This window comes from Streptomyces sp. NPDC086989, assembly GCF_044745505.1.
In the GTDB taxonomy this organism is placed as follows: domain Bacteria; phylum Actinomycetota; class Actinomycetes; order Streptomycetales; family Streptomycetaceae; genus Streptomyces.
In genome coordinates this window covers 544,423-598,583 of the sequence record NZ_JBIVAL010000004.1, presented here as the reverse complement: position 1 = coordinate 598,583, position 54,161 = coordinate 544,423, and the positions used below count along the sequence as shown (strand labels likewise).

Annotated in this window: 63 protein-coding genes and 1 riboswitch (1 of these 64 running past the window's edge); of the genes, 26 read left to right on the top strand and 37 right to left on the bottom strand. The window is 72.8% G+C overall.

Annotation, left to right across the window (positions count from 1 at the left end):
• The first annotated feature begins 33 nt into the window (after positions 1-33).
• The 5 genes from ACIPK4_RS12610 to ACIPK4_RS12590 all read left to right on the top strand — a co-directional run bounded on the left by ACIPK4_RS12610 (position 34) and on the right by ACIPK4_RS12590 (position 3,821).
• Positions 34-702, top strand: a complete 669-nt coding sequence (locus ACIPK4_RS12610) for a TetR/AcrR family transcriptional regulator (RefSeq protein ID WP_402311691.1) — start codon at positions 34-36, stop codon at positions 700-702.
• Between the two features lie 134 nt (positions 703-836).
• Positions 837-1,814: a DEDDh family exonuclease gene (locus ACIPK4_RS12605; protein WP_402311820.1), complete on the top strand. Its 978-nt coding sequence runs from the start codon at positions 837-839 to the stop codon at positions 1,812-1,814.
• A 63-nt stretch (positions 1,815-1,877) separates the two neighbouring features.
• The gene (locus ACIPK4_RS12600; protein WP_078613516.1) at positions 1,878-2,111 is read left to right on the top strand and encodes a hypothetical protein; all 234 of its coding nucleotides are present in this window, start codon (positions 1,878-1,880) and stop codon (positions 2,109-2,111) included.
• Between the two features lie 149 nt (positions 2,112-2,260).
• Positions 2,261-3,055 (top strand): SURF1 family protein, encoded by a 795-nt coding sequence (locus tag ACIPK4_RS12595; protein ID WP_054222752.1) that lies wholly within the window; start codon positions 2,261-2,263, stop codon positions 3,053-3,055.
• Positions 3,056-3,065: 10 nt separating this feature from the next.
• Positions 3,066-3,821, top strand: a complete 756-nt coding sequence (locus ACIPK4_RS12590) for an SDR family oxidoreductase (protein WP_402311688.1) — start codon at positions 3,066-3,068, stop codon at positions 3,819-3,821.
• 28 nt (positions 3,822-3,849) lie between these two features.
• On the opposite strand, the gene amaP is transcribed toward ACIPK4_RS12590, so the two are convergent.
• The 8 genes from amaP to ACIPK4_RS12550 all read right to left on the bottom strand — a co-directional run bounded on the left by amaP (position 3,850) and on the right by ACIPK4_RS12550 (position 9,519).
• The gene (gene amaP / locus ACIPK4_RS12585; RefSeq protein ID WP_402311685.1) at positions 3,850-4,425 is read right to left on the bottom strand and encodes an alkaline shock response membrane anchor protein AmaP; all 576 of its coding nucleotides are present in this window, start codon (positions 4,423-4,425) and stop codon (positions 3,850-3,852) included.
• A gap of 4 nt (positions 4,426-4,429) precedes the next feature.
• The gene (locus ACIPK4_RS12580; protein WP_402311683.1) at positions 4,430-5,044 is read right to left on the bottom strand and encodes a DUF6286 domain-containing protein; all 615 of its coding nucleotides are present in this window, start codon (positions 5,042-5,044) and stop codon (positions 4,430-4,432) included.
• A complete protein-coding gene (locus tag ACIPK4_RS12575; protein WP_402311681.1) occupies positions 5,041-5,433 on the bottom strand; it encodes a hypothetical protein in 393 nt (130 codons plus the stop codon). The genes ACIPK4_RS12580 and ACIPK4_RS12575 overlap by 4 nt, the downstream gene beginning before the upstream one ends.
• Before the next feature lie 7 nt (positions 5,434-5,440).
• Positions 5,441-5,623, bottom strand: a complete 183-nt coding sequence (locus ACIPK4_RS12570; protein WP_054222693.1) for a hypothetical protein — start codon at positions 5,621-5,623, stop codon at positions 5,441-5,443.
• 19 nt (positions 5,624-5,642) lie between these two features.
• The gene (locus ACIPK4_RS12565; RefSeq protein ID WP_376192112.1) at positions 5,643-6,074 is read right to left on the bottom strand and encodes an Asp23/Gls24 family envelope stress response protein; all 432 of its coding nucleotides are present in this window, start codon (positions 6,072-6,074) and stop codon (positions 5,643-5,645) included.
• Positions 6,075-6,357: 283 nt separating this feature from the next.
• Positions 6,358-7,137 carry an enoyl-CoA hydratase/isomerase family protein gene (locus ACIPK4_RS12560; protein WP_054222695.1) on the bottom strand — a complete coding sequence of 260 codons (780 nt, stop codon included), beginning with the start codon at positions 7,135-7,137 and terminating at the stop codon, positions 6,358-6,360.
• A gap of 188 nt (positions 7,138-7,325) precedes the next feature.
• Positions 7,326-7,547 (bottom strand): helix-turn-helix domain-containing protein, encoded by a 222-nt coding sequence (locus tag ACIPK4_RS12555; protein ID WP_054222696.1) that lies wholly within the window; start codon positions 7,545-7,547, stop codon positions 7,326-7,328.
• Positions 7,548-7,920: 373 nt separating this feature from the next.
• Entirely contained in the window at positions 7,921-9,519 is a 1,599-nt protein-coding gene (locus ACIPK4_RS12550) for an ABC-F family ATP-binding cassette domain-containing protein (RefSeq protein WP_376192108.1), read from the bottom strand.
• 217 nt (positions 9,520-9,736) lie between these two features.
• On the opposite strand from ACIPK4_RS12550, the gene ACIPK4_RS12545 reads away from it, so the two are divergent.
• Both ACIPK4_RS12545 and ACIPK4_RS12540 read left to right on the top strand, forming a co-directional pair.
• Positions 9,737-10,627, top strand: coding sequence for a neutral zinc metallopeptidase (locus ACIPK4_RS12545; protein ID WP_402311676.1), 891 nt, complete (start codon positions 9,737-9,739; stop codon positions 10,625-10,627).
• A gap of 119 nt (positions 10,628-10,746) precedes the next feature.
• Positions 10,747-11,142 carry a VOC family protein gene (locus ACIPK4_RS12540; protein WP_402311673.1) on the top strand — a complete coding sequence of 132 codons (396 nt, stop codon included), beginning with the start codon at positions 10,747-10,749 and terminating at the stop codon, positions 11,140-11,142.
• A 26-nt stretch (positions 11,143-11,168) separates the two neighbouring features.
• On the opposite strand, the gene ACIPK4_RS12535 is transcribed toward ACIPK4_RS12540, so the two are convergent.
• Together ACIPK4_RS12535 and ACIPK4_RS12530 are read right to left on the bottom strand one after the other, a co-directional pair.
• Positions 11,169-12,686, bottom strand: coding sequence for a hypothetical protein (locus ACIPK4_RS12535; protein ID WP_402311670.1), 1,518 nt, complete (start codon positions 12,684-12,686; stop codon positions 11,169-11,171).
• Between the two features lie 117 nt (positions 12,687-12,803).
• Positions 12,804-13,934, bottom strand: coding sequence for an alpha/beta hydrolase family protein (locus tag ACIPK4_RS12530; RefSeq protein WP_402311667.1), 1,131 nt, complete (start codon positions 13,932-13,934; stop codon positions 12,804-12,806).
• A 355-nt stretch (positions 13,935-14,289) separates the two neighbouring features.
• Here ACIPK4_RS12530 and ACIPK4_RS12525 point away from each other — a divergent pair, with 355 nt between their 5' ends.
• From ACIPK4_RS12525 to ACIPK4_RS12495, 7 genes are all read left to right on the top strand, one after another.
• Complete coding sequence (locus tag ACIPK4_RS12525) at positions 14,290-15,570, top strand: anion permease (RefSeq protein WP_402311665.1); 1,281 nt, start codon at positions 14,290-14,292, stop codon at positions 15,568-15,570.
• 28 nt (positions 15,571-15,598) lie between these two features.
• Positions 15,599-15,820, top strand: a complete 222-nt coding sequence (locus ACIPK4_RS12520) for a hypothetical protein (protein WP_054222702.1) — start codon at positions 15,599-15,601, stop codon at positions 15,818-15,820.
• A gap of 161 nt (positions 15,821-15,981) precedes the next feature.
• Positions 15,982-16,066, top strand: a riboswitch (cobalamin riboswitch).
• A 58-nt stretch (positions 16,067-16,124) separates the two neighbouring features.
• Positions 16,125-17,084 (top strand): cobalamin biosynthesis protein, encoded by a 960-nt coding sequence (locus ACIPK4_RS12515; protein WP_376192096.1) that lies wholly within the window; start codon positions 16,125-16,127, stop codon positions 17,082-17,084.
• Positions 17,085-17,095: 11 nt separating this feature from the next.
• Positions 17,096-18,601 (top strand): cobyric acid synthase, encoded by a 1,506-nt coding sequence (locus ACIPK4_RS12510; RefSeq protein ID WP_402311817.1) that lies wholly within the window; start codon positions 17,096-17,098, stop codon positions 18,599-18,601.
• 124 nt (positions 18,602-18,725) lie between these two features.
• Positions 18,726-20,873 carry a putative cobaltochelatase gene (locus ACIPK4_RS12505; protein ID WP_402311661.1) on the top strand — a complete coding sequence of 716 codons (2,148 nt, stop codon included), beginning with the start codon at positions 18,726-18,728 and terminating at the stop codon, positions 20,871-20,873.
• Positions 20,873-21,472: a cob(I)yrinic acid a,c-diamide adenosyltransferase gene (gene cobO / locus ACIPK4_RS12500; protein WP_054222705.1), complete on the top strand. Its 600-nt coding sequence runs from the start codon at positions 20,873-20,875 to the stop codon at positions 21,470-21,472. The genes ACIPK4_RS12505 and cobO overlap by 1 nt, the downstream gene beginning before the upstream one ends.
• Complete coding sequence (locus tag ACIPK4_RS12495) at positions 21,466-22,884, top strand: cobyrinate a,c-diamide synthase (RefSeq protein WP_402311658.1); 1,419 nt, start codon at positions 21,466-21,468, stop codon at positions 22,882-22,884. The genes cobO and ACIPK4_RS12495 overlap by 7 nt, the downstream gene beginning before the upstream one ends.
• Before the next feature lie 2 nt (positions 22,885-22,886).
• Here the strand turns inward: ACIPK4_RS12495 and ACIPK4_RS12490 are convergent, their stop codons facing one another.
• Positions 22,887-23,612, bottom strand: coding sequence for a ZIP family metal transporter (locus ACIPK4_RS12490; RefSeq protein ID WP_054222707.1), 726 nt, complete (start codon positions 23,610-23,612; stop codon positions 22,887-22,889).
• An 86-nt stretch (positions 23,613-23,698) separates the two neighbouring features.
• On the opposite strand from ACIPK4_RS12490, the gene cobC reads away from it, so the two are divergent.
• Together cobC and ACIPK4_RS12480 are read left to right on the top strand one after the other, a co-directional pair.
• On the top strand, positions 23,699-25,129 hold the full coding sequence (gene cobC, locus ACIPK4_RS12485) for an Rv2231c family pyridoxal phosphate-dependent protein CobC (protein ID WP_402311654.1): 1,431 nt from the start codon (positions 23,699-23,701) through the stop codon (positions 25,127-25,129).
• A gap of 110 nt (positions 25,130-25,239) precedes the next feature.
• Positions 25,240-26,478, top strand: coding sequence for a CapA family protein (locus tag ACIPK4_RS12480; protein WP_402311651.1), 1,239 nt, complete (start codon positions 25,240-25,242; stop codon positions 26,476-26,478).
• Between the two features lie 12 nt (positions 26,479-26,490).
• Here the strand turns inward: ACIPK4_RS12480 and ACIPK4_RS12475 are convergent, their stop codons facing one another.
• Positions 26,491-27,411, bottom strand: coding sequence for an SCO1860 family LAETG-anchored protein (locus ACIPK4_RS12475; protein ID WP_402311649.1), 921 nt, complete (start codon positions 27,409-27,411; stop codon positions 26,491-26,493).
• Positions 27,412-27,717: 306 nt separating this feature from the next.
• Positions 27,718-28,806, bottom strand: a complete 1,089-nt coding sequence (locus ACIPK4_RS12470; RefSeq protein ID WP_402311648.1) for an amidohydrolase family protein — start codon at positions 28,804-28,806, stop codon at positions 27,718-27,720.
• An 89-nt stretch (positions 28,807-28,895) separates the two neighbouring features.
• On the opposite strand from ACIPK4_RS12470, the gene ACIPK4_RS12465 reads away from it, so the two are divergent.
• The gene (locus tag ACIPK4_RS12465) at positions 28,896-29,984 is read left to right on the top strand and encodes a pyridoxal-phosphate-dependent aminotransferase family protein (protein ID WP_402311645.1); all 1,089 of its coding nucleotides are present in this window, start codon (positions 28,896-28,898) and stop codon (positions 29,982-29,984) included.
• A gap of 804 nt (positions 29,985-30,788) precedes the next feature.
• Here ACIPK4_RS12465 and ACIPK4_RS12460 read toward each other — a convergent pair.
• The 7 genes from ACIPK4_RS12460 to ACIPK4_RS12430 all read right to left on the bottom strand — a co-directional run bounded on the left by ACIPK4_RS12460 (position 30,789) and on the right by ACIPK4_RS12430 (position 37,667).
• A complete protein-coding gene (locus tag ACIPK4_RS12460) occupies positions 30,789-31,493 on the bottom strand; it encodes a DsbA family oxidoreductase (protein WP_402311642.1) in 705 nt (234 codons plus the stop codon).
• Between the two features lie 91 nt (positions 31,494-31,584).
• Positions 31,585-32,046: a GNAT family N-acetyltransferase gene (locus ACIPK4_RS12455; protein WP_402311639.1), complete on the bottom strand. Its 462-nt coding sequence runs from the start codon at positions 32,044-32,046 to the stop codon at positions 31,585-31,587.
• 62 nt (positions 32,047-32,108) lie between these two features.
• Positions 32,109-33,557: a peptidoglycan D,D-transpeptidase FtsI family protein gene (locus tag ACIPK4_RS12450; RefSeq protein WP_402311636.1), complete on the bottom strand. Its 1,449-nt coding sequence runs from the start codon at positions 33,555-33,557 to the stop codon at positions 32,109-32,111.
• Between the two features lie 62 nt (positions 33,558-33,619).
• The gene (locus tag ACIPK4_RS12445; protein WP_054222714.1) at positions 33,620-34,288 is read right to left on the bottom strand and encodes a response regulator transcription factor; all 669 of its coding nucleotides are present in this window, start codon (positions 34,286-34,288) and stop codon (positions 33,620-33,622) included.
• The gene (locus ACIPK4_RS12440) at positions 34,285-35,610 is read right to left on the bottom strand and encodes a sensor histidine kinase (RefSeq protein ID WP_402311633.1); all 1,326 of its coding nucleotides are present in this window, start codon (positions 35,608-35,610) and stop codon (positions 34,285-34,287) included. The genes ACIPK4_RS12445 and ACIPK4_RS12440 overlap by 4 nt, the downstream gene beginning before the upstream one ends.
• A gap of 86 nt (positions 35,611-35,696) precedes the next feature.
• Complete coding sequence (locus ACIPK4_RS12435) at positions 35,697-36,731, bottom strand: hypothetical protein (protein WP_402311631.1); 1,035 nt, start codon at positions 36,729-36,731, stop codon at positions 35,697-35,699.
• A 93-nt stretch (positions 36,732-36,824) separates the two neighbouring features.
• Entirely contained in the window at positions 36,825-37,667 is an 843-nt protein-coding gene (locus ACIPK4_RS12430) for an IclR family transcriptional regulator (RefSeq protein ID WP_402311628.1), read from the bottom strand.
• A gap of 146 nt (positions 37,668-37,813) precedes the next feature.
• On the opposite strand from ACIPK4_RS12430, the gene ACIPK4_RS12425 reads away from it, so the two are divergent.
• The 4 genes from ACIPK4_RS12425 (at position 37,814) to ACIPK4_RS12410 (ending at position 41,803) form a co-directional block, all read left to right on the top strand.
• Positions 37,814-39,337 (top strand): aldehyde dehydrogenase (NADP(+)), encoded by a 1,524-nt coding sequence (locus tag ACIPK4_RS12425; RefSeq protein ID WP_376192060.1) that lies wholly within the window; start codon positions 37,814-37,816, stop codon positions 39,335-39,337.
• Positions 39,338-39,508: 171 nt separating this feature from the next.
• Positions 39,509-39,730 carry a hypothetical protein gene (locus ACIPK4_RS12420; protein WP_376192058.1) on the top strand — a complete coding sequence of 74 codons (222 nt, stop codon included), beginning with the start codon at positions 39,509-39,511 and terminating at the stop codon, positions 39,728-39,730.
• Positions 39,731-39,792: 62 nt separating this feature from the next.
• Positions 39,793-41,049: a TerD family protein gene (locus ACIPK4_RS12415; protein WP_402311815.1), complete on the top strand. Its 1,257-nt coding sequence runs from the start codon at positions 39,793-39,795 to the stop codon at positions 41,047-41,049.
• 523 nt (positions 41,050-41,572) lie between these two features.
• The gene (locus ACIPK4_RS12410) at positions 41,573-41,803 is read left to right on the top strand and encodes a helix-turn-helix transcriptional regulator (protein ID WP_402311625.1); all 231 of its coding nucleotides are present in this window, start codon (positions 41,573-41,575) and stop codon (positions 41,801-41,803) included.
• Between the two features lie 267 nt (positions 41,804-42,070).
• On the opposite strand, the gene ACIPK4_RS12405 is transcribed toward ACIPK4_RS12410, so the two are convergent.
• Positions 42,071-42,265, bottom strand: coding sequence for a hypothetical protein (locus tag ACIPK4_RS12405; protein WP_402311622.1), 195 nt, complete (start codon positions 42,263-42,265; stop codon positions 42,071-42,073).
• A 108-nt stretch (positions 42,266-42,373) separates the two neighbouring features.
• On the opposite strand from ACIPK4_RS12405, the gene ACIPK4_RS12400 reads away from it, so the two are divergent.
• The 4 genes from ACIPK4_RS12400 (at position 42,374) to ACIPK4_RS12385 (ending at position 44,078) form a co-directional block, all read left to right on the top strand.
• Positions 42,374-43,123, top strand: coding sequence for a helix-turn-helix domain-containing protein (locus ACIPK4_RS12400; protein WP_402311812.1), 750 nt, complete (start codon positions 42,374-42,376; stop codon positions 43,121-43,123).
• Between the two features lie 32 nt (positions 43,124-43,155).
• On the top strand, positions 43,156-43,290 hold the full coding sequence (locus ACIPK4_RS12395; protein WP_402311620.1) for a hypothetical protein: 135 nt from the start codon (positions 43,156-43,158) through the stop codon (positions 43,288-43,290).
• A 10-nt stretch (positions 43,291-43,300) separates the two neighbouring features.
• Positions 43,301-43,588: a hypothetical protein gene (locus ACIPK4_RS12390; RefSeq protein ID WP_402311618.1), complete on the top strand. Its 288-nt coding sequence runs from the start codon at positions 43,301-43,303 to the stop codon at positions 43,586-43,588.
• Between the two features lie 160 nt (positions 43,589-43,748).
• Entirely contained in the window at positions 43,749-44,078 is a 330-nt protein-coding gene (locus ACIPK4_RS12385) for a DUF6233 domain-containing protein (RefSeq protein ID WP_402311615.1), read from the top strand.
• A gap of 1 nt (position 44,079) precedes the next feature.
• Here ACIPK4_RS12385 and ACIPK4_RS12380 read toward each other — a convergent pair whose 3' ends face one another.
• Both ACIPK4_RS12380 and ACIPK4_RS12375 read right to left on the bottom strand, forming a co-directional pair.
• The gene (locus ACIPK4_RS12380) at positions 44,080-44,643 is read right to left on the bottom strand and encodes a helix-turn-helix transcriptional regulator (RefSeq protein WP_402311613.1); all 564 of its coding nucleotides are present in this window, start codon (positions 44,641-44,643) and stop codon (positions 44,080-44,082) included.
• Positions 44,643-45,167 carry a hypothetical protein gene (locus ACIPK4_RS12375; protein WP_402311610.1) on the bottom strand — a complete coding sequence of 175 codons (525 nt, stop codon included), beginning with the start codon at positions 45,165-45,167 and terminating at the stop codon, positions 44,643-44,645. The genes ACIPK4_RS12380 and ACIPK4_RS12375 overlap by 1 nt, the downstream gene beginning before the upstream one ends.
• 116 nt (positions 45,168-45,283) lie before the next feature.
• Between ACIPK4_RS12375 and ACIPK4_RS12370 the strand changes: the two genes are divergently transcribed.
• Positions 45,284-45,526: a hypothetical protein gene (locus tag ACIPK4_RS12370; protein WP_402311607.1), complete on the top strand. Its 243-nt coding sequence runs from the start codon at positions 45,284-45,286 to the stop codon at positions 45,524-45,526.
• Between the two features lie 66 nt (positions 45,527-45,592).
• Here the strand turns inward: ACIPK4_RS12370 and ACIPK4_RS12365 are convergent, their stop codons facing one another.
• The 14 genes from ACIPK4_RS12365 to ACIPK4_RS12300 all read right to left on the bottom strand — a co-directional run.
• A complete protein-coding gene (locus tag ACIPK4_RS12365; protein ID WP_402311604.1) occupies positions 45,593-45,865 on the bottom strand; it encodes a hypothetical protein in 273 nt (90 codons plus the stop codon).
• 182 nt (positions 45,866-46,047) lie between these two features.
• The gene (locus tag ACIPK4_RS12360) at positions 46,048-46,593 is read right to left on the bottom strand and encodes a hypothetical protein (protein WP_402311601.1); all 546 of its coding nucleotides are present in this window, start codon (positions 46,591-46,593) and stop codon (positions 46,048-46,050) included.
• A gap of 41 nt (positions 46,594-46,634) precedes the next feature.
• Entirely contained in the window at positions 46,635-46,838 is a 204-nt protein-coding gene (locus ACIPK4_RS12355; protein WP_402311599.1) for a hypothetical protein, read from the bottom strand.
• 11 nt (positions 46,839-46,849) lie between these two features.
• Positions 46,850-47,050, bottom strand: coding sequence for a hypothetical protein (locus ACIPK4_RS12350; RefSeq protein ID WP_402311596.1), 201 nt, complete (start codon positions 47,048-47,050; stop codon positions 46,850-46,852).
• Between the two features lie 43 nt (positions 47,051-47,093).
• Entirely contained in the window at positions 47,094-48,110 is a 1,017-nt protein-coding gene (locus ACIPK4_RS12345; protein WP_402311594.1) for a hypothetical protein, read from the bottom strand.
• Positions 48,107-48,370: a hypothetical protein gene (locus tag ACIPK4_RS12340; protein WP_402311592.1), complete on the bottom strand. Its 264-nt coding sequence runs from the start codon at positions 48,368-48,370 to the stop codon at positions 48,107-48,109. Before ACIPK4_RS12340 ends, ACIPK4_RS12345 begins: the two co-directional genes overlap by 4 nt.
• A 461-nt stretch (positions 48,371-48,831) precedes the next feature.
• Positions 48,832-49,194: a hypothetical protein gene (locus ACIPK4_RS12335; RefSeq protein WP_402311591.1), complete on the bottom strand. Its 363-nt coding sequence runs from the start codon at positions 49,192-49,194 to the stop codon at positions 48,832-48,834.
• A 419-nt stretch (positions 49,195-49,613) separates the two neighbouring features.
• Complete coding sequence (locus tag ACIPK4_RS12330) at positions 49,614-49,934, bottom strand: hypothetical protein (protein ID WP_402311589.1); 321 nt, start codon at positions 49,932-49,934, stop codon at positions 49,614-49,616.
• Positions 49,935-49,936: 2 nt separating this feature from the next.
• On the bottom strand, positions 49,937-50,785 hold the full coding sequence (locus tag ACIPK4_RS12325) for a peptidoglycan-binding protein LysM (RefSeq protein ID WP_402311587.1): 849 nt from the start codon (positions 50,783-50,785) through the stop codon (positions 49,937-49,939).
• 51 nt (positions 50,786-50,836) lie between these two features.
• Positions 50,837-50,992 carry a hypothetical protein gene (locus ACIPK4_RS12320; protein ID WP_402311585.1) on the bottom strand — a complete coding sequence of 52 codons (156 nt, stop codon included), beginning with the start codon at positions 50,990-50,992 and terminating at the stop codon, positions 50,837-50,839.
• Between the two features lie 9 nt (positions 50,993-51,001).
• Positions 51,002-51,724, bottom strand: coding sequence for a hypothetical protein (locus ACIPK4_RS12315; RefSeq protein ID WP_402311582.1), 723 nt, complete (start codon positions 51,722-51,724; stop codon positions 51,002-51,004).
• A complete protein-coding gene (locus tag ACIPK4_RS12310; protein WP_402311581.1) occupies positions 51,724-52,800 on the bottom strand; it encodes a hypothetical protein in 1,077 nt (358 codons plus the stop codon). Before ACIPK4_RS12310 ends, ACIPK4_RS12315 begins: the two co-directional genes overlap by 1 nt.
• The gene (locus tag ACIPK4_RS12305; protein ID WP_402311578.1) at positions 52,800-53,837 is read right to left on the bottom strand and encodes a hypothetical protein; all 1,038 of its coding nucleotides are present in this window, start codon (positions 53,835-53,837) and stop codon (positions 52,800-52,802) included. The genes ACIPK4_RS12310 and ACIPK4_RS12305 overlap by 1 nt, the downstream gene beginning before the upstream one ends.
• Positions 53,838-53,847: 10 nt before the next feature.
• Positions 53,848-54,161, bottom strand: partial view of a hypothetical protein gene (locus ACIPK4_RS12300; protein WP_402311575.1) — the final stretch only. 556 nt of this gene lie beyond the right edge of the window; only the last 314 of its 870 coding nucleotides appear in the window; the start codon falls outside the window, past its right edge — the gene reads right to left on this strand; it ends in the stop codon at positions 53,848-53,850.

Sequence of the window (54,161 nt, the reverse complement as noted above, 5' to 3'; positions counted from 1 at the left end):
AGAACTGACGGACCGACAGATTGGCGGAGGGACATGGCCAGAACCGCGCTCACCCGCGCCGAGGTGCTGGAGGCGGCCGCCTCCCTGGTCAAGCGGCACGGCCCGGCCGCCCTCACCATGCGCAGACTCGCCGCGGAGCTGGGCACCGCGGTGACCTCCATCTACTGGCACGTCGGCAACCGCGAATCCCTCCTCGACGCCCTCGTGGAGCGGACGGTCCAGGACATGGGGGCGATCCGGCCGGCCGGCCGCACCCCCGTCGAGCGGATCCTGTCCGTGGCCCGGACCCTGCGCCGGGAGCTGCGCGCACGCCCGCACCTGATCGCGCTGGTCCACGAACGCGGCCTCACCGAGCGGATGTTCCTGCCCGCCCAGCAGGCCCTGGTCCACGAGGTGCACGCGGCCGGGCTGCGCGGCGCCCGGGCCGCAGACGCGGTGCGCGCGGTGCAGTTCCAGATCGTCGGCTTCCTGCTCGTGGAACGCAACCGCGAACGCTCCCCCGCCCAGTCCCCCGCCGAGAGCGACCTCTGGGCCCCTCCCGCCGGCTCCGCCGGGGGGACCCCCGCCGCCCCCGACGACCCGGAACTCGCCCGCGCCCTCGCCCGCCCGGCAGACCCGGAACACCTTTTCCTGCTCTCCGTCCGGGCCCTCGTCCAGGCCCTGCTGGCCGACGGCGCGGCTTCCCGGCCGGCCTCCCGCTGAATCGGTGTGCGACCGGGGCCGTTGACGGGTGCGGGCTCGAACAGCTCGCCGCGGGCGACCTCGTCGCCGCGCCGGGCCGACCACCCGGCGACGACCGACGGGGCCACGGGTGTCAGTCCGTGCCGATATCCTCTGTGACCATGCTCGACGACCGTACGACCGCAGAGACGACGTGGCCGACCGCGTACCCCGAGGGGTACGCGGTCGTCGACGTGGAGACGACCGGGCTCGCTCGCGACGACCGGATAATCTCCGCCGCCGTCTACCGGCTCGACGCTCAGGGCAACGTGGAGGACCACTGGTACACCCTGGTCAACCCGCAGCGGGATCCCGGCCCGGTCTGGATCCACGGGCTGACCAGCGACATGCTCCAGGACGCCCCGCTCTTCCAGGACATCGCCGAGGAGTTCGCGGGCCGGCTCGCGGACCGGGTGCTGGTCGCACACAACGCCATCTTCGACTGGCAGATGATCGCCCGGGAGTACGCGCGGGCCGCGGTGACCGCACCGGTCCGTCAGCGGCTGTGCACCATCGCCCTGTCGAAGGAGCTGAACCTCCCGCTGCCCAACCACAAGCTGGAGTCGCTCGCAGCGCACTTCGGAGTCGTCCAGCAGCGCGCCCACCACGCCCTCGACGACGCCCGCGTGCTCGCGGAGGCGTTCCGTCCGTCACTGCACGCCGCCGCGCGGGAGGGCGTACGGCTGCCCCTGCTGGAATGCCGCCCGCTGATGGAGTGGTCGGACTCCCCCGTCACCCCGCGGATCGGCCGGCAGGCCTCGTACGGGAGCGGCAGCTGGCGGCCCTCGCGCAAGCGGCCGCCGTGCCCGCATCCGAACCCGGGGCGCTTCGAGGACGGCAAACCGCTCAAGCAGGGCATGCGGATCGCCTTCTCGGGTGACACCTCGGTGGAGCGGGAGCTGCTGGAGGACCGGGCCGTCGAGGCGGGCCTGCACATCGCGACGAGTGTGTCGCGGCTCACGAGCCTGCTCGTGACGAACGACCCCGACTCGGCCACCTCCAAGACGGTCAAGGCGAAGTCCTTCGGTACGCCGGTGGTCGACGAGGCGGCCTTCACCCAGCTGCTGCGGGATGTGGCTGCGGCAGACGGGTGAGCGTCGGGCGACTCGCCCGGCGCCCGCTTTCCGCCGCGCCCGTCCGGTCCCACCCTGTGGCGCATGGCACGTTGTGAGGTCTGCGGAAACGATTACGGCATGTCCTTCGAGGTGCACGCGCAGGGCAGCGTGCACGTCTTCGACTGCTTCTCCTGCGCCATCCACCGCATGGCGCCGATCTGCGAGCACTGCCGGGTGCAGATCATCGGGCAGGGCGTCGAGGTGGAGGGTCAGTGGTTCTGCGGGGCGCACTGCGCCCGCGCGGAGGGGAAGGTGGGCATCGTCGACCGCGTGTGACGCGCGGGTGGCCTGCACCCGGCCCTCGCCGCCCCCTCTGCCCGATCCCCACCCGATCCCCCGCCCGTTCTCTTCCCCGTTCCCCTTCCGCGACCCCGGACGGCCACCCGGCCACCGGGGTCCTCCCGGCTGGGGGTACCGTCGTGGGCGTGTACCGCTTTGTGCTGACCCGGCAATGGGTGTGCCTCACCCTGATCGCCCTCGCCCTCATCCCCACGATGATCAAGCTGGGGTTCTGGCAGTACCACCGCCATGAGCACCGGGTCGCACAGAACGAGCTGATCGCGGCGAACCTGGCCGCGAAGCCGGTCCCGATGACCGAGATCACCTCTCCCGGCCACACCGTCCCGCGTGCCGACTTCTGGCGCGCCGTCACCGCCACCGGCACGTACGACTCCGCGCACGAGGTCGTCGTCCGCATGCGGACCGACAACGACGAGAAGGTCGGCTTCCACGTCCTCACCCCGCTCGTGCTGTCCGACGGCCGGGTGGTCCTGGTCAACCGCGGCTGGGTGGCCGGCGGCGACGACCCGCGCGCGTACCCGCCGGTGCCGGCCGCGCCCTCGGGCGAGGTGACCGTCACCGGCCGGCTCAAGGCCGACGAGACGAGCGGCGGCAGCGGCATCAAGGACCGCAGGGGCCTGCCGGACCGCCAGGTGATGCTCATCAACAGCGAGCAGCAGGCGCAGTACCTGGGCCGGCCCGTCCTCGGCGGCTACCTGGAGCTCACCGCTCCGGCCCCGGCGGGCGGCAGCCCGGAGACGGTCGCCGAACCCGACCACGACTCGATCGGCCCGCACATGGCGTACGCCGTGCAGTGGTGGCTGTTCGCCGCGGCGGTTCCGGTGGGCTGGCTGGTCCTCGTACGGCGGGAGAGGCGCGACCGTGCGGAGGCCGCCGCGGCCGGCGCCACCCCCGAGCGGGAGCCGGCGCCGACGGCGTAGCGTGTCGGGCATGGATCTTGGACTGAAAGACCGTGTCTACGTCGTCACCGGAGCCACCCGGGGCCTGGGCTTCGCCTCGGCGCGCGAACTGGCGGCGGACGGCGCGAAGGTGATCGTGACGGGCCGCGACGCGGCACGGGCCGCCGATGCGGCGGCCTCGCTGGGCCCGGACGTGGTGGGCGTCGCCGCGGACAACGGCGACCCGGAGGCGGCGGCCCGGCTCGTCGCCACCGCGAAGGAACGCTTCGGCCGCCTGGACGGCATCCTCATCAGCGTCGGCGGCCCCGCCCCCGGCTTCGCGTCGACCAACACCGACGAGCAGTGGGCGGCGGCCTTCGAGTCGGTCTTCCTCGGCGCGGTACGGCTGGCCCGCGCGGCGGCGGCCGAGCTGGGCGAGGGCGGGGTCATCGGCTTCGTCCTGTCGGGCTCGGTCCACGAGCCGATCCCGGGCCTGACGATCTCCAACGGCCTGCGGCCGGGGCTGGCGGGCTTCGCCAAGTCCCTGTCGGTGGAGCTCGGACCGCGCGGCATCCGCGTCGTCGGGCTGCTGCCGGCCCGGATCGACACCGACCGCGTCCGCGAGCTCGACGCCCTGTCGGGTGATACGGCGACGGCCCGCGCGGCCAATGAATCCGGCATTCCGCTGCGCCGGTACGGCACCCCGGAGGAGTTCGGCCGCACGGCGGCGTTCCTGCTGTCGCCCGCGGCTTCGTACCTGACGGGCATCATGCTCCCGGTCGACGGCGGCGCCCGGCACGGCTTCTGACGCCCCGCCCTCCCCCGGGCCGGCCGCCTCAGGTGACGCGGCGGGCCCGGTGGGAGGTGGTCCGCAAGCGGGCCTCCGCGGCCAGTTCGGGGAGGCCCGCCGACCGGCGGGCATGGCCGAGGACCGGCCCCGCCAGCCCGGCCAGGGCATCGGCCGGCACCGCGTACGGCTCCAGCTCCAGCTCCATCCGCAGCTTCGGGGCCCCGCGCCGGCGCGGGCGGCCCTGCCGGCCCCGTAGGACGACACGGCACCGGGCGACCCCGTCCAGCGCGCCCGCCTCCGCGGCCACCGCCTCTTCCAGGGCCCGCCCGCGCAGCACGGCGTACGCCTCGTCGCCGGTGTCCACCACCAGCGCGGACAGCCGCGAGCGCCGCAGCTGCGCCAGCAGCCACCACAGCGCGAGCACCACGCACACCGCGAGCCCCGCCACGAGCGCCCACCACCACCAGCCCTCGGCGTGCCAGTACCGCTCGCGGGTCTGCGCCGACAGCAGCGGCTCGTGACGGCCGCCGAGCGGCCGCAGCGCCACCGCCAGCGCCACACCGACCGCCAGGAGCACGGCTCCGATGATCCCGAGCAGGACGCGGTTCACGGTTGCGAGCATCCCGTCACCTCTTCCCGACGGGGGCCCGGGTGACCCGTACCCGCGGCTGCGGCGGGTGCGCGAGGCCCAGTTCCCCGATGCCGGCGGTGAGGACCTCCTCCAGGTCGGCCCGTACGTCGTCCAGCTCGCGGAAGTGCGACTGTGCCCGGACCGCGACGCGGGACCGCCGCACCGCGACCCGCGCCGAGTGCACCCCGGACACCTCCATCGCCCGGTCCCGCAGGACCAGCGCGGCGGCCTTGCGTTCCAGTCCGGCGCGGACCCCGGCCTGTGTCTCCGGCGGCCGCATGGGAAGGATCCGGCGCAGCCCCGGCGTCACCGCGAGGAACAGGAGCAGTGCCCCGGCCACGGCGAGGACCCCGGCGGCGACGAGCACCCACGGGTCCGCGGGGGTCTGCCGCGCCAGCTGGTCGGCGAGCTCCCGGCGCCACTGCATGCCGGGGCGGCCGGCCCGCACGGCGGCGAGGTCGTAGAGGAACAGGCCCGCCACGCCGAGCAAGGCCAGGGCCGTCAGCGCGGCGGGGATCCGCCGGGCGGACCGGAAGCGGGCGACGTGCACCTGTGCGGGGGCGTGACCGGGGGCGGGTGCCGGGGCCCGGTCGGGTGCGGGCGCCGTCACCGCAGCTTCCGGTCCCGGACGGCGGCCGTGCGGGTGTGCGCGGAGTGCAGGTGCTCGATGTCGAGGTCCACTTCGGGCACGGACATGGAGGCGCACTCCTCGACGCGGCGGACGACCTGGCTGCGGACCGCCGCGCACTGGGCGGCGAGGTCGGAGGGGTAGTCGAGCTCCAGGCTCACCCGTACCCGGGCGATGTCGTGGTGCACGGTGACGGTGGCGTGCGGGGCGCCCGCCCCGGCGCCGGCGGCCCGGGGCGGTCCGCCCGGGTGGGCGGCGAGGGCCTCCCGGGCGGCCTGCGCCGCGATCTTGGCGACGACCCGGTCGGCGATCCGGGTGGCCCCCCGTTCCGCGGGGGGTACGCGCGGCGGAACCGCCCGTGGCGTGGTCATCGGCGCCTCACCTGTTGCGGTCTCGGGGGCGGAAGAAGTCGCCGGGTTCCAGGTCCCCGTCGAGGAACCTGCCGACGATGAAGCCGATGGCGCCGAGTGCCGCCACCAGCAGGAAGGCCCCGAATCCGCCGAAGTATCCGGCGAACGCGAGCGCCATGCCGGCGAAGAGGCCGACGACCGCCATCCTCATGCGTGCTCCTTCACCGGTGTCACTGGAGTCGGGACTCCGGCTCCTCGTCGGGCTCGTCGGGCAGCTTGACGTCGCTGACGGCGATGTTGACTTCGACGACCTCCAGGCCGGTCATCCGCTCGACGGACGAGATGACGTTCTCGCGGACGGCCCGGGCCACGTCGCGGATCGATACGCCGTAGTCGACGACGATCTCCAGGTCGAGGGCGGTCTGCACCTCGCCGACCTCGGCCTTCACCCCACGGGTGACCGAGGACTTCGTCCCGCCGGGCACCCGGTCGCGGACGGCGCCGAACGTACGGGAGAGGCCGGTGCCGCTGCCCATGGCGTGGACGCCGACCACCTCGCGGGCGGCCAGTCCGGCGATCTTCTCGACCACCCCGTCGGAGATGGTGGTGCGGCCGCGTTCGGCGGGGGCGCGGGAGGCACCCCCGGATCCGGATTCGCTCATCGCGTGTCCCTTCGCGCGGATCGGACTCACTTGGAACCACCGTAAGCGCGCGGCCGCGCCGGCGCTCAGGGACTACGGCCGGTCGGTGGGGACCGGACGGCCGACCGGCGACGGATCGCTGTCGGCCGGCCGGGCCCGCGGGGCCGGCCGGACGGGCCGGGGCCGCCGACCGGCCGGGGGGCGGGCGAACCGGGGATGCGCGAGATCCGGGGACGCGGGGCCGAACCGGGAACGCGGGTGAGCCGGGGGCGGAGGCCCCCGGAAAGCGACCGCGCTCGAGGGGTCAGTCGGAGACGCCGGCCAGGTCGCGCAGGCGGCGGGCCTGGGCGGCGCGCTCCGCGGAGCGCTGGGCGTCGTACGGCCGGGACCCGGCGTCGCGGAGCAGCGCCTTCGTCTCGATGACGGCGTCCCGCGGCGGAGCCAGCAGCGCCGTCGTGAGGTCCTGGACCGCCGCGTCGAGTTCGTCGGCCGGTACGACGAGGTTGGCCAGCCCGATCCGCTCCGCCTCCTCGGCATGCACGAAGCGGCCCGTCGCGCAGATCTCCAGCGCGCGGGCATAGCCGACCAGCGAGGTCAGCGGCTGGGTGCCGGCCAGGTCCGGCACGAGGCCCAGGCTGGTCTCGCGCATGGCGAACTGCACGTCGTCCGCGACCACGCGCAGGTCGCACGCCAGCGCGAGCTGGAAGCCGGCGCCGATCGCATGCCCCTGCACGGCGGCGATGGACACGATGTCGTTACGTCGCCACCAGGTGAAGGCCTCCTGGTACTCGGCGATGGTGGAGTCGAGCAGTTCGTCCGAACCGCGCGCCAGATCGAGGAAGGACGGCTCACCCTCGAAACCCTCGGGGGTGAACGCCTGCCGGTCGAGTCCGGCGGAGAAGGACTGGCCCTCACCGCGCAGCACCACGACCCGGACGGTGCCCGGCAGCGACCTTCCGGCCTCCGTCAACGCCCGCCAGAGCGCGGGGGACTGAGCGTTTCGCTTGGCCGGATTGGTCAGTGTCACCGTGGCGACCGAGTCGTCCACCGTGAGCCGTACGCCGTCCTTGTCGAGCAGAGCCATCTGTGTGCCTCCGGTGTGCAGTCGGCCGCCTCCCGGCCTAAGTGACTGCACAGTAACCACCCAGTCGACCGGACGGCCGACCGGGGGTCACCGAAGGAACCGCGGTGTGGGCAGACGTGCGTGTTGTACCCCGGCCCCGGGCCTGACGGCCTGGGGGTACCCCCCAGCGGTGGCGGGGGAGATCCGGGTCAGGCCGTAGCCGCCTTCTTGCCGCGCGTCGCGCCACCGCGACCACGCAGCACGACTCCGGACTCACTGAGCATCCGGTGGACGAATCCGTAGGACCGGCCGGTTTCCTCGGCCAGCGCACGGATACTCGCACCGGAGTCGTACTTCTTCTTCAGGTCTGCCGCGAGCTTGTCGCGCGCGGCGCCGGTTACCCGGCTGCCCTTCTTCAGAGTCTCGGCCACCCGTGCCTCCTCATGGGAAGTGCGCTCTGGACTTCTCATGATCACCCCTCCCCGGCTTCCTGGCCACCCATTCAGCAAGGTCGGTACGACGGCATTTCTCCGGCGATGGCCGCACGAGCAGAACGGAATCTCCTCTTCCGCTGCATGACGTCCGTCACACTCCTCCCCCCTCACCGGGAATCTCCAGGTCAGGGGCCGGACGCAGAAGAAAAACGGCCCCGGCGCCGCGCCCGGGCGGGCACGGCCGGGGCCGTCGTACAGAGCGCAGAGGTACGAGACCGTCTCACTCAGATGATGGATCACGCCTGAGCCGAATGATCCATAAGGAACTGGATCAACCTGCCGGGCGGTCGCGGGGCACTCCAGGCGGAGGTCAGGCGAGGGCGACGAGGTCCCGGTAGTCCGGGCCCCACAGGTCCTCGACGCCGTCCGGGAGCAGGATGATCCGCTCGGGTTCCAGCGCCTCGACCGCGCCCTCGTCGTGGGTGACGAGGATGACCGCGCCCTTGTACGTGCGCAGCGCACCGAGGATCTCCTCGCGGCTGGCCGGGTCCAGGTTGTTCGTGGGCTCGTCGAGGAGCAGCACGTTCGCCGAGGAGACGACCAGCGTGGCCAGGGCCAGACGGGTCTTCTCGCCGCCGGAGAGGACACCGGCCGGCTTGTCCACGTCGTCACCGGAGAAGAGGAACGAGCCCAGCGTCTTGCGTACGGCGACCAGGTCCAGGTCGGGCGCGGCGGAGCGCATGTTCTCCAGGACCGTCCGGTCGGGGTCGAGCGTCTCGTGCTCCTGGGCGTAGTAGCCGAGCTTGAGGCCGTGGCCCGGGGTGACCTCGCCGGTGTCCGGCTGCTCGGCGCCCGCGAGCAGCCGCAGCAGCGTGGTCTTGCCGGCGCCGTTGAGGCCGAGGATGACGACGCGGGAGCCCTTGTCGATGGCCAGGTCGACGTCGGTGAAGATCTCCAGGGAGCCGTACGACTTCGACAGGCCCTCGGCGGTCAGCGGGGTCTTCCCGCAGGGCGCCGGGTCCGGGAAGCGCAGCTTGGCGACCTTGTCGGAGACGCGGACGGCGTCCAGGCCGGCCAGCAGGCGGTCGGCGCGCTTGGCCATGTTCTGGGCGGCGACGGTCTTGGTCGCCTTGGCCCGCATCTTGTCGGCCTGCGAGTTCAGGGCCGCGGCCTTCTTCTCGGCGTTCTGGCGCTCGCGCTTGCGGCGCTTCTCGTCGGCCTCGCGCTGCTGCTGGTAGAGCTTCCAGCCCATGTTGTAGATGTCGATGACCGAGCGGTTGGCGTCCAGGTAGAAGACCTTGTTGACCACGGTCTCGACCAGGTCGACGTCGTGGGAGATCACGACGAAGCCGCCGCGGTAGTTCTTCAGGTAGTCGCGCAGCCAGACGATCGAGTCGGCGTCGAGGTGGTTGGTCGGCTCGTCGAGGAGCAGGGTGTCGGCGTCCGAGAAGAGGATCCGGGCGAGCTCGACGCGGCGGCGCTGACCGCCGGAGAGCGTGTGCAGCGGCTGGCCGAGGACCCGGTCGGGCAGGCTCAGGGCGGCCGAGATGGTCGCGGCCTCCGACTCGGCGGCGTACCCGCCCTTGGTCAGGAACTCGGTCTCCTGGCGCTCGTACTGCTTGAGCGCCTTCTCACGGGTCGCCCCCGAGCCGGTGGCGATGCGCTCCTCGTTCATCCGCATCTTCTTGATCAGGACGTCGAGGCCGCGGGCGGACAGGATCCGGTCGCGGGCGAGCACGTCGAGATCGCCGGTGCGCGGGTCCTGCGGGAGGTAGCCGACCTCACCCGAGCGGGTGATGGAGCCGCCGGCGGGCTGGCCCTCGCCGGCCAGGCACTTGGTGAGGGTGGTCTTGCCCGCTCCGTTGCGGCCGACCAGGCCGATGCGGTCGCCCTTGGCGATGCGGAAGGAAGCGGACTCGATGAGGACGCGGGCGCCGGCGCGCAGCTCGATGCCGGTGGCGGTGATCACGGAAATACTCCAGGGCGGGGGGGACGGCGGAAGGGGGGCAGGACGCGATGCTTCGACGCCGCTAATCCGCGAGGAGATTTGCCATGGGATTCATTCTACCGGGGGTGTGCAACTGGTTATGGGGGCGTTGGCCCCCCGGGATGCCCGGGCGCGTATCAGGATGGACCGGGTGATATGCGCCGCAGGGGCGGCCACCTGGAACCGAGGGCGGTGGGGCATGCAGTTCGACGACGACGCCGATCTGGACACTTCCGAGGTCGAGGACGCGCGCGGCAGCCGCGTCCCGGGCGGGCGGGCGACCATCGGCGGCGGCATCGCGGGCCTCATCGCGCTGGTCCTCGGGCTGCTCTTCGGGGTGGGCCCGGACCAGCTGGGGCTGTCCTCCGGGAACCCGGAGCCGGTGGCGACCTCCTCCTCCGTCAGCGAGGTGCAGCAGAGCTGCAGGACCGGGCGGGACGCGAACAGCCGGGAGGACTGCCGGCTGGTCGCGGTCGTCAACAGCACCCAGGACTTCTGGAAGGACGAGTTCACCCGGCGCGGCGGCCGGTACACGCCGGCGTCCACGGTCTTCTTCACCGGCCGCGTGAACACCGGCTGCGGGACCGCCACCTCGGCGGTCGGCCCCTTCTACTGCCCCGCCGACCGGCGGGTCTACCTGGACCTGGGGTTCTTCGAAGAGCTGCGGACGAAGTTCGGCGCGAGCGGCGGTCCGTTCGCCCAGGCCTACGTCGTCGCCCACGAGTACGGGCACCACGTCCAGAACCTGACCGGAACCCTGCAGAAGGCCCAGGACGGGCGGCAGGGCGCGAACAGCAACGCGGTCAAGGTCGAGCTCCAGGCCGACTGCTACGCCGGGGTGTGGGCGCACAACGCGACGAGGACCCCGGACGGGTCCACGGGCCGGCCGCTGATCACCAGCCTGACCGACGAGGACCTCAGGGACGGCCTGGACGCGACGGCGGCCATCGGCGACGACCGGATCCAGGAGAGGTTCCAGGGTCGCGTCACCCCGGAGTCCTGGACGCACGGTTCGGCCCGGCAGCGCCAGCAGTGGTTCTACCAGGGCTACCGCACGGGCGACATGGCCCAGTGCAACACCTTCCGCTGACCGCCCTCCGGCGACCGCCCGCCCGGCCGCCCTCCGTGGCCGCCTCCCTGGCGCTGTCAGTGCCGCCTGCCATGCTGTGGCGTGGGTCACACCCACGACCACCAGAAGGAGTGATCGTCATGGCAAGCGTTCCGTCCATCTATCCGACCCTGCTCTACGCCGACGCCAAGGCGGCGATCCGGCAGCTGACGGAAGCGTTCGGATTCACCCAGGTCGCGGTGTACGAGGGTGACGACGGGGCCGTGATGCACGCCGAGCTGTCGTACGGGAACGGCGCCGTCATGCTCGGCAGCAAGGGCCGCGGCGGCGTGTTCGACAAGGTGATGGAGGGCGCCGGGCCGGCCGGGGTCTACGTCGTCGTCGACGACGTGGACGCGCACCACCGCCGGGCCGCCGAGCACGGGGCGCAGATCCTGATGGAGCCCACCGACCAGGACTACGGCTCGCGCGACTACATGGCCCGTGACGCGGAGGGCAACATCTGGAGCTTCGGGACGTACGCGCCGCAGGTCTGAGCCCGCGGCGCGCCGTCCCGCGGCGGCTACGCCCCGCCGGTGTGCACCTGGAACGCGGCCCGGCGGACCGCCTTGGCCAGGGCCGGGTCGGGGTGTGCGGCGGCCAGGGCGACCAGGACCTGGACGGTGCGCGGGTGGCCGACGGCGCGGACCTCGTCGAGCAGCCGCGGGACGGTGGTCCGGACCGCCGAGTCGAGGTGGCGCGCCAGCAGGTCCGCCTCGCCGTGGTCGGCGATGGCGGCCGCGGTGTCCACCCAGAGCCAGGTCGACTCCTCCGCGGTGAGCACGTCCTGGGCCTCGTCGGGGTCCACCCCGTCGTGCTCGGCGAGCCAGAGCAGGGCGTAGGGCCTCAGGGCGGGATCGCGGACGGCGGCGCGCACCTCGGGTTCGGCCGGGGCGCCGACCACGCGCAGGGCTTCGAAGGCCAGGCCGCGCAGCAGGGCGTCCTCGCCGCGGGCCGCGTGCAGGAGCTCGCTGACGGCGTGGCCGACGGGCCGGGCGGCGAGCCAGGCCCGGTACTCGGCGCGGGCCGGTCCCGGGGTGAGCCGGGCGCAGCCGTGCAGCATCGCCGCGGCGGACTGCTCGATGTTCCCGGCCGGGCTCTGCGCGGCGACGCAGATCTGTTCGAGCTTGACCCAGACGGCCCAGCTGCCGAGCGGGGTGAGGGCGGCCTGCGCGGGGCCGAGGGTGACGGCGTCGACGGCGGCGAGTCCGCCCAGCGCCCAGCGCAGCAGCCGGGCGAGCGGGACGGGCGCCGCGTGGCCGGCCGCCCCGGGATCGGCCGCAGGTGCGGTGGCCGTCTGGACGGGGGCGGTCTGGGCCACGGCCGCAGGTGCGGTGGCCGACGGTGCGGTGGCCGACGTTCCGTCAGCCGGCGAAGTCTCGCGCGCCGGGGCGTCATAGGGGACCTCGCACCGCTCGTCGCGCAGTTCGGTGACCCGCTGGCCGAGCAGGTCCAGCAGGTCCGGAACGGTCACGGGACCGGCGGACAGCTGGAGCAGGGAGAGCAGTTGGGGCATCGCCTCGACCACCTCGGCGACGACCGAGGGGGTGATGTCGGCGGGCGCCGGGTGGACCAGCGACCAGGCGTCGAACAGCGCCACCCAGCCGCGCAGCACGGCGGTGTCGTCGCGGTCCCAGGCCCGCAGCCGCCAGCCGGGCCGGGCTTGGCCGCCGTGCACCTCGACGAGGCCGGCGAGCCGGGCGCGGTCCCAGCCGACCCGGATCTGTCCGTGGGTCAGGTTCAGTGCGCCGGCGGCGCGTTCGACGTCGGCGGCGGGCAGTGCTCCCGCCGGGGCGGGGCGGCCTCCGTCGCCGGCGCCGAGGTTGAGTTCGGCCCAGCGGGCCAGCCGTACGGCGTCGGCCAGCGAGGCCCGGGCCCGGGTGGCGAGTTCGGCCGTGGCCGGGGTTCCTGCCGGGGGCCGGGCAGCGGGACGCGCGCGCCGGTCGGTCACCGCCTTGCGGGCCGCGGCGACGGAACGCGGGGAGACGAGTCGGAGTCTGGAGTCGCGAGCCAACTGCTCATCAGGCTTTCGGGACGTCACGGAAGCAGTCTCGCCCGTCACCGGCCGAAAGCCCAAACGGAACCAGCCATTATCAGCACTCGCCGGGGGGACATACGGGGAGAATGCCTCCTCCCCGTCCCGTCCGGCACACGGCCTTCACATAAGAGGGGTCAGGAACCGCCTCAGGGCTTCCTCGTATCCGGCCGGATCCGCGTTCCACATCGCCCCGTGCGGCGCCTCGCGGACGGTCCGCAGGGTGACCAGGTCGGGGCGTGCGGCGGCGAGCCGGCGCGAGGGCTCCCACGGGGCCAGCGTGTCGTCCGGCCCGTGGTAGATCAGCACGGGGATGCGCAGCGCGCCCGGGTCCGTGCCCGGGGGCCGGTGGTCGGCACCCAGTCCGGCCCGGCCCTCGGCGGCCCGCACCGCGAACGGCACCAGGGGGGCGGGGGTGCGGCGGGCGGCGACGAGTGCGCGCAGGGTGGTGTGCCAGTCGAGCACCGGCGAGTCCAGCACGAGTCCGGAGATCCGGTCGGCGAGGGCCGAGCGCTCGGCGGCGTGCAGGGCCATGGCGGCACCGGTGGACCAGCCGTGCAGGACGACCCGGCGGGCACCGTAGCGCAGGGCGTAGCGGATGGCGGCGTCCACGTCCCGCCATTCCGATTCGCCGAGGTGGCCGAGACCGTCCGGTGACGCCGGGGCGCCGAGGTCGCCCCGGTAGGCGAGGTCCAGGACGGGCATCCGCTGGCCGTGCAGGAAGGGCATGACCACCATCGGGTGCTCGCGGGTGGCGCCGAGCCCGTGCACGGTGATCACCCAGGTGTCGCGGGCGCCGGGCACGAACCAGGCGGGCAGCGCCCCGAGCTCGCCGGGGACGTCGACGTCGGCGTGGTCGAGCCCGAGTGCGGTGCGCGGGTTGCCCGCGTAGACCTGGGGGGTGAGGGTGACGCGCGCGCCGGGACCGAGGCTCCCGTGGGTGACGGCGAGCAGCCGGCGCACGACGGTGTCCGGGTGCTGGGCGGCGCCGTCGAGGACGGGCCCCACGGCGGCGTGCACCCCGGGGGCGGTGAGCCCGTACGTTCCCGGGCGCAGGGAGGCCAGCGAGCGGGTCAGCGTGATGCGGCCGGAGCCGGCGGCGTGGACCGTGAGTCGGGGCCCGCCGGGCAGGGGGCGGCCGGGCTCGTGCCGCAGGGCGGCGTCGGCCGCGTACCGGCCGGCCGCGACTGCGGCCGCACCGGCCCCGACGAGGGTGGTCGCGAGGGCCGCGGCCGTCGCTGTGGCGGTACGCACCGCTCCAGTGTCGGGGCGGGAGCGCGAACGGGCCACTGGAGCGGAATGCTCCGGTTGATGCCGGGCGGCGTCGGGAAGAGATCGCGAAGAGCCCCTCGCGGGTGCGGCCGGTGAGGTGATCTGGATCACTTCCGGGGCACCTCGGGGGCGGGTCCGAGGGCTTCCGCCCCCCTGCGGAGCCGTTCGTTCACCCCGCTTTGACGTGCATTAATCGGTATATCAGCCAAAAAAACCGGACGAAGGTCCCGATGGCACGACGGGCCAGTACACCGCTCCGCCCGAGCCAGTTCATCTTCCGTTCACTCAGATTGCCTACGGTCGCCGAGCCACTGACGCCAAACAGAAGCCTGGGTAAATGGAGCACATAACGCTTCTCCTCGGGATCGTGATCATCACCGCTCTCGTGTTCGACTTCACGAACGGTTTCCACGACACAGCCAACGCGATGGCCACCACCATCTCGACCGGCGCCCTCAAGCCCAAGACGGCGGTGGCCATGTCCGCCGTGCTCAACCTCGTCGGCGCGTTCATGTCCGTGGAGGTCGCCAAGACGATCTCCAAGGGCCTGATCAACGAGGAGGGCATCCAGCCAGAAGTGATCTTCGCCGCGCTGGTCGGAGCGATCCTCTGGAACCTCGTCACCTGGCTGGTCGGGCTCCCCTCCAGCTCCTCCCACGCACTGATGGGCGGCCTGATCGGCGCCGCGGTCGCCTCCGCCGGCATCGGCGCGGTCAACGGCAGCGTCGTCGTCACGAAGGTGCTGATCCCCGCGGTCGCCGCCCCGATCGTGGCCGGTGCGGCCGCGATGCTGGCCGCGAAGGTCACGTACAAGCTCGGTGGCAAGGTCGGCGGCAGGACCGCCACCAAGGGCTACCGCGCCGGGCAGATCGCCTCGGCCGGTCTCGTCTCCCTCGCGCACGGCACCAACGACGCGCAGAAGACGATGGGCATCATCACCCTGGCCCTCGTCGCGGGCGGCGCCCTGGACTCCGGCGCGAACCCGCCGGTGTGGGTCATCGTCTCCGCGGGTCTGGCCATCGCACTGGGCACCTCCCTGGGCGGCTGGCGCATCATCCGCACCCTGGGCAGCGGCCTGACCGACCTCCAGCCGCAGCAGGGCTTCGCCGCCCAGACCTCGGCCGCGAGCGTCATCCTGGCCTCCTCCACCCTCGGCTTCTCCCTCTCCACCACCCACGCGTGCTCCGGCGCCGTCATGGGTGCGGGCCTGGGCCGCAAGGGCGGTGTGGTCCGCTGGTCCACCGCCACCCGCATGTTCATCGCGTGGGGCCTGACCCTGCCGGCCGCCGCCGTCGTCGCCTCCGGCGCCGAGCTGGTCATGCGCACCGGTGACGTCGGCGTCGCCGCCGTCGCGCTCTTCCTGGTCGCCTCCTGCGTCGCCATCTGGCTCATCTCGCGCCGCCAGGTCGTCGACCACAGCAACGTCAACGGCGCGCAGGCCGCCGCGGCCGAGGAGCCGGGTGTCGTCACCACGGCCATGGCCGCCGTGACCGTCCCGCCGACCATGGCCGCCGAGGCTGCCGCCGGTACGACCGCCGCGGTGACCGACGAGGACCTGAAGGCCACCATCCCGGCCGCCGCCTCCGCGGCTCCGGCGGCCCCCGCCGCCGCGGTCTGACCCCGAGAACGACAGAGGATTCCGCAGTATGAAGATCGACTGGGCAGCACTCGGCTCCGTCTTCGGGGTCAGCCTCTCCGCCACCGTCGCGCTCGTGGCCCTGTTCACGATGGGCCTGGTGGGCCTCTCCAAGCACGAGGCCGCCACCGAGCAGGGCGGCACCGCCACCCTGGCCCGCAGCGGTGCGTACGTCTGCTTCGCGCTCGTCGCGGCGGCCGTGGTGTACGGCTTCTACCTGATCGTCGCCTGACCGGTTCGGACACGGCGTACGAAAGCTCCCTCCGGGTTTCCCGGGGGGAGCTTTCCCGTGCCCGGGAGCCGTTGCCGCGGCCTGCCCCGCCGCAGGTCAACGGCGAGTTGACGGGCCTTCGCGGTGCGTGGTGGACTGCGCGAGCCAATACGGCGGCATGGAGAGGAAGTCCGGTGCGAATCCGGCGCGGTCCCGCCACTGTCACCGGGGAGCACGCGGCGCGTGCGCCCCGGGAGCCAGGAACTCCCACCGCCGGACACGTCGAACCAGGGCGCGGACCCTGAGTGAGGACATACCTGCCACCATGCGTGCCGACCGCGTCTTCGCGTACGGCGCCACGGCGGGCCTGATCGGCGACCGGATCCTCGGTGATCCGCGCCGAGGGCACCCCGTGGCCGCCTTCGGACGAGCCGCCGCCGCCGTCGAACGCGCCCTGTGGCGCGACGACCGCGCCCGGGGCCTCGTCCACACCCTCGTGTGCGCCGGGGGCGCGGCCGCCGTCGGCGCGCTGGGCGCCCGCGCCGTGCGCTCCCGGCCCGCGGCCGCCCGTATCGCCCTGACCGCGGCGGCCACCTGGGCCGTCGTCGGCGGAACCTCGCTGGGCCGGGAGGCCCGCGCCATCGGCGGCGCGCTCGCCGCCGGGGACGCCGAGGTGGCCCGGGAGCGGCTGCCGCACCTGTGCGGGCGCGATCCGCAGGCCCTGGACGAGCAGCAGATGGCCCGCGCCGTCGTGGAGTCGGTCGCCGAGAACACCTCCGACGCCGTCGTCGGGGCCCTGGTGTGGGGCGCCGTCGCCGGGGTACCCGGACTGCTGGCGTTCCGCGCCGTGAACACCCTCGACGCGATGGTGGGCCACAGGTCGCCGCGCTACCTGCGCTACGGCTGGGCCTCCGCACGGCTCGACGACCTCGCGGGCTGGCCGGGCGCCCGGCTGACGGCACTGGCCGCCGTACTGGCCGGCCCCGACCGGCGGGGAGCCGTACGGGCCTGGCGCGCGGACGCCGCGAAGCACCCGAGCCCGAACGCCGGGCCCGTGGAGGCCTCGTTCGCCGGGGCGCTCGGTGTACGGCTGGGGGGCACCCTGGCGTACGGGGGCCGGGTCGAGCACCGGGCCGTGCTGAACGGCGACGCGGGGCGGCCGGTGGAGGTGGCGGACATCGAACGTGCGGTACGGCTGTCACGGCAGGTGACGTGGCTGGCCCTGGGGGCGTGTGTGGCACTGCGCTGTGCGGTGACCCGTGGAACTGGGAGGGGACGCCGGTGAGCGGCGGCAAGCTGGGCGGGGGACTCCTCGTCGCCGGCACGACCTCGGACGCCGGCAAGAGCGTGGTCACGGCGGGCATCTGCCGCTGGCTGGCCCGGCAGGGCGTGAAGGTGGCGCCGTTCAAGGCGCAGAACATGTCGCTGAACTCGTTCGTGACGCGCGAGGGCGCCGAGATCGGACGGGCGCAGGCGATGCAGGCCCAGGCGGCGTGCGTGGAGCCGACGGCGCTGATGAACCCCGTGCTGCTCAAGCCCGGCGGCGACCGCAGCAGCCAGGTGGTGCTGCTGGGCAGGCCGGTGGGCGAGATGAGTGCGCGCGGCTACCACGGGGGCAGGCAGGAACAGCTCCTCGGCGTCGTCACGGACTGCCTGGAGCAGCTGCGGGGCACGTATGACGCCGTGATCTGCGAGGGGGCCGGCAGTCCGGCCGAGATCAACCTGCGCCGGACCGACATCGTGAACATGGGCATCGCGCGGGCCGCGCGGTTCCCGGTCGTCGTGGTCGGGGACATCGACCGGGGCGGGGTGTTCGCGTCCTTCTTCGGGACGACGGCGCTGCTGTCCCCCGAGGACCAGTCCCTGATCGCCGGCTACATGGTGAACAAGTTCCGCGGCGACGTGTCGCTGCTGGAGCCGGGGATGGAGATGCTGCGTTCCCTCACCGGGCGGGCGACGTACGGCGTGCTCCCCTTCCGGCACGGGCTGGGCATCGACGAGGAGGACGGGCTCCGGGTCTCCCTGCGGGGCGCGGTGCGCGAGTCGGTCGTGGCCCCGCCGGTCGGCGAGGACGTGCTGCGGGTCGCGGTGTGCGCGGTGCCGCTGATGTCGAACTTCACGGACGTCGACGCGCTGGCCGCGGAGCCGGGCGTGGTGGTGCGCTTCGTGGACCGGGCCGACGAACTGGCCGACGCGGACCTGGTCGTCGTACCGGGTACGCGCGGCACGGTGAAGGCGCTGGAGTGGCTGCGGGAGCGCGGGCTGGCCGATGCGCTGCTGCGGCGGGCCGCGGAGGGCCGCCCGGTGCTGGGCATCTGCGGCGGCTTCCAGGCGCTCGGCGAGCACATCGAGGACGAGGTCGAGTCGAAGGCCGGCTCGGTGACGGGGCTCGGGCTGCTGCCGGTGCGCGTGCGGTTCGCGGTGGAGAAGACCCTGGCTCGGCCGGAGGGCACGGCGCTGGGCGAGCCGGTGACCGGCTACGAGATCCACCACGGGGTGGCCGAGGTCCTGGGCGGCGAGCCGTTCCTGGACGGCTGCCGGGTCGGGTCGGTGTGGGGCACCCACTGGCACGGCTCGCTGGAGTCGGACGGCTTCCGCCGGGCGTTCCTGCGGGAGGTCGCGGCTGCCGCCGGGCGCCGCTTCGTCCCGGCACCCGACACGTCGTTCTCCGCGCTGCGGGAGCAACAGCTGGACCTGCTCGGCGACCTGATCGAGGAGCACGCCGACACGCGCGCACTGCTGGGTCTGATCGAGGGCGGCGCCCCCGCGGGCCTGCCCTTCCTCCCCCCGGGCGCGCCGTGACGGGCCGGCCCCGCCTCCGCGCGGCGGCCGCCCCCGGCCGTACCGCACGCACGCCGGGCCGCAGCGCCCGCAGCCGTGCCCGTACCCGTATCCCTACCCGTGCACCCGAAGGAGGGGCCACCGCATGAGCACGCCCTACCCGTTCACCGCCGTGGTCGGCCAGACCGACCTGCGCCTGGCGCTGCTGCTCAACGCCGTGAGTCCCGCGGTCGGCGGCGTGCTCGTGCGCGGCGAGAAGGGGACCGCCAAGTCCACCGCCGTGCGTGCCCTGTCGGCGCTGCTGCCGCAGGTGGACGTCGTACCCGGCTGCCGGTTCTCCTGCGCGCCCGGCGCCCCGGATCCGGCCTGCCCCGACGGCCCGCACGAGCCCGGCCCCGGTTCCGCACGGCCCGCGCGCATGGTGGAGCTGCCCGTCGGCGCATCCGAGGACCGCCTCGTCGGTGCCCTCGACATCGAACGGGCCCTGGCGGAGGGCGTGAAGGCCTTCGAGCCCGGCCTGCTGGCCGACGCCCACCGCGGGATCCTGTACGTCGACGAGGTCAACCTGCTCCACGACCACCTCATCGACCTGCTGCTCGACGCCGCCGCAATGGGCGCCTCCTACGTGGAGCGCGAGGGCGTCTCCGTCCGGCACGCGGCCCGGTTCCTGCTCGTCGGCACCATGAATCCCGAAGAGGGCGAACTGCGGCCGCAGCTGCTCGACCGGTTCGGGCTGACCGTGGAGGTCGCCGCCTCCCGGGAGCCCGCGCAGCGCGTCGAGGTGGTACGCCGCAGGCTCGCGTACGAGGACGATCCCGCGGGCTTCGCGGGCCGCTGGGCCGGGGACGAGCAGGAGGTGCGCGCCCGGGTCGTGGCCGCCCGCGCCCTGCTCCCCCAGGTGGTGCTGGGTGACACCGCGCTGCTGCAGATCGCCGCCGCCTGCGCCGGGTTCGAGGTCGACGGCATGCGCGCCGACATCGTGATGGCCCGGACCGCGACGGCTCTGGCCGCCTGGGCCGGACGCACCTCCGTACGCAAGGAGGACGTCCGCCAGGCCGCCCTGCTGGCGCTCCCCCACCGGCGCCGGCGCAACCCCTTCGACGCGCCCGGCCTCGACGAGGACAAGCTCGACGAGATCCTGGACCGCTTCCCCGACGAGGAGCCGGACGACGAGCCCGACCCCGGGCCCGGGGGTCCCGAAGACGGCCCCGAAGACGACGGCCCCGACGGCGGGGGCGGCGGGGTCCCGCCGCAGAGCGGACCCGAGGCACCCGAAGCGCCGCGGTCCCCTGAGGCCCCCGGAGCGCAGGACGACCCGGCCCCCTCGGCCCCGGACGCACCGGAGGCCCCGGAGCGGCAGCCCGCCTCCCAGGACGGGGCGGCGCCCGAGCAGGCCGCCGTACGGGCCGCCGAGCCGTTCCGGACCAAGGTGCTCAGCGTGCCGGGCCTCGGCGAGGGCGCGTCCGGGCGTCGTTCGCGCGCCCGGACCGCGCACGGCCGGACCACCGGCTCCCAGCGCCCCCGCGGCCAGCTGACGAAACTGCACCTCGCGGCGACCGTCCAGGCCGCCGCCCCGCACCAGAGGGCGCGCGGGCGGGCCGGGCGCGGTCTGGTGATCCGCAAGGACGACCTGCGCCAGGCCACCCGGGAGGGCCGCGAGGGCAACCTGGTCCTGTTCGTGGTCGACGCGTCCGGCTCGATGGCCGCCCGGCAGCGCATGAGCGCGGTCAAGGGCGCGGTGCTCTCGCTGCTGCTGGACGCCTACCAGCGCCGTGACAAGGTCGGCCTGATCACCTTCCGGGGCGCGGCCGCCGAGCTGGCGCTGCCGCCCACCTCCTCGGTGGACGCGGCCGCGGCCCGGCTTGAGCAGCTGCCGACGGGCGGGCGCACCCCGCTCGCCGCCGGCCTGCTCAAGGCCCACGAGGTGCTGCGGATCGAGCGGCTGCGCGATCCCAGCCGCCGTCCGCTGCTCGTGGTCGTCACCGACGGGCGGGCGACCTCCGCCGGTTCGGCCTCCGCGGCCGGTTCCGCCGGCGGCCGGGCGGACGGCTCGCCGCGCGAGCTGGCCGGGCGCAGCGCCCGGCTGCTCCAGGCGCAGGGCGTCGCGTCCGTGGTCGTGGACTGCGAGTCGGGGCCGGTCCGGCTGGGGCTGGCCGGCGTACTGGCCGCTGACCTCGGCGGGCCCGCCGTCACGCTGGACGGGCTGCGGGCCGATTCGCTGGCCGGGCTCGTGAAGAACGTACGTACCGCAGGAACTTCCCCGTCTCACCACACCGCCAGGAGGGCCGCGTAATGCCGCAGGGACAGCCGACCGTCGTTCCGGACGACGGACTCACGACGCGCCAGCGCCGCAACCGCCCGCTCGTCTTCGTCCACACCGGCCCGGGCAAGGGCAAGTCGACGGCGGCCTTCGGGCTGGCGCTGCGCGCCTGGAACCAGGGCTGGCCGATCGGGGTGTTCCAGTTCGTCAAGTCGGCGAAGTGGAAGGTCGGCGAGGAGAACGCGCTCAAGGTGCTCGGCGCCTCCGGCGAGGGCGGCTCCGTCGTCTGGCACAAGATGGGCGAGGGCTGGTCCTGGGTCCAGCGGGACGCGCAGCTCGACAACGAGCAGGCGGCCAAGGAGGGCTGGGAGCAGGTCAAGCGCGACCTGGCCGCCGAGACGCACAAGCTGTACGTCCTCGACGAGTTCGCGTACCCGATGCACTGGGGCTGGATCGACGTCGACGAGGTCATCGAGGTGCTCCGCAACCGTCCCGGTACCCAGCACGTGGTGATCACCGGACGCAACGCCCCCGAGAAGCTGGTGGAGTTCGCGGACCTGGTGACCGAGATGACCAAGGTCAAGCATCCGATGGACGCCGGCCAGAAGGGCCAGAAGGGCATCGAGTGGTGAGGTCGCAGCACGTTCCGCGCCTGGTCGTCGCCGCGCCGTCCTCCGGCAGCGGCAAGACCACGGTCGCGACGGGCCTGATGGCGGCCTTCTCGGAGCGCGGCCTCGCCGTGTCCCCGCACAAGGCCGGGCCCGACTACATCGACCCGGGCTACCACGCGCTGGCCACGGGCCGGCCGGGGCGCAACCTGGACGCGTTCATGTGCGGGCCGGAGCTGGTGGCCCCGCTGTTCGCGCACGGGGCCGCCGGGTGTGACCTGGCGGTCGTCGAGGGCGTGATGGGCCTCTACGACGGGGCCGCGGGGCGGGGTGAGCTGGCGTCGACGGCGCAGGTCGCGAAGTTGCTGCGGGCGCCGGTGGTGCTGGTGGTCGACGCCTCCTCGCAGTCGCGGTCGGTGGCGGCGCTGGTGCACGGGTTCGCGTCGTTCGACCCGCAGGTGCGCCTGGGCGGCGTGATCCTGAACAAGGTGGGCTCCGACCGGCACGAGGCGATGCTGCGGGAGGCGCTGGAGGAGGCCGGGATGCCGGTCCTCGGTGTGCTCCGGCGGGCTCCGCAGGTGGCTGCGCCCTCGCGGCACCTGGGACTGGTCCCGGTGGCCGAGCGGCGGTCGGACGCGCTGTCCTCCGTCGCCGCGCTGGCGGAGCAGGTCCGGGCGGGCTGCGACCTGGACGCCCTGATGGCCCTGGCCCGAACGGCACCGCCGCTGGACTGCGAGGCGTGGTCTGCGGAGGGTCCCGGGACGCCGGACGGGCCGGGGCAGGGCACCGGCGCCGGCGCCCCCGCGGTCGTGGGCGGAGCCACCGGCGGACGGCCGGTGGTCGCGGTCGCCGGCGGGGCCGCGTTCACGTTCTCCTACGCCGAGCACGCGGAGCTGCTCACCGCGGCCGGGGCGGAGGTCGTCACCTTCGACCCCCTGCGGGACGAGGCGCTGCCCGACGGCACCGCCGGCCTGGTGATCGGCGGCGGATTCCCGGAGGTGTACGCGCCCGAACTGTCCGCCAACGAACCGCTGCGGGCGGCCGTGGCCGCCTTCGCCGCGGCCGGCGGCCCGGTCGCCGCCGAGTGCGCCGGGCTGCTGTACCTCGCGCGGTCGCTGGACGGGAAGCCCATGTGCGGGGTCCTGGACGCCGACGCGCGGATGTCGGAGCGCCTGACCCTGGGCTACCGCGAGGCCGTCGCGGTGTCCGACAGCGCCCTCGCCGCCACCGGTACCCGGCTGCGCGGCCACGAGTTCCACCGCACGGTGATCGAGCCCGGCGCCAGCGCCGCCCCGGCCTGGGGGTTCACGCACCCCGAACGCCGCGTCGAGGGCTTCGTACAGCGGGGTGTGCACGCCAGCTACCTGCACACGCACTGGGCGGCGGAGCCCTCCGTGGCCCGGCGTTTCGCGCAAGCGGCGGCAGCGCACCGGTGACATCAGTCCGCGAGGCCCACCACCAGCCAGATCCCGGCCACCCCGCCCACCGTGCACATCAGCGTGGACAGGGCGGGGTGCTTGTGGTGCGCCTCGGGCAGGATCTCGGCGGCCGCGAGGTACAGCAGGGCGCCGCCGAAGAAGCCGAGGTACGCCCCGAGAGGTTCCTCCGGAAGGGTGAACAGCGCGGTGGACGCCGCGCCCAGCACGGGGGCCACCGCGTCCGCGAAGAGCATCATCAACGCCTTGCGGCGGGCGTTGCCGTACAGCCGGGTGAGCGTGTACGTGTTGAACCCGTCGGCGAAGTCGTGCGTGATGACGGCCAGCGACACGGCCACGCCCATCCCGCCGCCGACCTGGAAGGCCGCGCCCAGGGCGACGCCGTCGGCGAAGCTGTGGCCGACCATCGCCGCAGCGGCCGTCAGCCCGACCTCGGGGACGCGGCCGCCGTTCTCGGCGCCGTGCGCGGCCTGTCGTACCGCCAGCAGGCGTTCCACGACGTGCGCGACGAGGAACCCGGCCACGAAGAGCAGCAGGGCGAGCGGAACGCCGAACACCTCACGGCCGGCCGCGCGCAGCGACTCCGGCAGCAGGTCGAGGCCCACGACGCCGAGCATCATCCCGCCGGCCAGGCCCAGCACGAGGTGGCGGCGGTCGGTGACGCGCTGCGCCGTCCATCCGCCCGCCAGGGTCATCAGGAACGCGCCCAACGCCACGATCACGGCCATGTGCCCCTGAATACCGACTCCTCGCCTCGTGTGCACGTGCGCGCGCGGGCGGCGGGTCACGAACCATTGACGACTACGGAGGGGGCATGAACCCGGTGGGCGAGTACGCGACGCAGCTGGTGGTCGGGGTCGGCGGACGCGCGGGGGTGTCCGTGGCGGAGGTCTGCGCCCTGGTCGAGGAGACGCTGCGGGGGGCCGGGCTGGCCGCGGGGTCGGTGAAGGCGCTGGCCACGGTGGAGTCGAAGGCCCGCGAGGCGGGGATCGCGGGTGCGGCGGAACGTTTCGGCGTGCCGCTGCTGAGCTATCCCGCCGAGGAGCTGGCGGGCGTCCGCGTTCCGCACCCCTCCGATGCGGTGCGCGACGCCACCGGGACCTCCTCGGTGGCGGAGGCCGCGGCGCTCGCGGGCGGCGGGGAGCTGCTCGTCCCGAAGCGGCGCTCGGTGGCGGCGACCTGTGCCGTGGCCACCGCGCAGGCGCACGACCTGCGCCACCACGGGGACGCGGAGGTGCGCGGCGACGGCGGCGCGCTGGTCGACCTCGCGGTGAACGTACGGGCGCACACCCCGCCCGAGTGGCTCAGGCAGCGCATCGCGGCTTCGCTCGACGGTCTTTCCGCATATCCCGACGGGCGGGCCGCCCGCGCGGCGGTGGCGGCTCGGCACGGGCTGCCCGCCGAGCGGGTGCTGTTGACGTCCGGGGCCGCGGAGGCGTTCGTGCTGATCGCGCGGGCCCTGGGCGCGCAGCACCCGGTGGTCGTGCACCCGCAGTTCACGGAGCCGGAGGCCGCCCTGCGCGACGCGGGGCGCACGGTGGAGCGGGTGGTGCTGCGGGCGGCGGACGGGTTCCGGCTGGATCCGGCGGCGGTGCCGGAGGAAGCGGACCTGGTGGTGGTGGGCAACCCGACCAACCCGACGTCCGTCCTGCACCCGGCGCAGGCGCTGGCCGCGCTGGCCCGGCCGGGCCGCCTCCTGGTCGTGGACGAGGCGTTCATGGACGCGGTGCCGGGCGAGCGGGAGGCGCTGGCCGGGCGGACGGACCTGCCGGGTCTGGTGGTGCTGCGCAGCCTGACCAAGACGTGGGGCCTCGCGGGGCTGCGGATCGGCTACGTGCTGGCCGAGCCCGAGGTGATCGCGAAGTTGGCGGCGGCGCAGCCGCTGTGGCCGGTGTCGACGCCGGCGCTGGTGGCGGCGGAGGCCTGTGTGACCCCGGCGGCGCTGGCGGAGGCGGAGGCCGCGGCCCGGCAGATCGCGGTGGACCGGGAGCACCTGCTGGCGGGACTCGCGGAGTTCGAGGAGATCTCGGTGTCGGGGGTGGCGGCGGGGCCGTTCGTCCTGATCCGGGTGGAGGGCGCCGCGGAGGTCCGCACGCGGCTGCGCGCGCTCGGTTTCGCGGTCCGCCGCGGGGACACCTTCCCGGGCCTGGACGACTCCTGGCTCCGCCTGGCGGTCCGGGACCGGGCGACGACGGGGCGTCTGCTCCAGGCCCTCGACCACGCGCTGGCGCTGACCGCACGCTGACCTCCTGCGGCCCGCGACGCCGGCGGAGATCCGGAGGCCCAGGCTCCGTTGGCGGGGCGGGCCGGGGTAGGCGATGATCACGGCAACAGCGGGGAACCGGGGGGTCGGGAGTGAACACGAAGGTGAAGACGGGCCTGGCGGCGGTCGCGGTGGCGGCCGTCGCCGGCGGGATCCTGGCCCTGCCGAGCCTGCTCGACCACGGCAAGGACGCCGGCGAGCAACGGCTCGGGGCCGAGCCCGGCCGGGGCAGGGCGAGCGCGGGCCGGGCGAGTCCGACGACGCCCGCCGGCGCCAAGCCGTTCACGCTGGTGGCGACCGGCGACATCATCCCGTACCCGTCGATCGTCCAGCGGGCGGCGGACGACGCGCAGGGCAGCGGCCAGAGCCACGACTTCCGCAAGATATTCGCGGGGGTCAAGCCCCTGGTGGCCGCCGCCGACCTGGCGATATGCCACCACGAGATACCGTACGGCCGGCCCGGCGGCCCCTACACCGGATATCCCGCGTTCAAGGCCCCGCACCAGCTGGCCGACGCCCTGAAGGACGCCGGGTACGACAGCTGCTCGACGGGATCGAACCACACCCTGGACGACGGTTACGACGGCCTCGTCCGCACCCTGGAGCACCTGGACCGGGTCGGCATCAAGCACGTCGGCTCGGCCCGCAGCGCCGAGGAGGCCAAGGCCCCGGCGGTGCTCTCGGCCGGCGGGGCCAAGGTCGCCCAGCTGGACTACACGTACGGGACGAACGGCGTCCCGGTCCCGGCCGGCAAGCCCTGGTCCGTGAACCTGCTGGACCAGAACCGGATCATCGCCGACGCCCGCGCGGCCCGGGCGGCAGGAGCGAACGTCGTCGTCCTCAGCGTCCACTGGGGCACCGAGTGGCAGACGGCCCCGGACAAGCAGCAGCTCGAACTGGCCCAGGCGCTCACGGCCTCGCGCGGCCCGGACGGGCTCCCCGACATCGACCTGATCCTGGGCACGCACAACCACGTGCCGCAGCCCTACGAGAAGATCAACGGAACCTGGGTCGTGTTCGGCATGGGCGACCAGGTCGCCAGCTTCTACGAGGCCGACAAGGCGCGCGGCAACATGTCCTCGATCCCGCGCTTCACGTTCGCCCCGGCGGCCGCCCACCCCGGCCGCTGGGAGGTGACCAAGGCCGAGTACCTCACGCAGTACTCGGACATGGACCCGCCGTTCCGCGTCGTCTGCACCTCCTGCGCCCCCTCCGACGCGGGGCTCGGCGCCGCCAGGCAGTCCGCGTACTCCGCCGTCGACAAGCAGGTCAGCGCCGCGGTGCTGTCGCGCGGGGCCGACAAGCAGGGGCTGGTGCACGCCACCCGCTGACCCGCGGGCCCGTCAGGAGGTGCGGCCGCGCCGGGTCACGACGAGGGCGGTCACGCCGATGCCGAGCAGGACCAGCGCACCTCCGGCGACGTACGGGGCCGGCGAACCGCCGCCGGTCTCGGCCAGGTTGGCGTCGGTGGTGATCCCGGCCCCGGTCCCCGAGGCCGCGCTCTGCGGCTTGACGTCGGGCCGGTCCGCCGGCTGCGGGGCCGGCCCGGCCGGGGTTTCGCAGTGCGCCTCGGCGAGCACGACCTCGCCGTCGACCTGCGCCACGTTCAGGTCCAGCGGGTTCACGGACACCTTCAGCCGCAGTGCGGCCGCGGCGGCCGTGGTGGAGGTGGTGGAGGTGCCGGAGAGCTCCAGGCCGACCGAGCCGACCTTGGGGACCTCGATCCTGGTCGGGCCGCCGGCCGAGAGGGTGACCTTCTTGCCGAGGACGGTCACCGCGCCCAGCACGTTCGCGTTGGCCACGGGCTTCCTGCCGACCTCGCACAGGGCCTTGGACGTGACCTTCTCCACCTGGATCAGGGAGAGCAGCGGCAGCCCCGGCACGTGCACCTCGGCGTTGGCCAGGTTGGCCTCCGCCTCGGCGCGGTTCTTGTCCGCGGTGGCCTTGGAGGTGGCCACGTCGGCGCGCAGCACGCTCACCGGCTGCCCGCCCTCGACCCCGTCGAGGGTCACGGAGAGGGCGGTCTTCTGGGCCGTCGCGGGCGCGCTGACCTCGTTGAGGGTGGTCTTCAGCGGCACGTCGACGGTCTTGTTGAGCAGGCCCACGTCCAGTCCGGCGCGCAGGACGACCGCACCGGCCGTGCCCTCGCCGCCGCCGGCCGAGCCGGCGCCCGTGGTGGCGACGGCGGGCGGGGCGGTGAGCAGGGCGACCGCTCCCGTCGCGAGCAGGACGGCTGCGGGCATGCGGAAGGTGTTGCTGTTCAAGGTGGTGGAACCCCCGGGGAGATGGGAGCCGCCGCGCCGCCAATGGGGGACATCGCGCGCCGACGGCCTCTGACCCTGGGAATTTTTACGCACGGAGAGTGAACGGGCCGCGACCCCCGGTGAGTTCACCCCAATGGGTGGTTTCCGTGCATGTATTCGATGCACTGTGCATCACAGGGAACGGGAGTTCTTTTCCGCCACAGAGCGGAAGGGAATACGCCGACGCCAGTGACCCGGGCGGCCGTTCACAACGACCGCCCGGGCACCGGCGTCACGCGGGGCGTCAACAGAGCACCAACCCGGCGCTCAGGCGCGGACCTTGCCGTCCACGACCACGCGCCGCGGCTGCGCCAGCGCCCGGACGTCGGCCCGCGGGTCGGCGTCGTAGACCACCAGGTCCGCCGGCGCCCCCTCGGTCAGGCCCGGTCTGCCGAGCCACTCGCGTGCCGCCCACGTCGTCGCCGAGAGGGCCTCCAGGGCCGGGATCCCGGCGCGCACCAACTCCGCGACCTCCGCCGCGACCAGGCCGTGCGGCAGCGAACCCCCGGCGTCGGTGCCGACGTACACTCCGATGCCCGCGTCGTAGGCGGCCCGTACGGTGTCGTACCGGCGCTCGTGCAACCGCCTCATGTGCGCCGACCAGCGCGGGAACTTCGCCTCGCCGCCCGCCGCCATCTTCGGGAACGTCGCGATGTTCACGAGCGTCGGGACGATCGCCACCCCGCGCTCCGCGAACAGCGGGATGGTGTCCTCCGTGAGCCCGGTGGCGTGCTCGATGCAGTCGATGCCCGCCTCGACCAGGTCGCGCAGCGAGTCCTCCGCGAAACAGTGCGCGGTGACCCGGGCGCCGAGCCGGTGCGCCTCGGCGATGGCCGCCTCGACCTGCGCCCGCGGCCAGCAGGGAGCCAGGTCCCCGACCTCGCGGTCGATCCAGTCCCCCACCAGCTTCACCCAGCCGTCGCCGCGCCGCGCCTCGCGGCCCACGTACGCGACGAGGTCGGACGGCTCGATCTCGTGGGCGAAGTTGCGGATGTAGCGGCGTGGCCGGGCGATGTGCCGGCCGGCCCGGATGATCTTCGGAAGGTCCTCGCGGTCGTCGATCCAGCGGGTGTCGGAGGGGGATCCGGCATCGCGGATGAGCAGGGTGCCGGCGTCCCGGTCGGTCAGGGCCTGGCGTTCCGCGGTCTCCGCGTCGACCGGGCCGTGGGCGTCCAGGCCCACGTGGCAGTGCGCGTCGACCAGCCCGGGCAGCACCCAGCCGGCCACGGTGGTGATCTCGTGGGCCCCGCGCGGGCGTTCGTACGAGATCCGGCCGCCGACCACCCAGAGTTCGTCGCGCGCGTCGTCGGGTCCGACGAGCACACGCCCCTTCACATGCAGCACGTCATCGGTCATGTCCCGCACTGTACGTGCGGCCTCGGTACGCTCGTACGGGTAGACCCCGGGACGACCCCGGACGCAGCGGACGAAGAGAGAGCACCACCGTGACCCACCCCCTCCTGGACCTTCCGCCGCTCACCGCGGAACGCTTCGCGTCGATCGAGCAGGGGGTCGCGGACCTCCTCTCCACCCGCCAGGACGTGGTGATCACCCAGGGCGAGGCGCTGCTGCCCCTGGAGGGCTGCATCCGCTCGGGTGCCCGCCCCGGTTCGACGGCACTGAACGTCGTGACCGGCCCGTACGGGACCACCTTCGGCAACTGGCTGCGCGACGCCGGGGCCCGGGTGGTGGACCTGGCGGTGCCGTTCGACACGGCGGTGACCGCTGAGCAGGTGGCCGAGGCCCTGTCCGCGCACCCGGAGATCGACTTCGTCTCGCTGGTGCACGCGGAGGCGGCGACCGGAAACACCAACCCGGTCGCGGAGATCGGCGAGGCCGTACGGGCCCACGGCGCGCTGTTCATGCTGGACGCGGTGGCGTCGGTGGGCGCGGAGGCGCTGCTGCCGGACGCGTGGGGCGTGGACCTGTGCGTGATCGGCGCCCAGAAGGCGATGGGCGGCCCGGCGGGGGTCTCGGCGGTCTCGGTCTCGGAGCGGGCGTGGGCCCGGTTCGCGGACAACCCGGCCGCGCCGCGCCGCTCGTACCTCTCCCTCCTGGACTGGAAGGAACGCTGGATCGACGCGGGCCGCACGGCGCTCCCGCACGCCCCGGCGCAGCTGGAGATGCTGGCGCTGGAAGCCTGCATGGACCGGATCGCGGCCGAGGGCCTGACCGCGGTGACGGCCCGTCACGCGGCCGCCGCGGCGGCGACCCGGGCGGGCGCGGTGGCCCTGGGTATCGCCCCGTACGTCGGCCGGGATGCGGAGGCGGCCCCGGTGGCCACCACGCTGCGGGTGCCGGAGGCCTCGCTGGTGGTGGCCAAGGCCCTGGCCGCCGCCCCGGCGGCGCCGCTCGCGGCGGGCGGCGGCGCGCTGGCGCGGGAGATGGTCCGGGTCAACCACTACGGCCAGGCCGCGACGCTGCAGTCGGTCCTGGGCTCGCTGACGGCCCTGTCGGCCGCCCTCCCGTCGGCCCCGGACCCGGCGCCGGCCCTGTCGGCGGCCGAATCCGCCTGGACGGAAGCCCTCCACTAGCCCGCCACCGGCACGGGGCCAGCTGGCGGGGCCGGCGGAGCCCCGGATCCCGGCGGGGGCCGGGGCCTACGGGAGTTCCGGCGACGGGGCCTGGGGATTCCCGGGGGGCCTGGGGATCCGACCGACGGTGCCCCAGATCCCGGGGCGGTGCCGGCCGGCGGGGCCGACGGAGCCCGGAGCCGGGGGGCGGGGCCTGAGATCCTGCCGACGGCTCCGGATCCCGGGCACGGGCCGCCCGGCGGGGCCAGCGGAGCCCCGGATCCCGGCGGGGGCCGGGGCCCTCGGGAGTTCCGGCGACGGGGCCTGGGGAATTCCGGGGGCGGGACCTGGGGATCCGACCGACGGGGCCCCAGATCCCGGGGCGGTGCCGGCCGACGGAGCCGGGGGGCGGGGCCTGAGATCCGGCCGGCGGGGCTCCGGATCCCGGACACAGGCCCCGTCGGCGGAGCCGACGGAGCCCCGGATCCCCGGGGGAGGCGGGGGCCTACAGGAAGTCCCGGCGACGGGCCTGGGCATCCCGGGGGCGAAGCCTGGAGATCCGGCCGACGGGGCCCCGGCCCCGGCGGCAGCCCTGTCGGCAGCCGAATCCGCCCCGCCGCAAGGCCTCCACCAGGCCGCTTCCGGGCGCGGGGCCGCCCGGCAGGGCTGACGGAGCCCCGGATCCCGGGGGCGGGGCCTGCGGGAGCCGCGGACGAGGCCTGCGGGAGCCGCGGACGAGGCCTGGGGATCCAATCGACGGGGTCCCGGATCGCGGGGCGGGGCCTGCGGGAGCCGGGGGCGGGGCTGGCGGGATCCCGGGGCGGGTCAGGCCTGGGGGGTCGGGCAGGCGCCGGCGGGGTCGCAGGCGTCGGCCGCCGCGGGCTCCGCGACCTCGCGGCCCTGCCACGCCTGCTCCAGCGCCCGAGTGAACACCTCGGCGGGCTGCCCGCCGGAGATCCCGTAGCGGCGGTCCAGCACGAAGAACGGCACGGCGTTGGCGCCGAGCTCCGCCGCCTCGCGCTCGTCCGCCCGCACCTCGGCGGCGTACGCCGAGTCGTCCGCGAGGACGGCGCGCGCCTCCGCCTCGTCCAGCCCGGCCTCCACCGCGAGCGCGACGAGGACTTCGGCGTCGAAGACGGACCGCTCCTCGGCGAAGTTCGCCCGGTAGGCGAGGTCGAGCAGCTCCTCCTGGCGGCCGCGGGCGGCCGCCAGGTGCAGCAGGCGGTGGATGTCGAAGGTGTTTCCGTGGTCACGGCCGTCGGTGCGGTAGGTCAGCCCCTCGGCGCGGGCGCTCGCGGCGACGTGCTCCTCCATGCCGCGCGCCTCGTCCAGGGTCCGGCCGTACTTCTCGGCCAGCATCTCCAGGACCGGCGCCGTCGTGCCCTTGGGGCTGTTCGGGTCGAGCTCGAAGGACCGGAAGACGACCTCCACCTCGTCGCGGTGCGCGAACTCGGCCAGCCCCTTCGTGAAACGGGCCTTGCCGATGTAGCACCAGGGGCAGGCGATGTCGCTCCAGATCTCGACGCGCATGATCCTTCTTCTCTCCTTGTTTCCGGGACGTGGTTCCGGGCCGGGTTTCCGGGACGGGACGGTTTCGCCTTCAACCACCGGCCGGAGCGTCTCATTCCCCGAGGCTGAGCCAGAGCGTGAGGTGGGAGCCGGAGCGGAGGGGGCCCGACGGGGCCGGGCGCCAGCCCTGGCGGGCGTAGAAGGCCTGGGCCCGCAGGTTGTGTTCGTAGACCTCCAGGCGGACCCTGCCCACACCGGCGCGCCGCCAGGCGTCGACGCAGGCGGCGTGCAGGGCTGCGCCGGTGCCGCGGCGCCAGTGGACCGGGTCGACGTGCAGCTGGGTGAGGGTGGTCTCGCCGTCCACTGTGCGGAAGGCCGCCACGCCCATCAGCTCCCCGTCCTGCTCCGCGCACAGCACGCCGCCGTCGGTCGTGGCCCGGGCGACGGCCCGGGACCAGCCCTCACGGGCGGCATGGGCCTGTCCGGGGACGCGGCCGCGGTAGTACGTGGACCGGGCCCGGGCGTGGAGGGCCGCTATGGCGTCGAGGTCTGCGGGTTGCGCGGGCCTGATCATGGACAGGGAAACGCGCCGGGAACCGTGTGGGTTCCCGGCGCGTCATGCCGCGATCGGCACGGCTACTTCTTCAGCCACGCCGCCATCATCTTCTGGGCGATGGGAGCGGCGAGCTTGCCGCCGCCGATCTCGGAGCGGTCGGTGTCGGAGTTCTCGATCACCACGGCAACCGCGATCTGCTTGCCGCCCGCCTTGCCGTACGAGGTGAACCAGGCCAGCGGCGGCAGGCTGTTGTTCACGCCGCGCTGCGCGGTACCGGTCTTGCCGCCCACCTCGGCGCCCGCCACCTGCGCGGGCTTGCCGCCGCCCTCGGTCGCGACCGTCCGCATGGCGTCCTGGAGCATCGAGGCGGTCTTGGCCTCCATGACCTGCTCGGACTTCGGGTTCTTGAAGCTCTCCAGCACGTTGCCGTTCGCGTCGGTGACCTCGGACACCGAGTGCGGGGCGACGAGCTTGCCGCCGTTCTCGATCGCGGCGGTCACCATCGCCATCTGGAGCGGGGTGGCCTGCACGTCGAACTGGCCGATACCCGTCTGCGCGACCTGGTCGACCGACATCTTCTTCGTCGGGTACTTGCTCGCGGGGCGGGCGGTGACGGGCGTCGCCGTCTCCGTGTTGAAGCCGAGCTTCTCGGCCATCGCCCGCATCTTGTCCTGGCCGAGCTTGTGCGCGAGCTCCGCGAACACGTTGTTGCAGGACAGCCTCAGGGCGGTGCGCGGCGAGGCGTTGTTGCAGGCCGCGGACCCCGCCTCGCTGGGCAGCAGGGTCCGGGTGCCGGGGATGGTGTACGGGTCCGGGGTGCCGGTCGGTGTGTCCAGGTTGGTGACCAGGCCGTTCTCGATGGCCGCTGCCAGGGTGACCAGCTTGAAGGTGGAGCCGGGCGCCTGCGGCTTGCGCAGGGCCACGTTCTCCATGGCCTTCCCGTTGTCCTGGATCAGCTTCGCCCAGGCGTCCTTGTCGTTGGCACCCGTGATGGTGCCAGGATCGAAGGAGGGGTTGTTCACGATGGCGAGGATCTCGCCGGTCGCCGGGTCGATGGCGACGGCGGAGCCCTGCTTGCCCTGGAGCGCGTCGTACGCGGCCTTCTGCACGCCCTTGTCGATGGTCGTCAGCACGTCACCCGGCGAGGCCCGCTTGTTGGTGAGCATGTCCATCACGGTCTTGAGCCGGTCGTCGGACCCGTTGAGGATCTTCTTGTAGACGCCTTCCAGCATGCTCGTGCCGAAGGCCTGGGAGCTGTAGCCGGTGATCGGCGCGTAGAGCGGACCGTCGACGTACGTGCGCTTGTAGCCGAAGTCCTTTCCGTCCGTCTTCTGCGAGCCGGTGATCGCCTCCCCGCCCACGATGATGTTGCCCAGCGGGTTCTCGTACTGCCCGATGAGGTTCCGCCGGTTGTTCTCGTTGTCTGCGAGCGCCTGGCCTTGGTAGGCCTGCACCCAGGTGACCCGCACCAGAAGGGCAAGCACCAGGAGCAGACAGAAGACCGACGCACGCCTGATCGTCTTGTTCATCCCCCACAAGGACGTACCAGGGCTCCCGTACGTTCCGCTCTGCCCCGATTGTGGCGGGGTTCTCAGCCTTTCTTCATGAAGCCGCCCTCGTACGCCGCGATCACGGCCTGGGTGCGGTCGCGCGAGCCGGTCTTGGACAGGACCGCGGCGACGTGCGATTTGACCGTCTGGGGACCGACGCCGAGGCGCTCGCTGATCTCGTGGTTGGACAGTCCGGTGGCCATCAGGCGCAGTACGTCGGCCTCCCGGTCGGTGAGCCGTGCCACCCAGGCGGCGGGACCCGTGGCACCGGGCGCGTGGGACGCGGCGAGGGAGCGGACGGCCGCCGGGAAGAGGAGGCAGTCGCCGCGGGCGACGAGGCGGACCGCGCCGATCAGCTCGTCGGGGTCGGCGCGCTTCAGGAGGAACCCGGCGGCGCCCGCGCGCAGCGCGTCGTAGACGTACGCGTCGTTCTCGAAGGTGGTCACGACCACGATCCGGGGCGGCTCGGCCATGCCGGCGATGATCTGCTCGGTGGCCCGGATGCCGTCGATCTCGGGCATCCTGACGTCCATCAGCACGACGTCGGGGGCCAGGGAGCGGACCAGCGGGACGGCCTCGGAACCGGAGGCCGCCTCACCGACGACCTCCAGGTCGGGTTCGGCTTCGAGGATGACCCGCAGGGCGGTACGGACCATGCGCTCGTCGTCGGCGAGCACGATGCGCAGCGGCGGCCGTCCCGCGGCGGTCATCGGGACCCTCCGCCGAGCGGGAGGACGGCCCGCAGCCGCCACAGCCCCCGGTGCGGGCCGGCTTCGACGTGCCCGCCGAGCAGGGTGGCCCGCTCGGCGGCGCCCTGCAGCCCGCGGCCCCCGGTGGTGCGGGGTTCGTGCCCGTCGGCGGGGCCCGGTGGACGGGTCGGTGGATTGGTCATGGTGATCTCCAGTTCGCGGTCGGTCCTGCCGGTGCCGTCCCTCTCGTCCCGTACGGCGATCCACAGCTCGACGGGACCCTTTCCGTGGCGCAGGGCGTTGCTCAGGCCCTCCTGGACGATCCGGTACGCCTCGCGGGAGGCGATCGCCGGGAGCCGGGCCCAGTTCCCGGCCGGTCCGGGTTCCTGGTGGGCGGTGACGGCGGTCCCGGCGGCCCGGGTGCGGGCCAGCAGTCCGTCGAGGTCGGCGGCGAGGGTCGGGGCCGGCGCCGCGTCGGGACGGGCCGGGTCGCCGTCCCGCAGCAGGCCCAGGACGGCGTCGAGCTCGCCCACCGTCCTGCGGGTGGTGTCCTCGATCGCCGCGAGCGCCTCCCGTACGAACGCGGGGTCGCTGTCGAGCACCCGCCGGGCGGCGACCGCCTGGAGGGTGACGGCGCTCAGGGCGTGCCCGACCGCGTCGTGCAGCTCCCGGGCCAGCCGGTTGCGCACGGCCAGGTCGGCGGCCCGCTCCTCGGCCGCGGCCAGCCGGTCCGCCCCGGTCGGCCCGAGCAGGACGGGTGCCGTCCGGGCCAGCAGCGCCCCGGCCCCGGCGGCGCACAGGACGAGCCCTCCCAGCAGCCCGGTCCCGAGCAGCGGGGCGAGGTACGGCGCCGCGCCGGCATTGAACCAGCCCAGCCCCAGGGGCGTCTCCCGCAGCCTGCTCACGAACGGCAGCACGATCAGCACCACCGCCATGGGCGGGACCGCGAGGCTCATCCCGCTGATCGCCGCGCCGACCCCGAGATGCAGGGTCCACCAGGCCGAGGTCCGCCCCCGGGCCGCCCAGGACCGGGCCGGGCCCTCGGCCAGCCGCTCTCCCGGAATCCCGCACAGGGCCCGTACCGCGCCCGCCGACATCGGCCGGACCAGCCCGAACACGCCCGTCACGGCGGCCAATGGCAGGGCCAGCCCGTACGAGGCGAGGGTCAGCGGGGTGGAGCCGAAGACGTTGCCCCGGCCGGACCAGACGCCGACCACCACCTCGGCGAGGAGGAAGTACGGCATCAGCAGGGCCCCGCCGAGGATCAGGTGCACCCAGCGCAGCCCGGCCCGCGCCCACGGCACCCGGCCCGACCGGGCCCCCGTACCCGTACGCGTCGCCATGCCCCTGCCCCCCGGCATCCCGCGGCCCTTCACCGTGACCGCCGCCCCCGCTGTGTCCCCACCCCTGCCGCCCGCCGCGCTCCGCGTCACCCGGTGCGGCGGCGTGCCGCGAGGAACCGGGTCAGCACGGCCGCGGCGAGCAGTCCGGTGATCGTTTGCCCAGCGTAGGTCAGGACCATCGCGGTGGTGACCTCGTTCGCCGTGACGACGGGGCCCGTCAGGGAGATCAGCAGCCACAGGCCCCAACTCGCCGCGGCCGCAGCCCCGGTCCATCCGAGGGCCAGCGCCCACCGGGCCGGCCGGGCCCCGCCCCGGGCCAGGTTCACGGCGCCCGCCCCCGCGACCAGCGTGCATATCGCGTAGGTGGCGAACACCACGCCCCGCTCCGGGCTGAACTGCGCGATCTGCGAAGCGCTGAGCCCGGCCGTGCCCCCGAAGGCCCAGCTGAGCTCCACCGCCGCCACGGCCGCGGCCAGTACCGCCGCGGCTCCCGCCACCACCCCCGTGGGTGACGGGAGCCGCTCCCCCTGGACGCCCTGCCACAGTCCGCCCCAGCGCTCCCGCGCATAGGGGACGAACAGCGCGGCCAGGGCCAGGGCCTGGAGGATGAACCCGCCGTAGACGACGTTGAACACCCACGGGTCGAGGAAGGGCTCCTTCGCCGCCTGCGCGGCCTCGTCCGGCCCCAGCCCCACGGCCCTCACGAGGAGTTGGCCGGGGAAGGCCACGACGATCGGGACGAGCAGCCCGGTGGCGACGAACACCGGAAGGGTCAGGAGCAGGGACGGCACCCGTCTGCCCCAGGGCCGGGTGAACGCCAGCACGAGGACGATGACGGCCGCGTCCATGACCATCGTGGCGGCGTTCGCCACTTTGAAGAACAGCCCGGGCCCCAACAGCACGCTGCCGTCCGGTATCCCGATGCGGCTCCCCGCCACCCAGGCACCCTTGAGGCACAGGTACGGCACGGTGGCGGCCAGGGCCACCGCCCCCGAGGCCCTGCGACGGACCCGGGCACGGGCCCCGGACCGGACCCGCGCCCCGCCCACCGTCCCCGCCGTCCCGGCCGTCCCCGCCGTCCCGACCGTCGTCTCGTTCGCGTTCACCGCTCGTGTGGTCATGACTCAACGGTCGCGTCCGCGCCGCCCCGCCACCTCCCCCACGAAGGTGAACCGTCTCCCCCGCGCGGGGGAGGACCCTCCCCCTCCACCGCATCACATACGGCGGGTCGCCACCGACAGCCGGTCCCGCGCCTCGAACAGCGCCGCCTTGATCCGCTGCTCGTGCCCCGCCGTCAGCCGGGCCACCGGCACCGAGCAGCTCACCGCGTCCCGGGCGGGCGTCCGGTACGGCACCGCCACCCCGAAGCAGCGCAGCCCGAGCGTGTTCTCCTCCCGGTCCACCGCGTAACCCTGCTCCCGCACCAGCGCCAGCTCGTCCACGAGCCGCTCCCGGTCGGTGATCGTGTGCTCGGTGACCGCCTCCAACCGCCGCGGCAGGAGCGCCCGTACCTCCTCGTCGGAGTGGGTCGCCAGCAGCGCCTTCCCCAGCGCGGTCGAGTGCACGGGCAGCCGCCGCCCGACGCGCGTGAACGGCCGCAGGTAGTGCTGCGACTGGCGCGTGGCGAGGTAGACCACGCTCGTGCCGTCCATCCGGGCCAGGTGGATGGTCTCCGTGGTGTCGTCGGAGAGCCGGTCCAGGGTGGGCCGGGCCGCGGCGACGACCTCGTCCCCGTCGATGTACGAGCTGCCGACGAGCAGGGCCCGTACGCCGATCCCGTACCGCGTGCCCGTCGCGTCCGTCTCCACCCAGCCCAGGTTCACCAGCGTGCGCAGCAGCATGTAGAGGCTGGACTTGGGCAGCGACAGGTCGTGCTGGATGTCGGCCAGGCTGTGCAGTCCGGGGCGCGCCGCGAAGTGCTCCAGCAACAGCACCGTGCGGACGGCCGACTTGACGGCCGTCGGCGCTCCCGGGCCCCCGCCCGCCCCGCCGGCCACGCCCGCCACACTCTCCGCGACCTCCGGGCTCTGCGGGCTCACCGGCTCGGCTGTGGTCATTCGCCTTTTGCCCCTCTTGTCTCTTGTCAATGCGGAAGACCCGGAAATAGAGTCCGGAACGGATGTGATCATTCATCCATCGGAACGGCGTTCAGAATACTGAACGCCACCGTGCGGGTCAGGGCAGATCCAGGAGGCAGTGCGCCATGGCAGCAACACCAGTCTGGAGTGTGGACCCCCGCACCGGGAAGCAGCGCGAACAGGTTGCGGTGGAAGCCACACCGGCCGAGGTGGACGAGGCCGTGCGCGCCGCCCACGCGGCCCGCGGCGCACTCGCCGACCGCACCGCCCGCGCGGCCTTCCTGCGCGCGGCCGCCGAACTGCTCGACGAGGCCGCGGCCCACGTGATCGAGGCCGCCGACGCCGAGACCGCCCTCGGGCCGGGCCGGCTCACCGGCGAACTCGCCCGCACCACCGGCCAGCTGCGGGCCTTCGCGGACGCCGTGGACGAGGGCTCGTACCTCGACATCCGCATCGACCACCCCGTTCCCGGTGCCGTCCCGCCGCGCCCCGGACTGCGCCGCTACAAGGTGCCGCTGGGCGTGGTCGCCGTCTACGCCGCCTCGAACTTCCCGCTCGCCTTCTCCGTCCCCGGCGGGGACACCGCGAGCGCGCTCGCCGCCGGCTGCCCGGTGGTCGTCAAGGCGCACCCCGACCACCCGGCCACCTCCGAGCTGTGCGCCTCACTGCTGCGCCGCGCCGCCGTGGCGGCCGGGCTGCCGGCCGAAGTGGTGGCCGTCGTCCACGGGTTCGACGCGGGGCTGGAGCTGATCCGCCACCCGCTCGTCCGCGCCGCCGGGTTCACCGGTTCCATCCGGGGCGGGCGGGCGCTGTTCGACGCGGCCGCCGCCCGGCCCGTGCCCATCCCGTTCCACGGCGAGCTCGGCTCCCTCAACCCCGTCGTGGTCACGCCCGCGGCCGCCGCCGAGCGCGCCGAGGAGATCGCCGCCGGGCTCGCGGGCTCGGTCACCCTCGGGGTCGGCCAGTTCTGCGTCAAGCCGGGCCTGGTCCTCGTACCCGAGGGCGCGGACGGCGACCGGCTCACCGAGGAGCTGACGAAGGCGCTCGGCGAGACCGAGCCGGGCGTCCTGCTCGACCACCGGATGCGTGACAACTTCGTCTCCGGCGTGGGCGAGCGGGCCGCGCTGCCCGGCGTGACCGCGCCCGTCACCCCGGGCTCCGGCGGCGACCACACCGTCGGCGCGGGCTACCTGAGCGTCCCGGCCCGGCTGCTCCTGGAGGGGGGCTCGTACGAGGTGCTGCTGGAGGAGTGCTTCGGCCCGGTGACCGTGGTCGTCCGCTACGCGGACCAGCACGAGGCGGAGTCGGTGCTCGGCCTGCTCCCCGGGAACCTGAGCGCCACGCTCCAGTTGTCCGCGGCCGAGGCCGACGGCGGTCCGGGCCCGGCGGCGGAACTGATCGCGCAGGTCACGGCGCTGGCCGGGCGGATCGTGGTCAACGGCTGGCCGACCGGTGTCGCGGTGGCGCCGGCCCAGCACCACGGCGGCCCGTACCCGGCGGCGACCTCGCACTCCACCTCGGTCGGCGGGACCGCCGTCGAGCGCTGGCTGCGGCCGGTGGTCTACCAGTCGGTGCCGGACCCCCTGCTCCCGGCGGAGCTGCGCGAGGCGAACCCGCTGGGGCTGCCGCGCCGCGTCACCGGCGGCTGAGGCCCCTCGCACCCGCGCCGGGGCCCGCGCCGGGGCCGGGGCCGGACCGGAGCGTTCCACACCCGAACCCCCGCGCCCCGGAACCGCGCGCCGGACCCCACGCCCCCCGCCCCGCGCGCTCGCCCGGTAAATCCGTTGCCCGCACGGCCCCCGCCGGGCAGGCTGCCGGCCATGCCGAGACCTCACGGATTCACGTACGAACAGCGCGGCGACCAGAGCGTGGTCATCACCCACCAGGGCCGGACCGCCAGCACCCTGCGCGGCGGCCGGGCCGAGAAGTTCCTCGCCGAGGTGGAATCCGGCGACGCACAGCTGGTGATGGCCCGCTGGACCGGCGCGTACAAGTTCGGCAACGAGCGGACGGCGAAGAACCACCCCCGCAACCGGCGCTGAAATATCCCGCGAGGGTAAGGGAACGGCAAAGCGCCTCCGGTCGTTCTCCGGGCATGACCGCTATGACCCCTGGTTCCAACCTGCCGCTCGACACCGTCCGTGTGACGGTGGACGTGGCTGCCCCGGTGCGGCTCGACGTATCGGGACTCCTCCTCGCCTCGGACGGCAAGGTGCGTTCCGACGCCGACTTCATCTTCTACAACCAGCCGTCCGGGCCCGGTGTCAGCTACCGGTCGGGCGGCGGGGCGGCGCCGGACTCGATCACCGTGGACACGGGGGCGCTGCCGCCCGGCATCGAGCGGATCGTGGTCACGGCCAGTCCCGACGCCGCCGGTCAGACGTTCCAGGGCATCGAGCCCACCGCCACCGTGCGTCATGCGGAGAGCGGTGCGGTGATCGCCACCTTCACCCCGCCGCAGCTGGGCACCGAGACCGCCCTCGTCGTCGTCGAGGTCTACCGGCGCGGCGGCGTGTGGAAGGTCCGCGCGGTCGGCCAGGGGTACGCGAACGGCCTCGCCGGGATCGCGACCGACTTCGGGGTCTCCGTGGACGAGGAGCCCACTCCCCCGCCCGCGGCCGCCCCGCAGGCCGCCGCCCCGCCGTCCGCCCCCTCCGCCTCCTCCTGGCCGAGCGCCCCGACGGCTCAGGCCGGCCCCGCCCCGGCGTTCCCCGTGACGCCGTCGGCACCCCGGCCGCCCGCGGCCCCGCCCGTCGCGGCCCCGGCGGCAGCCGTCGGCACCGGGAAGATCAACCTCGACAAGGGCCGCGTCAGCCTCCAGAAGAACCAGACGGTGTCCCTCGTCAAGAACGGCAGCCCGCTGCTCTCACAGGTGAAGATGGGCCTGGGCTGGGAGCCCTCGTTCCGCGGCCGGGACATCGACCTCGACGCCTCGGTGATCGCGTACGGGCCGGACCGCAACCACATCGACAGCTGCTACTTCGGCAAGCTGTCCATCCTGGGCGGCGCCATCAAGCACTCGGGCGACAACCTCACCGGGGAGGGCGCCGGGGACGACGAGGTGATCGTCGTGGACCTCGGGCGGCTGCCCGCCGAAGCCACCGGTCTGGTCTTCACGGTGAACTCGTTCTCCGGCCAGAAGTTCACGGAGGTGGCCAAGGCCTACTGCCGCCTGATCGACGCGGCGAGCGGGGAGGAGCTGGTGCGCTTCGACCTGACCGGCGCCGAACCTCAGACCGGGGTCATGATGGCCAAGCTGATTCGCCAGTTCTCGGGCGAATGGGAGATGACGGCCATCGGGGAGTTTGTGAAGTCCCGCACAGTGCGCGGGATGGTCAAGCCCGGCTCCCAGACACTCTGAGTCTCCGCAGGTCAACCGGGGTCACTGGGAATCGGCAGGGTCGTAGCTGGCGCATGAGCGTGCCGGCGGGGCGGCTGAGAGGGTGCCGGGCCGCCCATCACCACTTCAGCCGACACTAGAGATAACTAGAGCTGACTAGAGCGTAATCGAGTCTGCTCCCCCGCTTGATTTCCCAGACGCTTCCCACTGGGGAGCGGGCAGACCGAAGCCGGGCGGATACCTGGAGGGGTATTGAGCCGCCCGGCTTCGGCATCTTCGGCCAACGAGTACCTCGCGCAGCGATACCGCCATGCTGTTCACTCGTCGGAGTGGATGCCCGCCGCTCCTTGACGGGCATCCATCGGGCCACTCGGCGGTCGGGGTGCTGGGTGCAGCGACTGCGGGTGGCCCACGGCGCGACCGGGATTGGGACCTGGTCGCGCCGAGCCTTGTTGCCTCTCGGTCGCGAACCGAGAGAACATGATCACAAAAAGCGGAATACATTCCGCAGACAAAACGATCTTGATGTTCAAGTGTTCAGTGGGTGCAACCTGCAACACCGCCGTGGATCCAGCAGGCCCGGTTCGAGCTGGGCAACCGGATCCGTGACGCTCGGCTCCAAGCCGACCTCACCCAGGAAAAACTCGCCGAGCTGGCCGGCGTGGACCGGACCACCGTCCAGAACGCCGAGTCCGGCAAAGTCGACCCTAAGTTCAGCCTGATCTTGCGCCTTGCTCGTGCCCTTCACCTCCCGGTGAGGGATCTCATGCCGTAGTCACCGGATGCCCACTTTCGGCCATGCGGAACTCGCTTCATCCTGCCTGGCATATGCCGCTGCGGGAAGGGTGCGTAGCGCATATATCTATACGTTGCGTTCGCACCCCGTGTGGATGCGTCACATTTGCCAGCCCTGTCCCGCTCGTCACCCCTGTCACGGGTCGAACCTACGATCGAGTTGAACCGGAGTCAACCATTCAGTAGCTCGCGCTCTGGCTGGTTCCCGCTCCCCCCGACCGCCGCCGCAACCGAGGGGAGCGGGGGTCTAGGTAGCGCCGTCCCGAGGGCAGGCCCGCGGGAACCAGCGGACGGCGACGCCGGCACGGCTGGCAGGCTGCTCGCCCAGGTCGATCGCGGTCCCGTTGTCCAGCAGGATCCCGCAGTAGACACAGGCCGCCCCGCGGACCTGCTGCTCAGACAGGTCACCGATCGGCGGGAGAGGTAGAGGGGTGCTGCTCATGCCCGTACTCTGCCCGGCCGTTTGGGACGTTTCTACCGTCCCTCGCGGGACACCTGGGACACATCGGCGATAGCGTCCACGGCACACCCGAATGTCCCAGGGGGGATCGTGAATCAGGCGCTTAGAGAGGCGTTGGCGGAGGCCGGCATGACCGCCGGCACGCTGGCCCGTAGAGTCGATGTGGCCGCGAAAACGGTCGACCGGTGGCTGGCCGATACGGGCCGGGTGCCGCATCTGGAGACTCGGGTGAGGGTGGCTGAGGTGCTGGGCGTGAGCGCGGATTCGCTGTGGCCGCAGGCGGTCAGGTCGACGCTGAAGCTGGGCGCCGACAGAGAGATCGTGGCCACCTACCCGTTCCGAAGCCTGTGCCCGACGTCAGTATGGGCGGGGCTGCTGGATGGCGCCCGCCGGCGCATCGTCATGGCCGGGTACACCAGCTACTTCCTGTGGCAGGACCATCCGCGGATCGCCGACCGGCTCAAGGCGAAGGCCGCGGCCGGCTGCGAGATCCGCTTCCTCCTCGGGGATCCGGACGCCGAGATGACCCGGCAGAGGGAGCAGCTGGAGGGTGTCCCGCTGACGGTGTCGACGCGGATCCGGATCACGCTGGACCAGCTGACGAAGATGGGGCCGACGCCGGGCGTGGAGGCCCGGTTCAGCGACTCGCCCGCACACCTGTCCCAGAGTGTCTTCATCTTCGACGATCAGCTGCTGTACACGCCTCACATCGGTGACGGCCTCGGGCACGAGTCGCCGCTGTTCCATCTGCGCCGGCTGGAGGACGACGGCCTGTATGACCGGTTCGCCCAGCATGTCGACGTCCTGTGGGGCCGCGGGCGAGAGGTGCCGCAGGCCTGACCCTGTCGGTCCTGGTCGCTATCCTGTGCGACATGATCCCGAACCCTGAGGCTGCCGAGCTGAACGAGCGGATCCGTGCGCTCGTGCTCGCTGGCCGGGCTGACTCGGAGGAGTATCAGGAGCTGCTGGCCGAGTGGCTGCGGGCGACTGTCGTACCCGCCGCCTAGGATCCGGCCCGTGGCAATCGAACTGAACGACGACCTGATCGGCCTGCAGCAGGCTGCGGATGATGCGCACGCCGAGGTGATCCGGCTGCAGGAAGAGTGCGGGCGGCCGACCCGGGAGGGCGGCTGGACCGACGAGCAGCACGCGGCATGGAACGCGGCGGCGGCCGTCTGGCGGGAGAAGGCCGGCGAGGCCCAGCAGGCGGTCACCGAGCACGCGAAGGCGACCGGGCAGGACCGGGGGAAGCTCGAAGCGGCGGTGAAGACGGCGGTCCGGCACCCGGGGCAGACCGGCGCCTGACGTGGGGGCGCCCGTCGGTCGCTGTCCCCCGAGGGGGCCGACGGGCGGTGGTGCACATCTGCCCAGCCGCATCCCCGCGTGCTAGGTGCCGATGTTGTTCTGTCCATGCTAGGTGCGGTCACTGACAATCACATGCGCCGATCAGCGTAGACTCGAACACGTGTCCGACCTGCCACCCGACCTGCCCCGCCTCCGCACCCTCGAGACGTGGCTCGGCATGACCCTCGAGCGGGTCCGGCAGCAGATCGCGGCAGCCGAGCAGCAGGAAGCAGCCGCAGCCCGCCGAGAACTGCCCCCGCCGCCGGACTGGCTGATCGAGCACGGCATCGGTGTCGGCGCCCACCCCGTCCGCGTCCACGCCGGGCACTGCTGGGACACCCGCTCCCGCTGCCACCCCGCCAGCCGAGACCTTGCCCGCCGGGCGCTCGCCGACGGGGTTGAGGCGTGCACGCACTGCCGGCCCGACACGGCGCTCGGGGTGCTGGACTGATCTAGCGGTTCAGGAACTCGTCGATGTCCGCGCGATCCCACAGCGGGGTGCGCTCAACATGCCGCGCCGGCTTCGGGGCCTGTCCGCGGGCCACGTAGGCGGACCATGTAGATACGGCGATCGGGCGGCCGTGCTCGCGCAGGTAGCGCAGGACCATGTCTCGGGTCATGCCTTGGTCGGCGACACCTGCTTCCAGGGACGGGACCGGGGTGTCCGGAACGTGACCGAGGACGTGCCAGTCCGGTGGGATCTTCCGCGCCTCACGTTCCAGGTACTCCGCCGGATCTTTCGTGGAGTCCCATGGGTACAGGGCCCAGCCGCGCCAGGGGCGGCGCTCCGGCAGGCTGGCCTGCTCCTCGGTGAACCAGAGCCGCCAGTTCGGGTCGGTGTCACGGAGCGGCTTCTCGTGTTCCATCCAGATGTCGGCGGCGGTCTGGAGAGGTGCGGCGGCTACGGCTTCGGCGAGAGTACGGGCGCGCGGCGACAGGGCGTCGAGGTCGACGTCGTCGTAGGGGGCTTCGTGGTCGTCGCTGTCCCAGCGGAGCTTGATGCGAACGGTGGTCATCAGTACTCCCCGGTTCCGCAGGAGGGGCAGTCGCCGTTCTTCGGCAGCTTCAGCCCGCAGTAGTGGCAGTGGGTCTTGGCGGCTTCGCTGATTTCGGTGGAGATGGCGCGCATCTCGGCGACGACGGCCTTGGCCTGGTCGGGCGTCAGGTCGGCGATGGTCGACAGGTGTTCGCCGCGGAGGAGGGGGAGGCGGAGGTCGTTGGCGGCGTCCTTGGTGGTGATGCCGGCGCGGGTGAGGGCCTCGGCGACATGCTCGGGGCTGAGGCGGGTCTGGCGGGCGATGTTGGTGGGCCAGGCGGCGACGTAGTCGCGGCCGCGGGCGGCCATGGTGTGCGGGGCGGGCTCGGTCATTCGGTTCCTCCGGGTGCCGATGGCGATGCGGCGGGCGAGGGAGGCGGCGTCGATGATCCAGCGGCCCGCGGTCTTGACGGCGGCGATGACGTTGCGGCGGGCCCAGGTGCGGATGGTGGCGACGGTGACGCCGGCCTGCGCGGCCGCTTTGGTGGTGGTGAGGGTGGTCATCGGGGTCTCCCTTGCTCGATACCACGAAGTTACAGCCTCACGCTGTACAGCGTCAAGCTGTATGGCGGGGAAGGTCCCGACATGCTTGGCCAACCGCGACCCCGCACCCTGGATCCATGGAGCATGCGCCGATCCTCGTGCACCGGATCTCCCCGTCGGGTGGCCGGCGGGTCGTGATCCGGATCGCTGGCGTCGACACCGTCCTTGGGACGGCCTACAGCGATCGGGACCTGATCGAGTTCCTGCGGCGGATCGAAGTCCCGGATCCGGAGGAGCTGGTTTTCGGGGACTCCGAGGTCATCGCGTGGCAGGGCGGCCAGCCGCATGTGTACGAGGACAGCGAAGAGCCCCCACCGTAAGGGTGGGGGCTCTTCGAAGATGGTGGCGGGCCGGGACTTCACGCCCCTCCCCGGCGCAGGCTTGCGTTACATGGCTTCGCGTTCCTCGCGGATGTCGCTGACGCTGGCGAGAAGGGTGCCTTCCGACTGTTCGTAGTGAGACAGGGCCAAACCGAGCCCGAAGAAGGTGGGGGCCCATTCGCCGACGAAGATTCCCCACCGGTCGGCGCGGGCGAGATCGGCCCCCGGTTCGGCCTTGAGGGACGTCATCCATGTGGCGATGGAAAGGCCGATCGAGGCGAACGCTGCCATGTACGCGTGCTCGCTTCGCAAGCCCATCTCGTGCAGCTTCTTGATCATGGCTATCCCTTGCATGTGAGGGGTCGGGATCTCCTTCAGGTTCACCCGGCTGGCGCGTGCGCGCATCCCGGCGGCGTGACGGCCGGGCGACGGGGAGGCGTGACCTGGGCGGGAAGGGCTTCGGCCGGGCCGGATACGGAGAAGCCCGCCCCCGCTGGGGGCGGAGGCGGGTGTCAAGTCGGTCAGGCCCCGAATGCGGCCTCGAGGGTGCGGGCCATCGCGGTGTCATAGCCATCCGGCAGGCTAGTCAGCGCCTTCGGGTCCACCGCCTTGTTGATGCCGAAGTACGCCTCAATGTGGCTGGCAGGCGCCCCGTCCTCCCAGGCAGCCGCAATGGCCGCCCGCCGCAGTGAGTGGGCGCCCGCGTCGACACCCGCATGCACGCAGGCGCGCCGGACCAGGTCGTGCACCGTATTTACCCGCTGCAGCCCAAGGAGCAGCGGCTCTTCCGGGTCTGCGTCCTGTGTAGCCAGGTACTCGTCGAGGGCGCGGGCCGCCGCAGGCGCGACGCAGACCTGGCGTTGGGTTACCCAGCGCTGTCCGAGCCAGATGCGGGGCTCCGTACCGGGTTCATAGTCGGCAATCGTCGCCTCGGCGGCCTCCTGAGGACGGGCGCCAGCTAGCAGCATCAGCGACGCGGCCGCATGCAGCAGCGGATCCTGACGAGTCTCCGCCAACAGCATGCGAGCCTCATCGACAGACAGGGCGGGGCGGTCGAGCAGCGGCACAGTTCCTCCTCCAGCGGCGGAGCACCAGTGTGGCAGGGCGGTCAGGCGGCGGCTGGCTTCCATTCGGTCATCTGGAAGTGTGCGTACTGGTCGGGCTGCTCTGGGGTGTATCGCTCGTAGGTGAACTCCATGGCGGTCCCGACCTGCTGGTCCAGCTTGACCACCCTAGGGATCGGCACCGTCATATCTATCGCTTGCCCGTCGAGCGGGCCGCCATGGAAGATCACGGTCACGGTTCTGCTCATCTTCCCTCCATCTACGCTCCCAGGCAGGTGTTCATGCGCTCGAACAGAGGGGCGCCGTCCAGGATGACCTTCCCTTCCGCGTCGGTCACGCACTTCTCCGACAGCTGCCCCGCTTCCCAGCCCAGCGCCAGGAAGGCCACGGCCTCGTCGATCGTGTCGGTCTCCTCGGCCACCAGCTCGCCGTATCGGAAGTAGTGGGCCACATAGGTCACGGGTCCTCCTCTCGGGAACGCATAACGTTCCCTTAAGTCCTGGTCAGAGCCCGATGTCGTCGGACGCGGCGTCGACCCAGCGGTCGGCTTCCTGGATGTACCCCCAGAACACGGGGCTGTTGGCGGCGTGGCCGGACTGCGCGCGGATCTTCTCCTCGCGCTTTCCGGCCTTGCGGGAGGTGGTGATGAACCCGGCCCGCATCGAGTGGCCGGTGAGCCGGACGGCGACTCCGGCGCGTTCGGCGCTGCGGGAGATGATCTCTTGGCAGCCGGATGGGGTGAGTCCGTCGGTGCCGAGGTGTCCGTGGACGCTGACGGGCCGGAAGGCGGGGCCGCTGGTGAGTCCGGCGGCGGTCTTCCAGGTGAGCCAGGCGCGGACGGGGCAGGTGTCGGGGTTCTTGCCGTAGGCGACTACGACGTCGCGGGGCGGTCGGCCTTTGACGGAGGGGACGTGGACGTCGAGGCCTTCGCTGACGTGCTTGATGCCGTCGGCGCGGAGGGCGGAGACTTCGGCGGAGCGGCCGGCGATCCCGAACGCCATGAGCCAGAGCGCGCGGTCGCGGAGTCCGGCGAGTCCTGCGGGCGCGGCAGCGTACATCTGGCGGAGCTGTTCGGGTGTGGCGGCGGGCGCCTTGCCGCGCCCCCTGGCGATGCGGTCGGGGTCAAGCTTGAGGGGCTTCAATGCCTTCCGCGCTGCGACCGTCGCCTCCTTGGGCACTTCGACTCCCAGCCCCCGCGCGGTGACAGTGACGCCGGTGATGCGCCGGTCGATGCTGGCCGGGGCTGCGAGCTTGATGGTGTCGAGCCAGACGACGAACCCGACGAGCATGCCCTTGGTGACGTGCGTGGAGGCGACGCGGTGGCCGGTGCGTTCACCGAGCCAGTCCTGGAACTCCTCCCAGAGGTTCCAGTCGTTCTCGTAGCCGCGTTTGGTGTTGTGGGGACGGATCCGGTCGAGGTGTTCCTCGGCGGCTTGTTCCATGGCGGCGAGGACGGCGAGCGTCGCTGGATCGTAGGCGGCCGGGGTGGCGTCACCCTGACGCGGAACGAGAGAGGTCATAGTCCGTCTTCCTTCGTCGCTGGGCCGGGTAGCCAGTCGTCGCCTTCGGTGAACTCGGGACGGCGCTCGGCCCAGTAGGCGATCGCCTTCTCCAGGTCGGGGCGGAGGTACTCGCTCCAGCCAGGCTGCTTGGCCTGGTTGCGCCAGGACTGGCGTACCCGTTCGTAGGACTCCCGGCTCAGGCTGTATCCGCTGGCGGGGTCAATGTCGTCGAGTGCGTTCCCCTGGGCCACGCAGAGGGCTATTCGAGCGTCCGCCAATGAGGTCCTGCGGTCAACGATCTGCTCTGGCGTCAACCTCGCTTGCTCTTCTCGATGGACTGCGGCCCTCTTGAGCCTGGCCGCAGCAGTCCTGCGTAGCGGTCGTTCGCTTGGAGGCGACGCCAAGCGGGGCGTCCCTCCGTCCCGCGTATCGGCCTGGGGGCGGACGGGCGCAGCGGGTCGGGGGGCGCCGTAGTCGGACAGGTCGCGGATGACATCAACTGACCGGCTGGACGGGGCAACAGGGACAGGCAGTTCAAGCTGAACGGACATGCGGCACTCCCGGCATATTGATCCCAATGCCGCCTTCTGAGGCATGCTCAATTATACCAAAAATGGGCGCCGATATGGCATCTTATCTGGGCTCGACCTCCCCAACGGGGCACCGGTACGTGGGGGTTATCGCGACTGCGCGGCCCCGGGCACAGCAAAGCGCCCCCGCCCAGACGGGCGGGGGCGTCTCAGACTCCAGTTCGGTTGTACTCGGTGATTCGGTCCGGTGGTGCTGGAGGCTCGATGCCGGCCTGCCGCATCTCCGCAGTCAGGTCGCCCACGTAGTGGACGAAGGCCCGTACCAGCGACCGGAGCGACCGAACCTCCTCGCGAGTCTCCGCCAAGTCCTGGCTCTGCTTTTCGCGGATCTCCCGGAACGCCTGTAGGTCTGCGGTCCGCTGGGCCGGCTCGGCCTGCACTACGGCCGCCACCTCTGTGGCCCGCGCCGACGCCGCTGCTGCCGCCCGCGATGACCGGGCCGTGAACAGGACACCAAGGAGTGTCAGCACCGCACCGCTGACTGTCGCTACCGCCGACCACACGTCGCTCATCCGCCCTCAGCTCTCCGGCCGCGCGGAGGCTTGGGCACGGAGTGCTCGGGCACCGTCGCGGCCCACAGGATCACCCCCACGTGGGAGGTCAGATACCAGACCGCGACCCAGACGCCGCGGGGGTAGACGCCGCTTAAGGCAGCGACGAGATACGCGATGGCCCACACGGCCGGCGGAACCAGTGCGGCACCAAATCCGAAACGATCACGCCCTACCTGGAGGAACGCGCTGACGAAGGTGACCAGCCCTGCGGCAATCCAGATCCACGCCCAGTGGCACAGGCCAGGGATGGGATGGAGGGGCGGAGGGGTCACGTAGAAGGAAATCCCCCAGCAGGTTTTGCCAATGCCGAGGATAGCCAGGAACCTGCCGCGGCGGCCCAGCTGTCGGCTCAGCCGACGGGCCGCACGGCACTTCACTTACACGCTCCGAGGTGAGCCGGCTGTGACCAGGCTGTCCTGCGCCTTGCCGGAGACGCCGGCCGGCTTCCACAGGCCGAAGTGGGCGAGCACGCCGGTCCCGAAGGCCACGAGCGACAGAATCGTGGCGGTGCCGAGGTCGAAGCCGGGGCCCGGGTTGGCGACCTCGACGAGGAGTCCGTTCAGCGTGGACAGAGCAAGCAGAAGCACGGCCTTGGTGCCGGCGGAGGTGACCCGGGTGGTGACCAGGCCGACGAGGACCGGCAGGACCACGGAGACGAGGAGGCCGAGCCAGTAGGCCTTGTCGAGATTCACGTTCATGGTCAGCCCTTCGGGGTGGTGGTCTTGTCGTGGACGGTGACGTCGACATCGACGGTGGAGGCGGCGAGGGCTTCGGTAACGCCCTGCTTGACGGCGGCTCGGACGGTGGCCTCGTCGAGGTTGTTGTCGGCGGCGGCTACCAGCTTGGTCAGGGCCGCGACCGTGCCGGTCAGCGCGGCAAGGTCGTTCTTGTTGCCCCAGGCCATCGCGTTGAGCGCGCCGAACCAGCGCTCGAGGTAGTTCCTGTCGTCGGGGGTCATGAATTGCTCCTCAGTGGTTCCAGCCGCGAGCAGCGCGGTGGTGTCGATGGCGCCCGGGTCCCAGTGGTCGTTGCCGGGGATGTTGCTGTGCCCGTAGTGGCCGCCGCGGGTCTGCCAGATCGTCAGCGGGCGCGGGGAGTCGTCGCTGTACGACTGGGCCAGCCGGCCGGCTGGCCACTCATCCGGGACGCCCCACGAGCGGATCGCCCGCAGCAGGGCGGCGAAGTTGGGGCCGGGCTTCCAGTAGCCGGTGAACGGGGCGCCGGCCTTGGCCATGACCTCGATCTGTATGCACACTCGTCCGGTCCTGTTCGTCCGGACGGCGCCCGCGTTGACCAGGGCCTTCGCGGACTGGTTGAGCGGCCCGAACTGGCCGAGCTGGTCCGTGATCGGGTCGTACAGAATGTGCGGTTCGTAGTTCTCTTCCATGAGGTAGTCGGCGGTGCCGTGGAATGCGGCGCTGCTGCCGGCGCTGCCCTCGGTGGTGTGCCAGACGACGCGGGGCGGGGCGTTGGGGGTGTCCATCGCTCCGGCGCCCGCGATGACGCCGTCGCCTAGGCGTTCGGCCTCGGGAATCCATATCTCGCCCATGCGGGGGCCTTTCATGAGGGAGCCCCCGGCGGGTGGGCTCGGGGGCTGGGGTCAGGTGGCGATGGTGGCGCCGCCGCCGGGGTCCGGATCCGGGCCCGGGTCTGGGATGGGCGGCAGGTCGGGCGGGCTCTGTTCGCTGATGGGCAGCGGGAGCTCGTCGACGACGACGTTGCGGGCGCCGGGCGGCATGTCGGGCGGTGTGCCCACGGCGGTCTCCTAGGCCTGGATCTGGGAGGCGGTGATGATCTCGCAACGCACGTTGCCGGTGCCGGATGCCATGCGACCCTGGACGCGGAGGTCGACCGCGGCGAGCTGGGCGCCGGGGAGGGCGAACGGGCCGATGGTTGTGGTGGTCACCGAGAACGACGTGCTGGTGGTCGAGCCGCTGATGACGCTGCCGTTGGCGGTGATCCGCACCTGCCCGGTGGCCGCCGCGACGTCATTGGTGTGGGCGAGGATGACGTAGCACATGGCCTGCTGCTTCTTGATCGTCGTCTGGTAGATGTCAACGAACGAGCCGCTGTTCGTGCCAGCCCAGTCGTTGTACCAGGACCGGGCAAAATGCACCGGAATGTACGGCCGGGCCAGGCCGCCCGCAGCTACCGGGTCGTCGGCGACGATTGCGACGCCCTGCCGGTCGTACAGCGTCCACGCCTGCCGGTCCGTACCCGTCACCGACGGCTGCGCGGCAACCGACGCGACCAGGGAGCCATCCTCCCGGTAGATACGAATGCCCTCCTGCGCGGAGCCGTCCACATGCGTGTCCGGCAAGACGCCCGTCTCCAGGACCAGGACACCGGCCGAGGTATACACGCGCAGGTTACCGGTCCGCTCGGAGCGCCGGGCCGCCGCCAACTCCCGCAGGTCGCGCCGCAGGTCGAGGATCGCCCGCCACAGGTCCGAGGGTTTCGGCGGGAGCAGATCCGACGGGTTCGGCATCAGTCCTCCAGCAGGATCGGGGTGACCTGGTCGCTGCCGACATCAAGCTCCCAGCCGTAGGCGCGGCCTGTCGTGGTGATGCCGAGCGGGTGACGGAGGCTGCTGCCGGGGCTGACCTCGACACCGAGGAGGTCGCCGAGTACCCAGTCGGTGCCCAGTCGTGGTGCCGCCGACGCTGCCGCTTTCACCGTCCACGCCCGGGCCCCGGCCCGCAGGAGCGACAGGGTGCGGGAGGCGTGGGCGTTCAATTGGTCGACGTCGGTGACGTCGTTGCCGGGGCTGTAGCGGTAGGTCCAGCGGGGCCACCCGGCCGCGATGAGATCCGTGGCGGTCTGCACGTCGGACTGCAGGCGGACGTCACCCTCGCCGGCCCCGGACGCCTGCACGACCGTGGCGCCCTTGCCGGACTCGAAGGACTCGATGAGCTGATAGTCGGAGATGCAGCCCGGCATGTCGAAGATCGCCTGAGGGCTGGTGGTCGTGCCGACCTGCGGGCGGATCCGCATGATCAGCCCGAACGCCGTGTGCGCAGCGTCAGCCCACACGACGTCGACTGTCCATTCCGGCGCACCTTCCATCGCAGTGATCGTCTGGATCGACGACAGGATGGTTTTGTCGTCGGTGTCGACGGACACGTAGTCGATGGTCAGACCGCTCGCCGTCGTGTCGAACGTCAGCGGGAGCCCGTCGGTGATGAGCGGGGCGGCCAGATCCGCGATCACAGTCGAGGCGTCAGCGGTGTTGGAGTAGGCGCCCGGGTAGCGGCGGTCCAGGTAGCCCTCGGGGCTGCCGGCCCCCAGCTGGACGTTCGTCGCTGAGCCGCCGGACCGGGTCAGGGTGATGCCCGCCCACAGGGGTGTACCGGTGCGGATGTCCACGGCGACGAGCAGGGTCCGGCCCGGGTCGGTGGCCGCCTCCCAGTCCCTCGGGGCTCCAGGCAGCGACAGGTCCAGGCTGGCACTGCTCGCCGCACCCAGCCGGCGCGACAGGGTCTGCGCCGTGGCGGCAGCCAGCTCTTCCGAGATCCGGCCCGTGTGCAGGTCGCAGCCGTACCAGGCCAGTTCCAGCGCGGGCACTAGGCCGCCTCGTAAGAGACTTGGAGCGTCATCAGGGCTCCAGATCCCCAGGCGTAGCCGAGACTGCCGGGCGACTGGTATCCGATGTCGGACTGGCGGAGGGCGTACAGCGTCACGGTCGTTCCCGCGGAACTGATCACCGGATTGAGTGGGTGAAAGGGGTTGGCTCCGTCAAAGTAGTAACCCACGCCCTGCCAGACGATGTCCGCGGCGGTGGCCGCGGTGGTTGGCAGGCTGACCGTGATATTGGACGAATTGATCGTGGAACCGCTGCCCCATTTCAGCGTCGCCACGATCTCGACCCGGTTGCCTATGCGAGTCCAGCGCCCCTTCGAGACTGCGGAGCCCATCGTTGCCAGGCCGCCGGCCCACGTCGGGGTGTACGCAGCCCAGTCCCCCTGGGCGGCCCACGCCGAGCCGGTCCAAAATTCGAGGACGCTCCGAACCGTGTTGTAGCGGGCCTGGCCTGCGTACAGGCCCGCGAGGGCGATGTCCGTGCTGGACGTCACCGGCAGGATCCCACCCGGGGCGACCGTCACCTGTCGCGCCGTCGTCGACACCGTCGCTGCGCCCGTACCGCCGCCCGCCACCGAAGGCACCGTGATCGTCGCCAGGACGGTGTAGATCTCCGTCGCGCCCGGCGTCGGAGCGACCGGCGAACCCGACGGGGTGCCGGTAAGCAGCACGGTGTCGGCCTTGTTCAGGCCGCTGCTGTCGACCGCGTTATCCCAGACGCGGACGTACACGAGGTCGATCCGGGTCAGGGTGGCATGGGCCGCAGACAGCGTGCCCGGGGATGTCGCGCCCAGCTGAAACCGGTATGTGCCCTGACCGGACCTGGTGGCAATGCCGGGGCCGCCGCTCACATTCACGGTCGTACCAGCCAGGGAAACAGCCAATCCGGCCTCGCCAGGGCGTACTCCTCCTCGCCCCATTCCAGCCGTGGAGGTTGCCATTGTCAGCGGCGAGTCCATCCTTCGGAGTTCGCCCTCGTCATAGGACAGGCCAGGCAGCCACAAGGGGTCGGTAGCGACCATTGGTCTCTCCTTACATCCAGGCCGACCGGGCTGTGCCGGTCAGCAGGGCGGCAGGGTCGTAGGCGGATGCGGTCCAGCTCACAGATAGGGAGCTACTGGCAGCGATCTCGGGCCAGTACGGCTGGGCGGACAGGAAAGGCCGGCGGGACACCGAGCCGTTGAGGATCACGCTGTGCGCGCCGGTGTCGATGACGAGGGTGTCGCCGGACCCGAGGGACTGGGAGTAGGCGAGCTGGAAGGTCGCTCCACTAGGGTCCTGGCACACGATGACCGGCAGGGCGGCGGGCCCGGTGAGGGTGAAAATGGGGCGGGTGCCGATCGTTC

Coding starts and splice junctions, on each gene's coding strand:
- ACIPK4_RS12610 (WP_402311691.1), top strand. CDS start 34: ATGGCCAGAACCGCGCTCACCCGCGCCGAGGTGCTGGAGGCGGCCGCC.
- ACIPK4_RS12600 (WP_078613516.1), top strand. CDS start 1,878: ATGGCACGTTGTGAGGTCTGCGGAAACGATTACGGCATGTCCTTCGAG.
- ACIPK4_RS12590 (WP_402311688.1), top strand. CDS start 3,066: ATGGATCTTGGACTGAAAGACCGTGTCTACGTCGTCACCGGAGCCACC.
- amaP (WP_402311685.1), bottom strand. CDS start 4,425: ATGCTCGCAACCGTGAACCGCGTCCTGCTCGGGATCATCGGAGCCGTG.
- ACIPK4_RS12575 (WP_402311681.1), bottom strand. CDS start 5,433: ATGACCACGCCACGGGCGGTTCCGCCGCGCGTACCCCCCGCGGAACGG.
- ACIPK4_RS12570 (WP_054222693.1), bottom strand. CDS start 5,623: ATGAGGATGGCGGTCGTCGGCCTCTTCGCCGGCATGGCGCTCGCGTTC.
- ACIPK4_RS12565 (WP_376192112.1), bottom strand. CDS start 6,074: ATGAGCGAATCCGGATCCGGGGGTGCCTCCCGCGCCCCCGCCGAACGC.
- ACIPK4_RS12560 (WP_054222695.1), bottom strand. CDS start 7,137: ATGGCTCTGCTCGACAAGGACGGCGTACGGCTCACGGTGGACGACTCG.
- ACIPK4_RS12545 (WP_402311676.1), top strand. CDS start 9,737: ATGCAGTTCGACGACGACGCCGATCTGGACACTTCCGAGGTCGAGGAC.
- ACIPK4_RS12540 (WP_402311673.1), top strand. CDS start 10,747: ATGGCAAGCGTTCCGTCCATCTATCCGACCCTGCTCTACGCCGACGCC.
- ACIPK4_RS12525 (WP_402311665.1), top strand. CDS start 14,290: ATGGAGCACATAACGCTTCTCCTCGGGATCGTGATCATCACCGCTCTC.
- ACIPK4_RS12520 (WP_054222702.1), top strand. CDS start 15,599: ATGAAGATCGACTGGGCAGCACTCGGCTCCGTCTTCGGGGTCAGCCTC.
- ACIPK4_RS12515 (WP_376192096.1), top strand. CDS start 16,125: ATGCGTGCCGACCGCGTCTTCGCGTACGGCGCCACGGCGGGCCTGATC.
- ACIPK4_RS12505 (WP_402311661.1), top strand. CDS start 18,726: ATGAGCACGCCCTACCCGTTCACCGCCGTGGTCGGCCAGACCGACCTG.
- cobO (WP_054222705.1), top strand. CDS start 20,873: ATGCCGCAGGGACAGCCGACCGTCGTTCCGGACGACGGACTCACGACG.
- ACIPK4_RS12490 (WP_054222707.1), bottom strand. CDS start 23,612: ATGGCCGTGATCGTGGCGTTGGGCGCGTTCCTGATGACCCTGGCGGGC.
- cobC (WP_402311654.1), top strand. CDS start 23,699: ATGAACCCGGTGGGCGAGTACGCGACGCAGCTGGTGGTCGGGGTCGGC.
- ACIPK4_RS12470 (WP_402311648.1), bottom strand. CDS start 28,806: ATGACCGATGACGTGCTGCATGTGAAGGGGCGTGTGCTCGTCGGACCC.
- ACIPK4_RS12460 (WP_402311642.1), bottom strand. CDS start 31,493: ATGCGCGTCGAGATCTGGAGCGACATCGCCTGCCCCTGGTGCTACATC.
- ACIPK4_RS12455 (WP_402311639.1), bottom strand. CDS start 32,046: ATGATCAGGCCCGCGCAACCCGCAGACCTCGACGCCATAGCGGCCCTC.
- ACIPK4_RS12450 (WP_402311636.1), bottom strand. CDS start 33,557: ATGAACAAGACGATCAGGCGTGCGTCGGTCTTCTGTCTGCTCCTGGTG.
- ACIPK4_RS12445 (WP_054222714.1), bottom strand. CDS start 34,288: ATGACCGCCGCGGGACGGCCGCCGCTGCGCATCGTGCTCGCCGACGAC.
- ACIPK4_RS12440 (WP_402311633.1), bottom strand. CDS start 35,610: ATGGCGACGCGTACGGGTACGGGGGCCCGGTCGGGCCGGGTGCCGTGG.
- ACIPK4_RS12435 (WP_402311631.1), bottom strand. CDS start 36,731: ATGACCACACGAGCGGTGAACGCGAACGAGACGACGGTCGGGACGGCG.
- ACIPK4_RS12430 (WP_402311628.1), bottom strand. CDS start 37,667: ATGACCACAGCCGAGCCGGTGAGCCCGCAGAGCCCGGAGGTCGCGGAG.
- ACIPK4_RS12425 (WP_376192060.1), top strand. CDS start 37,814: ATGGCAGCAACACCAGTCTGGAGTGTGGACCCCCGCACCGGGAAGCAG.
- ACIPK4_RS12420 (WP_376192058.1), top strand. CDS start 39,509: ATGCCGAGACCTCACGGATTCACGTACGAACAGCGCGGCGACCAGAGC.
- ACIPK4_RS12415 (WP_402311815.1), top strand. CDS start 39,793: ATGACCCCTGGTTCCAACCTGCCGCTCGACACCGTCCGTGTGACGGTG.
- ACIPK4_RS12405 (WP_402311622.1), bottom strand. CDS start 42,265: ATGAGCAGCACCCCTCTACCTCTCCCGCCGATCGGTGACCTGTCTGAG.
- ACIPK4_RS12395 (WP_402311620.1), top strand. CDS start 43,156: ATGATCCCGAACCCTGAGGCTGCCGAGCTGAACGAGCGGATCCGTGCG.
- ACIPK4_RS12380 (WP_402311613.1), bottom strand. CDS start 44,643: ATGACCACCGTTCGCATCAAGCTCCGCTGGGACAGCGACGACCACGAA.
- ACIPK4_RS12375 (WP_402311610.1), bottom strand. CDS start 45,167: ATGACCACCCTCACCACCACCAAAGCGGCCGCGCAGGCCGGCGTCACC.
- ACIPK4_RS12370 (WP_402311607.1), top strand. CDS start 45,284: ATGGAGCATGCGCCGATCCTCGTGCACCGGATCTCCCCGTCGGGTGGC.
- ACIPK4_RS12365 (WP_402311604.1), bottom strand. CDS start 45,865: ATGATCAAGAAGCTGCACGAGATGGGCTTGCGAAGCGAGCACGCGTAC.
- ACIPK4_RS12355 (WP_402311599.1), bottom strand. CDS start 46,838: ATGAGCAGAACCGTGACCGTGATCTTCCATGGCGGCCCGCTCGACGGG.
- ACIPK4_RS12345 (WP_402311594.1), bottom strand. CDS start 48,110: ATGACCTCTCTCGTTCCGCGTCAGGGTGACGCCACCCCGGCCGCCTAC.
- ACIPK4_RS12335 (WP_402311591.1), bottom strand. CDS start 49,194: ATGAGCGACGTGTGGTCGGCGGTAGCGACAGTCAGCGGTGCGGTGCTG.
- ACIPK4_RS12330 (WP_402311589.1), bottom strand. CDS start 49,934: ATGAACGTGAATCTCGACAAGGCCTACTGGCTCGGCCTCCTCGTCTCC.
- ACIPK4_RS12325 (WP_402311587.1), bottom strand. CDS start 50,785: ATGGGCGAGATATGGATTCCCGAGGCCGAACGCCTAGGCGACGGCGTC.
- ACIPK4_RS12315 (WP_402311582.1), bottom strand. CDS start 51,724: ATGCCGAACCCGTCGGATCTGCTCCCGCCGAAACCCTCGGACCTGTGG.
- ACIPK4_RS12305 (WP_402311578.1), bottom strand. CDS start 53,837: ATGGTCGCTACCGACCCCTTGTGGCTGCCTGGCCTGTCCTATGACGAG.